We start from the raw sequence: 57,310 nt of genomic DNA, 5'->3' as shown, positions 1-57,310 counted from the left end.
GGCCATCGCGCAACAACTGGGCGACTAGACTCCACAGACCCATTCTCACGTGGAGACCGATCATGACCCACAAAAACACCCTTTGCCTCTGGTACAACGGCACAGCCCTTGAGGCTGCGACCTTCTATGCCCAGACCTTTCCGGACAGCCGGGTGAATGCCGTGCACCTGGCGCCCGGCGATTACCCGTCGGGCAAACAGGGCGACGTATTGACCGTGGACTTTACCGTCTTGGGCATCCCCTGTATCGGCCTCAACGGCGGGCCGATCTTCCCACATACCGAGGCGTTTTCGTTTCAGGTGGCCACTGATGACCAGGCCGAGACGGATCGTTACTGGAACGCCATCGTCGGTAACGGTGGCCAGGAAAGCGACTGCGGCTGGTGCAAGGACAAGTGGGGGGTATCGTGGCAGATCAGCCCACGCGTGCTGACGGACGCGGTGACCCACCCCGACCCTGCGACGGCCAAGCGCGCGTTTGACGCGATGATGACCATGAGAAAGATCGACATCGCCGCGATTGAGGCGGCGATAGCGGCGGACTAAGGCAGAGCATCCAGCATGGCGTTGGCCGCCAGGGCATGGACCTTGCGGGTGGGGTGCCATTCGTCCCAGTAATAATGCGCGTCGGGGTTGGCACACACCGGTTTAGCCTCCGGGTAAGTAGCCTGGCATGGCGTGTCGAGGTCGGTGAAACCATGGGCCGCCGGATTGGCGCGCAATGCGTCGCTGAAAGCCAGGTGGTCGAAGTAGCTGACCTTTGCCGTGCCGATCTGCGCCAGCACGGCCGGGAGTTTCTGCGCGAGCAACTGCTGGTATTTTTTCGCGTTGGCGACTTGGTTGCCCTGGACCACCGCAGGCACATGGCTGAGGTCTGTGGTGCCCACCACCATCACATGCCGGGCACCCGCTGCCACCAGTTGCTCAGTGGCTTTGCGAATATTCGTCAGGCTCGATTCGCTCAGTGCCTCAAGGGTTTCCGTGTGGGAGAAGTCGGCCCACTCGAAAAAGTCATTGGCCGAGATGAAGATGAAGTACAGCGCCTTGGGGTCGGCGTTGTGGGACTTGGCAGCCTGCAAGTGCTCGGCGATCTGCCCTAGGACACCGGTGTCCTGGGAGGGCATCATCCAGGTGTAGTAATTGCCGTGGCCACTTTTGGCGCCCCCCACCGCGTAGTCGGTCAGCGGTGTGCGCAGGGCCTGAGCCAGGCCTTCGACGGCGGTCGAGCCGTTGCTCCAGCGCCCCCTCCAGTACAGCGGCCCAGGCAACACCTGGGCCTCCTTGATCTTCTGTGCAGCGAGCCGTGTGGTAAGCGCTTCGCCCGCGCCGTTGTCGGAGTAGCTGTCACCAAAGGCATACACGTGATCATAGGTCGAGGCGCCGAAGGCGGTTGAAGCGGACAGGGTCAGCAGAGCAGCCAAACACGCACGTCGGATCATCGCGTTTCTCCCGGAATGTCTGCACAGACTACCGGTTGGCGGGAGCCATGCTGGAACCATTGCGACCCGTACATATCCAGCGGCGGCTGTACAGCGGCCATCCTGCTGGTTAGGCTTGGCACCTGCAACATCCAGTTAAAGTTCCAGCGTCACCCGCCGTCACCCTTAAATCCCCGAATGGACTCAACGAGGCTCTCGTGCGTTTTATCACTCCCGTTTTACTGATCGGTGGCATCGCCACCCTGGCCGGTTGCGCCACCCAGAAAACCCAAGTCGAAAACATGCTGGCCGGCGCCCTCGCCCAGCCGCTGGTGGAAAACAGCATCGTGCGCGAAGGCGACGTGCTCAGCTTCGAACTGTTGATGCCTGGCGATCCAGGCGCTCTGCGCCGCACGTTGCAAGTCGAGGCCGCCTGTTCTTCGCCGCAACTGCACTTGCTGTATCTGGACGGTTCGCAACGGGTCTACCCCGCCAGTGCCGGTCGCTACAGTTCGCCCCGCAGCTTGTCGCCACAGCTGCGTGCAACCCTGGCCGCGAACCAGACCTTCGTCCGCGCCTGTGCCGAAACACCCAAGCCGGACTGGCGCCTGGTACAGACCAACGAGCGCGACAACCAGGTGCTGATCGACGCCAACAGTATCAAGACCGTCAACGGCGAAACGCGCTTCTGGGCCGCCTTCGATAACCCGACGGTGCTCAACGACCTGCCCTACAACGCCCCGTATGCGCAAAAACGCGAGCACTTTGCGGTGTCGTGCACAGGCGGCACCTACAAGCAGTTGGCCGGCTACGACATGGACGCCAACAACCGCGTCAGCGATGGCCGGGTCGACAGCTTCCCCACGCCGCAGAACATCGCCGGCAGCAATGCCGACTACGAATTGCTGTTCAACAAAATCTGCGTCAGCCCGGAAAAAATCGCCGCACTGCCCGCGTTCAAACCGCGCATGAAAGCGCCGGCCACCATTGCCTTGACCTCGGTGCAGCCGGCGGTGCTGGCGGCCATCGCCCAGTTGAACCTGGACAAGCCCACCCGCTCGTTCAAGTACGTACAGTTCGTTGGAACCAGCAACTACCGTGGCAAGACCAGCGATAACCAAAGCACGCAGTTCATCAGCCAGGATGCGCCGAGCGGGCAACTGGCCCTGGCCACCCGTGGCGACGGCTATGAGAGCCAGGCCGTGAGCTGGCGCAACCTGTTCCACCTGGTGTCGAAAGCCACCTACGGCGGCTCGGGCATGGCGGAAAGCTCGACCCTGACCCAACTGAGCTTCACCGGTAACTGGAAGGCGCTGCCCGTGGGCGAGACCGTCACCTACACCACCGCACGCTCCAGCCTCAACAGCCTGATCGGCAGCAGTACCAACACGCAGACCAACCGTTGCCAGGTCGAGCGTGAACTGCCGGCCAGCGAACTCAACGCGAAACTGGCGGGCAGCGCCAAGGCGTTGTCCTGCCGCACCGACGACGACAAGTACAAGCGCGTCAGCCACCTGTACTTCCTGACCGACTACGCCTACTTCTTTGAATCGAGCACCGACAAGAACGAGTTTTTCTACTCCGACTCGCGTATCGATAAATTCGAATAAGCCCCGTTGACACACTCTGCAATATTCCATGAAGATGGAGGCCTTGTTCAGGGTGTGTCAGCTTATGTCCGCAATGCCTTCCGCTAACCGTTCCGTCATTGGCTTGATTGCCAAGGCGCAAGGTTGCGTTGCGCACGCCCTCAAATCGAAGAAACAGTCGCTCATGTGACCGGGGCGCGCTGTCCCGTCAGATGAGCTGACAGGACATTGAGCGCGACGGTCTACTCTCCCTTGCACAATTGCCCCTGCCCTTCTGACGGTGACTCAAGCGGTCAATCATCAGGAGAAAGTGCATGTCATCGTTTCAAGGTATCTGGGTTCCCGTGGTCACGCCGTTCCATGACGGCGCCATCGACTTTATCGGCCTGCGCCGGCTGGTCAACCACCTGCTGGAAAAGCATGTGGCCGGGATCATGGTGTGCACCACCACCGGCGAAGCCGCGTCGCTGAGCCGCGCCGAACAACTGGCGGTGCTGGATGCAGTGTTGCAGCTGGTGCCGGCGCACCGCGTGGTGATGGGCCTGGCGGGCAACAACCAGGTCGAACTGCTGAGCTTCCAGCGTGACATCCTGCAACGCCCGATGGCCGGTCTGCTGGTGCCGGCGCCGAGTTACATCCGCCCATCCCAGGCCGGCCTGGAAGCGTTCTTCCGCACCGTGGCGGATGCCTCCAGCGTGCCGATCATTCTGTACGACATTCCCTACCGCACCGGCGCCACATTCGAGCAGGCCACCTTGCTCAACATCGTTGCCCACGAACGCATCGTGGCGATCAAGGACTGTGGCGGCAACCTGGGCAATACCCTCGCGCTGCTGGCCAGCGGTGAAGTGGATGTGCTGTGTGGCGAAGACCTGCAGATCTTCAACGCACTGTGCCTGGGCGCGACCGGCGCGATTGCGGCCTCGGCGCATGTCCATACGGAACAGTTCGTAGCGCTGTGCCAGCAGGTACGCGACAACCAATTGGCCGACGCGCGGGCGACCTTCATGCAGTTGGTGCCGCTGATCAACACACTGTTCATGGAGCCCAACCCGGCACCGGTCAAAGCCGCCCTGGCCCTGCAAGGCCTGATCGGCAGCGAGTTGCGCGCACCCATGCAGGCGGCCAGTGCGGCGGTTGTCGCACGCTTGAAGCAGGTGCAGAACCTGCCCGGCTAATGCGCCAAAAACGGACAGCCAGCGGACCGTCCGGTTGCGACCGGACCGATCCCGGCCTATCGTCGAACCCACGCTTTGCCATTTGCTGTCCAACCCATCCGTATTCAGGTGACGACATGCCCACGCTGCCCCGCCCCGCCGTGCTCGAACTGATCGGCAACACGCCGCTGGTTCGGGTCAGCCGGTTCGATACCGGCCCTTGCACGCTGTTTCTCAAACTCGAATCCCAGAACCCCGGTGGCTCCATCAAGGACCGCATCGGCCTGGCCATGATCGACGCCGCCGAACGCGACGGGCGCCTGCGCCCCGGTGGCACGATCATCGAAGCCACCGCCGGCAACACCGGCCTGGGCCTGGCGCTGGTCGGCCGCGCCAAGGGCTACCGGGTGGTGTTGGTGGTGCCCGACAAGATGTCCACGGAAAAAGTACTGCACCTCAAGGCCATGGGCGCCGAGGTGCATATCACCCGTTCCGATGTGGGCAAAGGCCACCCCGAGTATTACCAGGACGTGGCCGCACGCCTGGCCAAGGACATTCCGGATGCGTTTTTCGCCGACCAGTTCAACAACCCGGCCAACCCCCTGGCCCACGAAACCAGCACCGCGCCGGAGATCTGGGCGCAAACCCAGCACGATGTAGATGCGATCGTGGTGGGCGTCGGCTCGGCCGGTACCCTCACCGGCCTGACGCGCTTCTTCAAGCGCGTGCAACCGGAGCTGCAAATGGTGCTTGCCGATCCGATGGGTTCGGTGATGGCCGAGTACAGCCGCAGCGGCAAGCTGGAAACGCCAGGCTCTTGGGCCGTAGAAGGCATCGGCGAAGATTTCATCCCGTCGATTGCCGACCTGTCCAGCGTGCGCCACGCCTATTCCATCAGCGATGAAGAAAGCTTCGATCACGCCCGTCAGTTGCTCAAGGCCGAGGGCATTCTCGGCGGCTCCTCCACCGGCACCCTGCTCGCCGCTGCCCTGCGTTACTGCCGCGAACAGACCACGCCCAAGCGCGTTGTCACCTTTGTCTGCGACACCGGCACGCGCTACCTGTCGAAGGTCTACAACGACCAATGGATGAACGACGCCGGCCTGTTGCACTACAAACACTACGGTGACCTGCGCGACCTGATTGCGCGACGCTTCGAAGACGGCCGCGTGATCAGCGTGAGCCCCGACGACACCCTGCTCACCGCGTTCCAGCGCATGCGCCTGGCCGACGTCTCACAGTTGCCAGTGCTGGTGGACGGCCAGCAGCTGGTCGGTGTAATCGATGAATCCGACATCCTGCTCGGCCTGCACCAGGACGCCAGCCACTTCACCCTGAACGTCGCCAGCGCCATGACCACCACCCTGCAAACCCTGGCCCCCAGCGCCAGCCTCGCGCAATTGCAAGCGGAGCTGGATCGCGGCCTGGTCGCCATCATTGCCGACGCGTCGGGCTTCCATGGCCTGATCACCCGCGTCGACCTGCTCAACCACCTCCGGAGATCCCTTGCATGAGTCAGTCTGATAAAAGTGCGTTTGCCACCCGCGTGATCCATGCCGGGCAATCTCCCGACCCGACCACCGGCGCGCTGATGCCGCCAATCTACGCCAACTCCACCTACCTGCAAGACAGCCCCGGCGTGCACAAAGGCTTCGACTACGGCCGCTCCCACAACCCCACGCGGTTTGCCCTTGAGCGCTGCGTGGCCGACCTCGAAGGCGGCAGTCAGGCGTTTGCCTTTGCCTCCGGGCTGGCGGCGATTTCGACGGTGTTGGAGTTGCTGGATGCCGGCGCCCATATCGTCTCCGGCAATGACCTGTACGGCGGCACCTTCCGCCTGTTCGACAAGGTGCGCCAACGCAGCGCCGGGCACCGCTTCAGCTTTGTCGACCTGAGCGACCTGTCGGCGTTTGAAGCAAGTTTGCAGGACGACACGCGCATGGTCTGGGTCGAAACCCCGAGCAACCCGCTGCTGAGCCTCACCGACCTCAGCGCCATTGCACGCATCTGCCGCGCTCGCGGGATCATCTGCGTGGCCGACAACACCTTCGCCAGCCCGTGGATCCAGCGCCCGCTGGAGCTGGGCTTTGATGTGGTGGTGCACTCCACCACCAAATACCTCAACGGCCACTCCGACGTGATCGGCGGCATTGCCATCGTCGGCGACAACCCCGAACTGGCTAAACGCCTGGGCTTTTTGCAGAACTCGGTCGGCGCCATCGCCGGGCCTTTCGACGCCTTCCTCACCCTGCGCGGCGTAAAAACCCTGGCCCTGCGCATGGAGCGCCATTGCAGCAACGCCCTCGACCTGGCCACCTGGCTGGAACAACAGCCGCAAGTGGCGCGGGTTTACTACCCAGGTCTCATCTCACACCCGCAGCATGAACTGGCGCGCAAACAGATGCGGGGGTTTGGCGGGATGATCTCGATTGACCTCAACAGCGACCTGGCCGGCGCCAGGCGCTTCCTGGAAAACGTCAAGATCTTCGCCCTGGCCGAAAGCCTCGGCGGCGTGGAAAGCCTGATCGAACACCCGGCGATCATGACCCACGCCAGCATCCCGGCGGCGACGCGGGCGCAGTTGGGGATTGGTGATGGGTTGGTGCGGTTGTCGGTGGGGGTTGAGGATGTGGAGGATCTGCGTGCCGATTTGGCTCAAGCCCTGGCACATATCTGAATAGGTTGGCTCGGTCTATGTGATGGGCGGGCTCGCTGTGGCGAACTGGCTTGTTGTGGCGAGCGGGCTTGCCCCGCGTTGGGTGGCGAAGCCGCCCCAATAAAAACGCAGCATTCTTTCAGGCAGAATGCTGCGCCTGGTTTTAGGGCTGCTTCGCAGCCCAACGCGGGGCAAGCCCGCTCGCCACAACAGGCCCGCTCACCACAGCAAGCCAGATAGGCGTCAAGCCGAGGTGACCTTGGCCCGCGCCGCATGCAGCTTCTTGTAGCTGTCGATCAAGCGCAGATGCCGGTCCAACCCTTCCAGCTTCATGCTGGTCGGCGTCAGGCCATAAAAGCGCACATCGCCCTTCACCGAGCCAATCACCGCATCCATCCGCTCATCGCCAAACATGCGACGGAAGTTGGCTTCGTAGTCGGCCAGTTCCAGGTCATCGTCCAGTTCCATCTCCAGCACCGCATTCATCGCCTGGTAGAACAGGCCGCGCTCGACGGTGTTGTCGTTGTATTGCAGGAACATCTCCACGCACTCCTTGGCCTCTTCATATTGCTGCAAGGCCAGGAAGATCAGCAGTTTCAGTTCCAGGATGGTCAATTGGCCCCAGGCGGTGTTGTCGTCGAACTCGATGCCGATCAGGGTGGTGATATCGGTGTAGTCGTCCAGTTCGCTTTCGATCAGGCGCTCGACCAACGCTTGCAATTCTTCCTCGTTGAGGCGATGCAGGTTGAGGATGTCCTCGCGGAAAAACAGCGCCTTGTTGGTGTTGTCCCAGATCAGGTCATCCACCGGGTAGATTTCCGAGTAGTCCGGCACGAGGATGCGGCAGGCAGTGGCGCCGAGGTGTTCGTACACAGCCATGTACGACTCTTTGCCCATGCCTTCGAGAATGCCGAACAGGGTCGCGGCTTCCTGGGCATTCGAGTCTGCACCTTCGCCGGTGAAGTCCCACTCGACGAATTCGTAATCCGACTGGGCACTGAAGAAGCGCCATGACACCACGCCACTGGAGTCGATGAAGTGCTCCACGAAGTTGTTCGGCTCGGTCACCGCCTGGCCTTCGAAGGTCGGCTGCGGCAGATCGTTCAGGCCTTCAAAGCTGCGGCCTTGCAGCAGTTCGGTGAGGCTGCGCTCCAGTGCCACTTCCAGGCTTGGGTGCGCACCGAAGGAGGCAAACACGCCGCCGGTGCGCGGGTTCATCAGGGTCACGCACATCACCGGGAATTCGCCGCCCAGGGAGGCGTCTTTGACCAACACCGGGAACCCCTGGGCTTCAAGGCCCTGGATGCCGGCGAGGATGCCGGGGTACTTTGCCAGCACCTGCGCCGGTACGTCCGGCAAGGCGAACTCGCCTTCGATGATTTCACGCTTCACGGCACGCTCGAAGATCTCTGACAGGCACTGCACCTGGGCTTCGGCCAGGGTGTTGCCGGCGCTCATGCCGTTGCTGAGGTAGAGGTTTTCGATCAGGTTGGACGGGAAGTACACCACTTCGCCGTCCGACTGGCGTACGAACGGCAGCGAAACGATGCCGCGCGCTTCATTGCCGGAGTTGGTGTCGAACAGGTGCGAACCACGCAGCTCGCCGTCGCGGTTGTAGACCTTGAGGCAGTAGGCATCGAGGATTTCGCTCGGCAGTTCGTCATCAGGGCCTGGCTGGAACCAGCGCTCATCCGGGTAATGCACGAACGGCGCACTGGCCAGTTCCTCGCCCCAGAACTGATCGTTGTAGAAGAAGTTGCAATTGAGGCGCTCAATGAACTCACCGAGTGCCGACGCCAGGGCGCCCTCTTTGGTCGCGCCCTTGCCGTTGGTAAAGCACATCGGCGAATGCGCATCGCGGATATGCAACGACCAGACGTTGGGCACGATATTGCGCCACGACGCGATCTCGATCTTCATGCCCAAGCCGGCGAGGATGCCGGACATGTTGGCGATGGTCTGTTCCAGCGGCAGGTCCTTGCCGGCGATATAGGTGCCGCCCTCGGACGTCGAGTTCGGCATCAGCAAGGCCTGGGCGTCGGCGTCGAGGTTCTCGACTTCTTCGATGACGAATTCAGGCCCGGCCTGCACCACTTTCTTCACGGTGCAACGGTCGATGGAACGCAAAATGCCCTGGCGGTCCTTCTCGGAAATATCCGCGGGTAACTCGACCTGGATCTTGAAGATCTGGTTGTAGCGGTTCTCCGGGTCGACGATGTTGTTCTGCGACAGGCGAATATGGTCGGTGGGGATATTGCGCGTCTGGCAATACAGCTTCACGAAGTACGCCGCGCACAGCGCCGACGACGCCAGGAAGTAATCGAATGGCCCCGGTGCCGAGCCATCGCCTTTGTAGCGAATGGGCTGGTCGGCAATCACCGTGAAGTCATCGAACTTGGCTTCAAGCCGGAGGTTGTCGAGAAAGTTGACCTTGATTTCCATGGGGGCACACCAGAATAACGGCTAAACAAAAATGGCCGCCATTATGAGGGGTTTCACTGGGAAGTTTCAGGCTTTTGACCAGTGGCTGGCGAATTGACCCATATGGATTAACCTTTTCGCAGTTGGCGCCGATGGACTGAGGGCAACCAGGGAGTAGTCGGAATGCGCAATAACCAGCCCGTAACACAGCGTGAGATTTCCCTCGCGCCTTCGCAAAAACTCATTTCTGCCACGGACGTCCACGGTGTCATCACTTACTGCAACGACGCGTTTGTCGACATCAGCGGCTTTGAACGCGCCGACCTGATCGGCGCGCCGCAGAACATCGTGCGCCACCCGGATGTACCGCCCGCCGTGTTTGCGCACATGTGGAGTGCGCTCAAGCAGGGCCTACCGTGGATGGGCATCGTCAAGAACCGCTCGAAAAACGGCGACCACTATTGGGTCAATGCCTACGTCACACCGATCTTCGATGGCAGCCAGGTGGTCGGTTTCGAGTCGGTGCGGGTCAAGCCCACGGCCGATGAAATCCGCCGGGCCCAGGCCCTCTATCAACGTATCAGCCAAGGTAAGCCGGGCGTACCGCGCCAGGACGCCTGGCTACCGGCCGCGATCAATTGCGTGCCCTACGTGGCCACCGCAGTGGCCGGCAGCCTCGCCGGTCTGTTCCTCGACGCGCCGCTGGCAATTGCCGTGGCCGTCGCCGTCGCGGTGCCAGTGGGCGTGCTCTGCTCACGCTGGCGCCAAGGCAGCACCTTGCGCCTGTTGCAGGGCGTTGAGCCCTCGACGTCGGACGCCTTGATCGCGCAGATGTACAGCGACGCCAGCGGCCCGCAGGCACGTTTGGAGACCGCGTTCCAAAGCCAGGCCGCGCGCCTGAAAACCTGCCTCACCCGCCTGCAGGACAGTGCCGAACAACTGAGCGCCCTGGCCGGGCAGTCCGATCAGTTGGCCACCGCCAGCTCCAAGGGCCTGGACCGCCAGCGCGTCGAAACCGAACAGGTCTCGGCCGCCGTCAACCAGATGGCCGCCACCACCCAGGAAGTCGCCAGCCACGTCCAGCGCACGGCGGATGCCACCCAGCAAGCCAATGTGCTGACCGGGCGCGGCCGTGAAGTCGCACGGGACACCCGTGAGGCCATCGAGCGCTTGTCCAGCGTGGTCAGCGAAACCGGCGCGACGGTGGCGCAACTGGCGCGGGACAGCGACGAAATCGGCAGCGTGGTGGACGTGATCAAGGCGATTGCCGACCAGACCAACCTGCTGGCCCTCAACGCCGCCATCGAAGCGGCACGTGCCGGAGAGCAAGGCCGCGGCTTTGCCGTGGTCGCCGATGAAGTGCGCCAACTGGCACAGCGCACGTCGCAGTCCACCACCCAGATCCACGCGCTGATTACCCAGTTGCAGGCGTCGTCCAACAACGCCGTGCAAAGCATGGAAAACGGCCAACGCCAGGCCCAGGAAGGCGTGGCGTGGGTACTCGAAGCCGACCAGGCCCTGGTGGGCATCAGCGAGGCGGTGTCGCATATCACCGACATGACCACCCAGATCGCCGCCGCCACCGAGGAACAGAGCGCGGTGGCCGAAGAGATCAGCCGCAACATCACCACCATCGCCGAACTGGCCGACCAGACGTCGATCCAGGCCCATCAATCCACGGACCTCAGCAAGGAACTGACGAACACTGCGTCCACCCAATATGCGTTGGTTGAGCGGTTCAACCGCTGAGCCGCTGCTGAATGCCTGGCTAGCCGGTTTGTTGTGGCTAGCCGGTGTCCTGTGGCTATCCGGTGACCTGTGGCGAGCGGGCTTGCCCCGCGTTGGGCTGCGTAGCAGCCCCTAAACCAGACACTGAGGAATACCTGACACATCGCAGCTCTCATTGATGGGGCTGCTGCGCAGCCCAACGCGGGGCAAGCCCGCTCGCCACAACAATCTCCTTCACCACAACATAGTATGCTGAGGCTCACCTCCACCCATTCACGAAGCCCACCCATGTCCATCACGGATAACCTCCTCGCCTTCACCTTCGCCGCCACCCTGCTGACCCTCACACCCGGCCTCGACACAGCACTGGTGCTCAGGACCGCCACGGTCGAAGGCAAGCGCCAGGCGCTGCAAGCCACGCTGGGCATCAACGCCGGCTGCCTGCTGTGGGGCGCTGTGGTTGCCTTCGGTCTGGGCGCACTGATCGCGGTGTCGGAAGTCGCCTTCAACCTGCTCAAGTACTGCGGCGCCGCGTACCTGGCCTGGCTGGGTTTGAACATGTTGCTGCGCCCACGCCGCTCATTGGCCAGCGCCGAGGTGCAGGTCAAGCCGGCCGGCAACTGGTTTATCAAAGGCATGCTGGGCAACGTGCTCAACCCCAAGGTGGGGATTTTCTACGTGTCGTTCCTGCCGCAGTTCATCCCCCAGGGCCAGCCGTTGGTGCTCTGGACATTTGGCCTGGTCAGCATCCATGTGCTGCTCGGCCTGGTGTGGGCATTGGTGTTGATCGGTGCCACGCAGCCGCTGTCCGGGTTTCTGCGCCAGGAAAAGGTGATCCAGTGGATGGACCGCACCACTGGAATGATCTTCATAGTGTTTGCAGCGCGGTTGGCATTCAGCAGGCGCTGATCCGTATGGACAGTTCAATGTCATCGGCAAACGGCACCGACACGTAGCCGTTCTCCGGTGCACGTACGTAGGCCAGGTATTCAGGGCAGTAATCGGTGTTGTCCGCCACCACCAGCGCGCCGGGACGCAGGTGCTTTTCTACCAGGCCCAGCACATCGCCATACAGCGTCTTGGCGCCGTCCAGCAGCAACAAATCCACGCTGTCCGGCAAGTCGCTGGCCAGGGTGACCAGTGCATCGCCTTCGCGGATCTGGATCAGGTCACTCACCCCGCCTTCGATGAAGTGCTCACGCGCCAGGGCAATCTTCGAGGCTTCGAATTCGCTGCCGATCAGCACACCGCCGCCGTTGTCACGCAGCGCAGCGGCCAGGTGCAAGGTGGACAGGCCGAACGACGTGCCAAACTCCACAATCGCCCGCGCCTTGCTGCTGCGCGCCAGCATGTAGAGCAGCTTGCCAGTGTCCCGCGAGACCGGCAGCCACAGGTCCTTGAGCAGCGAATACAGCGCCACGTATTCGGTCTTGCTGTGCATCAGCCGATCGCGTTCCTCCTTGGATACCGAGTTCACCAAGGGGCTGGTAGCGGCGCTGGCTTGGGTATACAGACGTTCGATCAGGGACGCCAAAGGCGCAGTGGTCAGGCTCGACATAATTGATTTCCGTAGAGTGGGGACTAAGATGCGACTAATTCGTCGCATTAAAAGTATGCGAGTGATTCCCATCCTTCGCTATTCGCATTCGCCCTGCTTCCGGAGCCCTGTATGACCAGCCGCCAGACCCCACGTATTTCCACGCGCAAACAGCCGCAACAGGCGCGCTCCACCGAGCTGGTGGCGGCGATTCTCGAAGCGGCTGTTCAGGTTTTGGCCAAGGAAGGCGCCACCCGTTTCACCACCGCACGGGTCGCGGAAAAGGCCGGCGTTAGCGTGGGGTCGGTGTACCAGTACTTCCCCAACAAGGCGGCGATTCTGTTCCGTTTGCAGAGTGATGAGTGGCGGCAAACCACCCGAATGCTGCGCAACATCCTGGAAGAACACGACGTCGCACCGCTGGATCGCCTGCGCAAATTGGTGCATGCCTTTATCCAGTCGGAATGCGAAGAAGCGCAGATGCGTGGGGCATTGAACGATGCGGCACCGCTCTATCGCGATGCGCCGGAAGCGCTGGAAGTCCGGGCGGCAAGCCGGGAGACGTTCGACGCATTCATGCTGGAGTTACTGCCGCAGGTCTCTGAGCAGACACGCGCGCTGGCCTGCGACTTGATTCGCACAACGCTCAGTTCGGTGGGCAAGGATTTTTCTTGCAGCCCGCGCACCGCGCAAGAAATCGCTGTGTATGCCGAGGGGATGGCTGATATGTTTCGGGCGTATGTGAATGCGCTTAACCATCCCTGAAGCGTACTGCCCCGGCAACTACCCGCTGCGCAATAGATGTCCAGACCTATAGCAGAACTACCGCACCTTCTGAGGCGTCAGCCAGCCACACAGTCAATAACAAATCATTGACTGAGCAATGACCATATGATATCAAGCCAGCTCATGGATATGACACTTATAACAATAATAGGGATGGAGCCTACATGCAGAAAATCATGAGAAAAACCTTACCTCTTTTATGCATGTTCACCGTTGCAGTTCAACTATCAGGATGTTCACAAAACGTTGTCATTCAAGGAGCGGAGACACTTGGCAATGATGCCAGCGCCTACTTGAAGTCGGATAATGGTTGGTCTTGGGGCGGGTTAGAGACAACCGTAATCGCCGTCTACCCAAAAACGGGAAAACCGCTGTTAGAACAAAACTTTTTCCTGGACTACAGCAAGATAAAAATCGCCCCTGGCCTCTATGCAGTTGCTTTAAGAGTCAATTATGGCAATGCCATAGCATTTCCTGTGGTTAGGGTCGAGGCCAAACCTGGCAAGACCTATCTCTTCACAGCCAAGCGCGTGATGGACGGAGTAGCCATCAAAGCTGAGTATAAAGAAACCAACACCATCGATTAAATCCAAGGACGGAAATATGAGGCAGAGTTTTGCATTTCTTTTTTTAATGCTGCTGGCCGGGATAACCGGGTGTGTGTCTCGGAATATTCCATTAATCGAAGACGACACTGAAACCTCAACTAAGGTTCGTTTCGTTTCACCGCGAGAGATGGGTTGGCTTAATCTATACCCCGAGACAGACTGCAACAACGGCGCCCTCGTGGTGGTCGACAATTCCGTTGATAACTTTATAGAGTCACTGCGCGGGCACTCGCCAAAAAGAATAGGAATGATCGACTCTCCAGACCCCAACTCTCAAGCAGCGGCAGAATACTCGTTCAAAGGCGGTCAGACTCTCAATATCGGCGTTACCCCCTTCCCTGGACGCTGCCTTGGCGGTCTAAGCTTTCCCACTGAACCCGGATCGCAATATGAAGTTGTCCTGGTGAGCAATACATCGAACGGGTGCAAATTCAAGGTCAGTAAACTCACCCTGCTCAATGGCTCTCCCCATCGGGAGCCCATCAACAAAATAGCTCCACTGATTTGCAAGTAACCCGTCAAGTGAACCGGTCCTTCTTCCGTAGACGCTTTCAAAGGACCGCTTCTGGCCGATTTCTGCCTGTTGCAGCGGGCAGCAATCTGGATCTGAATCAACGTACAAGGAGGCGTGAAGTGCGCGACAAGCAGATCTGGGAACTGACAGAAAGCGATCTGCACGCTGTTGGGGTATGGTGCTTTCCGATGGACGATTCCGTTGAAGATGAATGTACAGTCCGACCTTGTGTTGAGGAAGTAGGCTTGGCGATGATCGTGCGAGCTGAGTTTTGCGCTGCCGATGGCACGCTCTATCTTGGATACGTACACTGGAGTCTGGATGAACATATTGGCCACCGACAACCTACGCTGTTGCTCAATGACGGCACAGCGGTCTCGTTTTGGGGGGGCATTGTTAAACCCTCCTGGGATGAAGCCTCGGATGAGGCGAAACGGATTTCTTTCCCTATCACATTCAAGTCTGAACCATTGCTCGGGCTCACGCCGATGGTTGGCTGCCTAGAAGGGATGTATTACCTAGATAGCAATGACCAGATTTCTTGCCTTTCGATAGGTGAAAGGTGAGGACAATAGCTACTCTAATCTGACTTTCACCAGTGCCTGAATGCGGCAAATAAAACGACGCGTGTCGATCGGTTCTGGCCGTTTTCAGCCCATCACTCCAGATTGCGCAGAATCAAGCGACATTGGAAATGCCCCTTTTCTAGTGTGTTCTCAACGCATTCGCCAGCCGCACCATCGCCGTTTCGATCTCATGAGCAGTCAAGGACGCATACCCCAACAGCCAACCCTGTGTCTTCTTATCGCCAGCGTACAACCGGCTCAGCCCAGAAAGCTGCACATTCGCGCTCGCCGCCTGGCGAATGGTTTTTTCTTCCGACCAACCCTCGGCAAGCAGACAAGGGATCTGCAGCCCGCCTTGGGGGCGCAGCGCGGTGACTATCCCGTCCAGGTGCTTGCCAATCGCATCGAGTGTGGCGGTTCGGCGTGCAGCATAGAGTTTGCGCATGGCGCGGACATGGGCGTTGTAATGGCCATCTTCCATAAAGCGCGCCAGTGTCAGTTGCAAGACTTGCGGTGTGTGGCCATCCATGATGCTGCGCGCGTAAGTAAAGGTCTTGACCAACTCATGGGGCAGTATCATGTAGCCCATTCGCAGCCCCGGGTAGAGCGTCTTGCTGAAGGTGCCCAGGTAGATCGTGCGCCGGTGCTTGTCCAGGCCTTGCACGCAGGCGGTCGGATGCCCGTCGTAGTGAAACTCGCTGTCGTAGTCGTCTTCGATGATCCACCTGCCCTGCTCCGCCGCCCAGTTGATCAGCTCTAGTCGGCGCTCCAGCGGCAACGTCGCTCCCGTGGGGTATTGATGAGACGGTGTGACATACACGCAGTTGGCACCGCTACGATCCGCCCGCAGCAATTGCGTGCGGATGCCCAGTTCATCGACGTCAATGCCGACGACCTTGGCTTGCGCCGCTTCAAAGGCTTTCCTGGCACCGAAATAGCCCGGATTTTCCAGCAGGATCGATTGACCGGCGTCCACCAGTAACAACGCACACAGGAACAGCGCCTGGCGCGTACTGCTCAACACCAGGATCTGGTCCGGGGAGCACTGGGCCCCGCGCTCAAGGTTCAAGTAGGTGGCGATGGCCTTGCGCAGCGGCGCGGCGCCCTGGGGGTCGCCATGCAGTAACACGTTGGCGCGATGGTCCTTCATGACCTGGCGTTGCAGGCGCTCCCACACGTCGATGGGGAAGGTGCGGGTTTCCGGCAGGCCGGTGGCAAACGCAGTGACCGCCTGCTGGTCAGTGACGCCACCACTGTTGAAAATCATCCGCCCGCGCAGGCTCAATCCCGCCCTTGGCACCTCCTCCCGGTGGTTCATGTCTTGGGGTTTGCTACGCCTGCGTGCTGCGCCATGCAGTTGGGTGCCAAGCGCGTCGCACACGTAGCTGCCCGCCCCCTCACGCCGCACGATGAAGCCATCGCGATGCAATTGCACATAAGCGTTCTCCACCGTGTCGCGCGCAACGCCGAGTGACTTCGCCAAGGTCCGGGTAGAAGGTAACTTCAGACCGGGATCAAGGGCGCCATCGAGGATCAACGCCCGCAGCGCGCGCTGAATCCGATGGTTCAGATCCAACAGCTTGAGCTCGGCATCGTCGAGTCGCATTTTCAGCGTATCCAACTCGAAGGTTTTTGCCATGTGGTCTGGTTGACTCCGCAAAAGTGTAGGGGCGAAACATACCATTTCAAGCCTATAAATGGCGCCTCCACCAAGCACCTGACTTTGCAAGGAGCAAAGCAACATGGCCTCTTCCAACGCCCACTCGCCCATTCGACTACGCGACCTTTTCCACCCGATTGTCGCAGGGTTGGTTTCGGTCATCGTCAACTATGGCGGCACGTTCATTCTGATTTTCCAGGCCGCCAAGGTCGCCGGGCTGAGCCCTGAGCTGACGGCTTCGTGGGTGTGGTCGGTGTCCATCGGCGTGGGCATTACCGGGCTCACTCTCAGCTGGCTGACCCGTGAGCCGATCATTACCGCCTGGTCGACACCTGCGGCGGCGTTTCTGGTGGTCGCACTCGGGACCACCCCCTATGCCGAAGCGATTGGGGCGTACATCCTTTCCGCGGCCGCCTTCGTGCTGCTGGGTTTGTCAGGGCAGTTCGAAAAAGTCATCCGCCTGATTCCCCCTGGCGTGGCCGCAGGGTTGTTGGCCGGTATCCTGCTGAAATTCGGTATCGGCGCGTTCGGCGGCATGAGCGTCGACCCGGTATTGGTCGGGCTGCTGATTACCGCTTACGTGGTACTCAAGCGCTTTACCGCACGCTACGCGGTGGTGGGCATTCTGGTGCTGGGGATGGGTTTTTTGCTGACCCAGGGGCGCGTGGATTTTTCAGGGCTGGCGTTGCAGTTCGCGGTACCCGTCTTTACCCGGCCAGAGTTCTCGTTGAATGCGCTGCTCAGCGTCGCCTTGCCGTTGTTCCTGATCACCCTGACGGGCCAGTACATGCCAGGCATGCTGGTGCTTCGCAACGATGGCTTCAGCACCAGCGCCAATCCTGTGTTGACCGTGACCGGGCTGGGCTCATTGCTCATGGCGCCCTTCGGTTCCCACGCGTTTAACCTCGCGGCGATTACGGCCGCCATTTGCACCGGCAAGGAAGCTGCGCAAGATCCGTCCAAGCGCTGGATCGCCGGGGTTGCAGCGGGCGTGTGCTACCTCGTGATCGGGATTTTCGGGGTCACCCTTGCAGCGGTGTTCATGGTGCTCCCGGCAACGTTCATCACGACCCTGGCCGGCCTGGCCTTGCTGGGCGCGATCGGCGCCAGCATCGCCAGCGCCATGGCTGACAGTCAATCCCGCGAAGCGTCACTGATCACCTTCCTGGCCTGCGCCGCCAACATCACGGTGTTTGGCATCGGTGGGGCGTTCTGGGGATTGTTGATTGGCCTGGGGGGGTACGCCGTACTCAACGGACGCTGGTCGCTGCGTGAGTCGGTGGTCGGTTCTGCCGTCAAACCTGTTGTAAGGACTGAGGATGCCGCCAACTGATGCAGGTGCCTGGTGCAAAGTGATCGCCAGCTAGGTCGTCGGCTCCTCGGCACCAGACGGCGCCCGATAACAGCCTGGCGCCTGTCTGTGCAACGAAGGCCAGCCTTGCGTGTAGCGAGCCATACACTCACTACACGTCCAGAAGATAGCCCCTTCAGAGCATGGCTTTATTGATAAATAAATTGATACCCAACGATGTAAGAACCGATCTTGTTAGCGTGGGCCGTTACCCGCACCGCCGTCATGCCCCGCTGTATCTGATCATTCAAATCCGCTTTATTCGTGCACAGTTGAATCCAGCGCTCGGTAGTCACATCCTTGATCCACACGCCGGCCTCACAACGGCTCAGCTTTCCCAACACGGGCCCTGGGAAAGAGATTTCATAGGCTGACTCATAGTGAATGGTATCTCCCGGCAATAAATAAGCAGCGACATCATACCCTTGTATGGAGCAAGCAAAACCGACGCAAAACCAGCCGAAAAAAGCGTCCATGGCGCTTTTCAGTGTTCTCCCGCCCCCGCCACGCAAGACGCCCCTGCAAGCGAAAACCAGTCCAACGACACAACCGATAGCGATATAGGTCGTCCACTCAGGGATCGACGGCATCAAAACGGTCCGCAGGCCGATACGCGACGCCCAGAGCATATAAACGATCCACCCCCCAAGCAGCGCAAACGCGACCAACGTGATCGCGATCTTTCTTGATCTGTTTTCGAACGAAGGGTATTTCACTTCTTGACTACTCAATGACTGACCTCAGGGTGTACTCCGTATGATGCAGCAAAAACCAACCGATACCTGACTTCTTCCAGTGTTGCACCGCCCCTCACGAGGTTGCGCTCAGTGCCTGGCTCCGCGACACAGCCCGCCCGGCGATAAAACCGTATAGCTCGTTCATTAAGGCTCAACACCCAAAGCGTCAGACCCTGATAGCCCTGCTCGCTCAGATACTCAACGCCGGCCGTCCACAACGCCAGCCCCACGCCTGTTTGCCAGTACCCGGCCAACACATAGATGGCCATGACCTCACCGGTGTTGGCACCCGCAGCCTCCTCGTCACGGCTGGCACCGACCGATATCCAACCGACCACCTGTCCGTCCACCTCCGCGACCCAAACCTTGGGCTCGTCCGACTCAATCGAGTGCATCCAGAAGGATTCACGCTGCGCCAGGGTCGCTTGCAACCCGCTCAAATACTCGGCAGGCATCAGGTCACGGTAGGCGTCCTGCCAACTGCTGATATGCACTTGGGCAATGGCCCTTGCGTCGTCGGGTAATGCCTTGCGGATCATATCGGTATTCCTTGTTCAGACGATGTTCGTCAAGTAAACCCATGCCTCATGACCGTTTATATTCGCCGGGTGGCGAGGTGGCTATCCGGCTTCGAACAAATCGCTGTCTGGGCGCACACATTGGCTGATATGTTGCGAACCTCACAAGCAAAGGGAAGCGCTATGCCACCGTTAGCCAGCAACGCCGCACTGCTGATCATCGACATGCAGCAAGGCATGAACCAGCCGAAGCTGGGACGCCGCAACAACCCCAGTGCCGAAGCGCAGATACAGCGCCTGCTGCACGCGTGGCGGCAGTCCAACCGCACGGTGGTGCACATCCGCCACATGTCCCGCTCGCCCGACTCGGTGTTCTGGCCCGGCCAACCGGGTTGCGAGTTCCAGCCGGCGCTGCAACCGCTGGCGCATGAACATGTGGTGGAGAAGAACGTCCCGGATGCCTTCACAGCCACGGGTCTGGAGCGCTGGTTGCATGCGCGCGGGATCCACCAACTGGTGATCGTCGGCGTGATCACCAACAACTCGGTCGAGTCCACGGCACGTTCGGGCGGCAACCTGGGGTTTGAGGTGACTGTGGTTGCCGACGCCTGCTACACCTTCGACCAGACCGATTTGTCCGGGCGCCCGTGGCCAGCCGAGGATGTGCATGCGCTGTCGCTGAGCAACCTGGCGATGGATTATGCCAAGGTTTTGGAGACCACTGAAATCCTGGGTGGGTTGTGAGCATCACGCATGAGACCGGCAAGCGAATCGTGGTGATTGGTGCGGGTATCGTCGGCGCATCCTTGGCCTACCATTTGGCCCACTCGGGCCGCCAATCACCCACGTGGAGCTTCGCCCCATTCCCGTGGATGGCCTCCCCATCATCGGCTACCTACCAACTGTCGGTGCTGTCTACGTGTGCGCCATACATCCGGGGGTGGTACTGGCACCCGTGGTGAGCCGGCTGGCCAGTGAAGAGATCATGGACAACACCCTCTTCGATGCGCTTGCCCCCTGCCGTCCCAGTCGATTCGTTCAAGGGCTGACGCCCGCACCCTGAAGCATTTCCAAGAGTCCCTCCGGCCACACCGTTTCTTCTGTTGTTCGAAGTTCAGCGGCGGACCACCAGCGATGGTCGGCCATCACCTGTGTCTCATGCACAGTCCATTCGGCTTTTGACAGCGCCTCATTGGGCGCCTGAACCACAAAATACTGTTCGATGGCCAACACTGTTTCGCCACAGGGCAACATCAACGTCACGCGGCGATCCCCTACAGGCGCTGCAACGGCCTCTACCTCTATGCCGGTTTCTTCGCGCAGCTCACGTATCGCAGCCGCCTCGAAGGTTTCTCCGGCCTCAACACCTCCGCCCGGGGTCGCCCAGTAATTTTGCCCGGCCAGTGCCCCGTCTTTATGTACGAATCTGAACAGCAGCACTGCGTGTGAGGGGCTGATCACCAGTAGCCGTGCGGCCTTTCGCTCGCGCATTATTTTATGCCTTCCTTGAAACGTGGGTTTGATTACGCTATCGCGGGCTGACCGCGTCAGGCGTTCAAGCGTTGTGCGATGGCCTTACGCAGCTCCCCATGCGGGTCTTCTGCGTAAGGCAGCGCATTCTTCCAATCATAAAACCACGCTGGCATCCGGCGTTTATCATCCGGCTCCGAGGCGTAGCGCGGGAACAAATGGCAGTGCAGTTCCGGCTCCGAATTGCCCAGGATCTCGTAGTTCATGCGCAGTGCACCGGTGGCCTGCAACACCGCGTCGCCCAGGCGCGCCATGTCCAGCAGGTAGAGGGTACGCGCCTCGGTATCCAGGTCATTGAGGCTGGCAACCACCGGGTCCGGCAACAACAGGCAATAGCCGGGCAGGAACTGCACATCCCCCATCACCGCCCAGCCCGAGGCCATGCGGCAGATGACCTTGTCGTTGGTGCCGTTGCGGGCCTGCGTCACGCGTTCGGTGATAAGCGCCATGCAAAATCCTTGGTCGAGATGAGGTCCAGGCAGCATCTTAACGCGACCTCAAGCCCTGGAATCAACCCATGCGCATTGCCTGCATACCGCGACCCGCAACATCAACCGTGTGCGCCCTGCAAAACCCGCTGAAGGTAAGCGTCCAGCACATCGATATTCGCTGACGAAACAATCGCGCCGATATACCCATCAGGCCGCACCAGCACCCACTCGCCAATCGCCAGTTGGTAGGCACGTTGAAACTGACCCTGCTCGTCAATCACATCTCCCTCAGGCCCAACGATATGGACCTGCACGCCCGGCCAAGCGGGCACTGAATCACGCGTGACGCTATACCCCAGCAGCGTCCAGTGCGTACCCTGGAACAGATGGAACAGCCGCAACGCCTGCCCGGCGGCACCTCGCAGCAGCGCGTCCGGCGCGCGGTCACCCGCTGCAACGCCGTTACGCTTGGGGTGCTGCAACGCCAATGAGGACTCGGGGTAGCCGATGTCCAGTTGATGCACTTCCCTGCCCCGGCGCAGTTCGCCGTGCTGCATGTCGCCCAGCAGTCTGGTGGACAAACCGAGCACGGAGGCAGCCACCGGCCGGCGCTCTTCTTCATAGGTATCGAGTAGCGCCTCAGGGGCGCCCTGCACCACCGCCGCCAGCTTCCAGCTGAGGTTGTAGGCGTCCTGCACACTGGTATTGAGGCCCTGACCACCGGTGGGCGGGTGGATATGCGCGGCGTCGCCCACCAGCAGCACCCGCCCCCGGCGGTAGTGATCGGCCAGGCGTGCATTCATGGTGTAGGCCGATGACCAGCTCACGCTGTGCACCTGGATATCGGCGCGCCCGGTGCGTTCGGCGATCAGTGCGGTGAGCCCTTCGGCGCTGAAGTCGATGTCGCCATCGGCTGGGATCGGGCCCTGAAGCTGGAACAGATCGGTGCCAGCCAGCGGGCAGATCGCAATCTGGCGTTGCATGTCGCCTTCGCCAAAGCGGTGCCAGGCCTCACGCGTCAGGCCGGTAAGCACCCCATCCGCCACCAGTGCACGCACGCCCAGGGTCTTGCCGGGGAAGCCGATAGCCAGCGCAGGCCGGACGAAGCTGCGACCGCCATCGGCGCCCACCAGCCAGCGCGCACGCAGGCTCGCTTCGCCGCCCTTGCCGGCCAGCCTGGCAGTGACACCGTCGGCGTCCTGTTCGAAGCCGACCAGCTCACAACCGAACTCAGGCCGGTGGCCCAGCTCAAGCAGGCGCTCGCGCATCAGCTGTTCCGTCAGAAACTGCGGGACCATCAAGGGTTGCTGGTAGGGCTCGGCCGGTGTCGGCGCCGTGGATGCGCTGAAATCGGCATCGCTGTAGCTGCCGTCGTCGCGGTAGCGCCGGTCAGTCGGATAGACTCCACCCACCGCCATCAAGCGATCGAGAATCCCCAGGTCTTCGAAGACCTCCTGGGACCTGGGCTGGATGCCCTTGCCACGCGAGCCATGGAAAGGCCGGGGATTTTTTTCGATCAGGCGAAAGGTGATGCCCCTTCTCGCCAGGTCGATCGCCAAGGTCAGGCCGGCGGCACCGGCACCACAAATCAGTACATCGACAGCCGATTGCGCTTTCATACTGGATCACCTATATGTGCAATACGCACATATTAAGAGAGGCGAACACCGTGTCAATTAAAAATGTGCAAAGCGCACATATATCCGCCCAGCTGCGTGACCTGCATGGCTCGCTGGTTGAAATCGTCGGGGTGATGAACCGCCCGCAACGCGACGAGGCAATGGTGCGCGAGGCCGGAATTTCCCTGGACCGCGCCCTGTTTCCGTTGCTGGTGCTGGTGGAGCGCCTGGGCCCGATTGGCGTGGTTGAACTGGCCGACCGCGTGGGCCGCGACTACACCACGGTGAGCCGGCAGGTGGCGAAACTTGAGAACCTGGGCCTGGTTACGCGCCAGGCAAGCGCACTTGACCGCCGCGTGCGCGAGTCAGTGATCACCGATAAAGGCAAGGCCATGACCGACCGCGTCGATGACGCACGCGAGAGGATAGGTGTGTCGATCTTCTCCACCTGGGAGGAAGGCGATTTTGACAATCTGGTGCGGTTGATGCGCAAGTTTGCCGAGGACATCAAGGAGGATTCCGTGCGTGCGACGAAGGGGATTTCCTGAGGCCATCCACTTGCTGGTTTGCTGTGGCAAGCCCGCTCGCCACAACAAGCCCGTTCACCTCAGCAAGCCTGCGCACGGCATTAATCCAATGCCAATTCCACCACCCCGCCGTTCAACCGCACCGGCCATACCCGCAACCGCTGCTCCGGGGTCTCCAGGCACTGCCCGTCTTCCAGCCGGTAATGCTGCTTGTAGATGGGCGCCGCCACCACCAGGTCGCCCTTGATGCTGCCGATCAAACCGCGACCGATCACATTCGCCCCGGACTCCGGGTCGTGATTGTCGATGGCATACAGCGTCTGCGCGTGCGCGCCCGGCAGGTAGAACAACGCGACTTGCGCGCCGTCCAGCCACACCACCACGCCGGAGTCGCGCACCAGGTCTTGCTCGCGGCACACCTGTGTCCAGGTGGCCAGGTGGCGTTGGGTATTGGTTTGGCTCATCAGGCAATCTCCTCGGTGACGGCAATCAGGTTGAGTTCAGCAGCCATGATCGGCCGGCGTTGGCCGCGTTCCTGGACGAAGTGGATGTCCGGGTCGGGGCGTTTGTCGTTGACGAAGGTGCGGAAGCGCTTGAGTTTTTCCGGGTCCTTGAGGGCGTTGGCCCACTCGCATTCGTAGCGGTCGACCACCAGTTGCATCTGCGCTTCGAGTTCGGCGCCCAGGCCCAGGCTGTCGTGCAGGATCACGTCCTTGAGGAAATCCAGGCCGCCTTCCAGGCTCTCGCGCCACACCGAGGTGCGCTGCAACTTGTCGGCGGTGCGGATATAGAACATCAGAAAGCGGTCGATGTAGCGGATCAGCGTGGCGTCATCCAGGTCGGTGGCGAACAGCTCCGCATGGCGCGGACGCATGCCGCCGTTGCCGGCGATGTAGAGGTTCCAGCCCTTCTCGGTGGCGATCACGCCCACGTCCTTGCTCTGGGCTTCGGCGCACTCGCGGGTGCAGCCGGACACCGCGAACTTGAGCTTGTGCGGCGAACGCAGGCCCTTGTAGCGATCCTCGATCAGCAGCGCCATTTTCACGCTGTCTTGCACGCCGTAGCGGCACCAGGTGCTGCCCACGCAAGACTTCACCGTACGCGTGGACTTGCCATACGCATGCCCGGTCTCGAAACCCGCCGCGATCAACTCGCCCCAGATATCCGGCAACTCGTGAAGCTGTGCGCCAAACAGGTCAATGCGCTGGCCGCCGGTGATCTTGGTGTAGAGGTCGTATTTCTTCGCCACCTCGCCGATCACGATGAGTTTTTCCGCGGTGATCTCGCCGCCAGGAATACGCGGCACCACCGAGTAGGTGCCGTTTTTCTGCATGTTGGCCATGAACGTATCGTTGGTGTCCTGCAATGGCACCAGGGAAGCGTCCATGATCGGCTGGTTCCAGCACGACGCCAGGATCGAACCCACCGCCGGCTTGCACACGTCGCAACCGGTATGGCCACGGCCGTGCTTGGCCAGCAGTTCGTCGAAGGTGATGATGCCTTCCACACGCACCAGCGCGTACAGCTCCTGCCGGGTGTAGGCGAAGTGTTCGCACAGGCTCTTGTCGACACTCACGCCACGCGCAATCAGTTCATGTTCGAACACCTGCTTGAGCAACCCGGCGCAGCCACCGCAACCGGTGCAGGCCTTGGTCTGGGACTTGAGCAGGCCGAGGTCGCTGCAACCGCCGTCGATGGCCGAGCAGATCGCACCTTTGGTCACGTTATGGCAAGAGCACACGGTAGCCGATTCCGGCAGCGCACCGGGGCCGAGGGTGGGTGCGCCGCTGGTGGATGGCAGGATCAGGCTGGCCGGTTCGGACGGCAGCGCGATGCCGTTCTGCATGTATTGCAGCAGGGTGTCGTAGTAGCTGTTGTCGCCCACCAGCACCGCACCGATCACCTGCTTACCCGAAGCATCCACCACCAGGCGGCGGTAGCTCGCGCTAGCCTCGTCGATGAATTGATAGCTGCGCGCGCCAGGCGTGTGGGCATGGGCATCGCCGATGGAACCTACGTCAACGCCAAGTAACTTGAGCTTGGTCGACATGTCGGCGCCCACAAACGGCTCGGCGGTTTGCGCGCAGAGCAGCGCGGCGACGCCCCGAGCCATCTGGTAGCCCGGCGCGACCAGGCCAAACAGGCTGCCGTTCCAGGAAGCGCATTCGCCAATCGCGTAGATATTCGGGTCGCAGCTCAGGCATTCGTCGTTGATCACCACGCCGCCACGCGGGCCGATGTCCAGGCCGGCCTGGCGGGCCAGTGCGTCCTGGGCGCGGATGCCGGCGGAGAACACGACCAGGTCGGCTTCGAGGAATTCGTCATTGGCAAAGTTCATGCGGTAGCGGTACTGCTCGCCGGCGCTGATCGACTGGGTCGCCCGTGACAAATGCACGCCCACGCCCAGCCGCTCGATCTGCGCCTTGAGCGCCAGGCCGCCGAAGTCATCCAGTTGCACCGGCATCAGGCGCGGCGCGAATTCCACCACGTGGGCTTCAAGGCCCAGGCTTTTCAGCGCGTTGGCGGCTTCCAGGCCCAGCAGACCACCGCCTACCACCACGCCGCGTCGGGCATTGGCGGCGGCCTTGCGGATCGCATCCAGGTCTTCCAGGGTGCGATACACCAGGCGCGAGTCGCCCTCGGCGCCTTCGATTGGCGGCACGAACGGGTAGGAACCGGTGGCCAGCACCAGCTTGTCATAGGCGACACAGCCATCGGCGGTGATCACCTCACAGCGGGCGCGGTCGATCTCCAGCACCGGCACGCCCAGGTGCAGGGTCACCCCCGGCGTCTGGTACAGCGCAGCGTCGGACAGCGCCAGCGACTCGGCATCGCGCCCGGTGAAATACTCGGACAGATGCACCCGGTCATAGGCGCGCATCGGCTCCTCGCTGAACACATGCAAACGGTAGTGATCCAGCGCGCCGCGTTCGATCAGTTGCGCCACACAGTGGTGGCCGACCATGCCATTGCCGACGACGATCAGGGTTTTGAGACTGTTCATATAAATCACCTGACAAAGCTCATCACAGTTTTAAAAGCAAAAAAAAACGCCTGAAACCTTGCGGTTCCAGGCGTCTTTGCCTGTTCTTGTGCGGGTTTGGATCGGGCGACTGCGCCGGATTCACCGCTATTGCCCTGGTTGTCGATCGTCGTTGACCGAGGTGGGTTGCAGGGGAGCTTGCAGGGTCTGTGCCAAGCGAAGACCCGGCCCGCGCTTACTGCATTACGCGCTCAACAACGGCTATGAACGTGAGCAGAATCGCCTCCAACTGGTGCGCCTCGCGTCATAAAAGTGCACAACCCTTCCTCCTGTGGTGAGGGGCTTGTTGTGGTGAGTGGGGCTGTTGTGGTGAGCGGGCTTGCCCCGCGTTGGGCTGCGTAGCGGCCCTAAAGGTAAACGCCGCGATCTTTCTGGAAGATCGCGGCGTCTGGATCAGGGCTGCTTCGCAGCCCAACGCGGGGCAAGCCCGCTCACCACAACAAGCCCGCTCACCACAACAGCCCCGCTCACCACAACAAGCTCGCTCACCACAAAAAGCCCGGCCACCACAACAACCCCATTCACCCAGCAAATTGCATCAGGAAAAACCTGGCGCGTGACTTGCTAGGAACACTCCAACCGGGCAGTCAACGCAGACTGCCCTCTCACGACAAAGGCGCCGTGTAACCCCCGTTCTGAACGGAGGGTTACAAGGCGCCTTTTTTGTTTATACGGGTTTCAGATGGCCAACCAAAACATACGCAGTGTGTGTCCCTATTGTGGCGTGGGCTGCGGCATCATCCTGCAGGTCGAGCACAATAAAGTGGTCAAGGTGATCGGCGACAAGGCCCATCCCACCAACTTCGGGCGCCTGTGCACCAAGGGCACCACCTGCGGCCAGGCCATCGCCGAGTCGGGCCGTATGGAGAACGCCTATGTGCGCCAGGCCCGCGACCATGACCCGGTGCGCCTCGGTATGGACAAGGCCATCAGCGAAACCGCCCGGCGCCTGCGCCAGACCCTCGACACACACGGCCCGGACGCGCTGGCCTTCTATGTATCAGGGCAGATGTCGCTGGAGTCCCAGTACCTGATCAACAAATTGGCCAAGGGCTTTGTGCGCACCGCCAACATCGAGTCCAATTCGCGCCTGTGCATGGCCAGCGCCGGCAGTGGCTACAAACTGTCCCTCGGTTCCGACGGCCCGCCGGGCTCCTATGAAGACTTCGACCGTGCCGACCTGTTCTTCGTGATCGGCGCGAACATGGCCGACTGTCACCCCATCCTGTTCCTGCGCATGATGGACCGGGTCAAGGCCGGGGCGAAACTGATCGTGGTCGACCCCCGGCGCAGCGCCACGGCGGACAAGGCCGACCTGTTCCTACCCATAAAACCGGGCACCGACCTGGCCCTGCTCAATGGCCTGTTGCACCTGCTGGTGAAAAACGGCCATACCGACCCTGCCTTCATCGCGGACTTCACCGAAGACTGGGAAGCGATGCCGCCATTTCTGGAGGACTATTGCCCCGAGCACGTCGCCGCCATCACCGGCCTCGCCGAAGCCGATATCCGCCAAGCCGCCGACTGGATCGGCCAGGCCGCCGAGTGGATGAGCTGCTGGACCATGGGCCTCAACCAGAGCACCCACGGCACCTGGAACACCAACGCGCTGTGCAACCTGCACCTGGCCACCGGCGCCATCTGCCGCACGGGCAGCGGGCCGTTTTCCCTCACTGGCCAACCCAATGCGATGGGCGGGCGCGACATGGGCTACATGGGCCCGGGCCTGCCGGGACAACGCTCGGTGCTCGTCGAGGCAGACCGCGCCTTTATCGAGGACCTGTGGCAAATCCCCCACGACAGCCTGCCGCGCCAGGCCGGCAGCGGCACGGTGGCGATGTTCGAGCAGATGGCCGCTGGGCAGATTAAGGCTTGCTGGATCATCTGCACCAACCCGGTGGCCAGCGTGCCCAACCGGCAAACCGTGATCAACGGCCTGCAAACCGCCGAACTGGTGATCAGCCAGGACGCCTTCCTCGACACCGAGACCAACCGCTACGCCGACATCCTGTTGCCCGGCGCGCTATGGGCCGAGGCCGAAGGCGTGATGATCAACTCCGAGCGCAACCTGACCCTCATGCAAAAAGCCGTGGACGCCCCCGGCGAGACCCTGCCCGACTGGCAGATCATCGCCCGGGTCGCCTGTGAGATGGGCTTTGCCGAGGCCTTCACCTATGCCTGCGCCGCCGAGGTTTTTGAAGAAATCAAACAGGCCTGGAACCCCAAGACCGGCTACGACATTCGTGGCGCCAGCTACCCGCGCCTGCGTGAAAACCCGGTGCAATGGCCCTGCGCTTCGGTTGACGCAGCGCACCGCAACCCGATCCGCTACCGCCATGGCGGCACCCTCAGCTTCGCCACCGAAAACGCCAAGGCGCGGTTCTTCGCTCGCCCGCATATGCCGCCTGCCGAGATGCCTGACGACGCGTTTCCCTTCGTGCTCAACACCGGCCGCGTGCAGCACCAGTGGCACACCCTGACCAAGACCGGCAAGGTCGCCACCCTGAACAAACTCAACCCCGGCCCCTTCGTCGAACTGCACCCCGAAGATGCTGCCCGCCTGGGCATCAAGGACAAGGACCGGGTCGAAATACGCTCCCGGCGCGGCCACGCCGTGCTGCCTGCCGTGGTCACCGACCGCGTGCAGCCGGGCAACTGTTTTGCGCCGTTCCACTGGAACGACGTGTTCGGCGAACACCTGGCGATCAACGCGGTGACCCATGATGCGGTGGACCCGATTTCCCTGCAGCCGGAGTTCAAGTGCTGCGCCGTCGCCCTCAGCCGCGTGGAGCTGATCGACCACCAGTTCCTCGACCGCCCTTCCCCCGTAGCAGAGGACAGCACCATGTCGCGCCTCGACGCCTTCGCTGACATCAATGGCATCCGTCACCTATCGCCACCGGCCCTGAGCGACGACGAACGCACCTACCTCGCCGGTTTCCTCAGCGGCCTGCACACCAGCGCCGCACGCCAGGGCTTTGGCGTACCGACCCTGCCGGCAACTGCACCGCTGGCGGATGCCGCTCGCCTCTGGCTGAACGGCTTGCTTGCCGGCTTGTTCAGTCCTGCAGAATCCCTCGCGGCGCCCTCCCCGGCGGTCACCCTGCTGTGGGCCTCGCAGACCGGTAATGCCGAAGCCTTGGCCGAGCGCTTTGCCAAGCGCCTGCGCGAAACAGGCATCACCGTGGAACTGAGCGCGATGGCGGACTTCCCCGCGAGCAAGCTGGCAAGCACTCACACCCTGGCGCTGATCAGCAGTACCTTTGGCGACGGCGACCCGCCCGACAACGGCGAAGGTTTCTGGCACAGCCTGCGCACCGCCGAGACCCGCCTGGAGTCGTTGCGTTTTGCGGTATTGGCCTTGGGCGATCCGAACTACGACCAGTTCTGCAACCACGGCAAGCAACTCGACCGGCGCCTGCTGGAACTGGGGGCAACCCGCCTGCTGGAACGGGTGGACTGCGACACTGAATTCGAAGCCGCCGCCGATGCCTGGCTGGCGCGGTTCCAGCAGACCCTCAACCCGGCAAAGCCGATGGCACCGGCCACCCCCGCCGGTAAAACCAAGCTGTACGGCTCACGCCTGTTGCTCAACCGCCACCTCAACCCGCACAGCGCGCACAAGGAAACCCGCCAGTTCGCCCTAGACCTGGCCGACTCCGGCCTGACCTATGAAGCCGGGGATGCCCTGGGCATACGGCCACGCAACTGCCCCGAACTAGTCAGCGAACTGCTCGACCTCACCCGCCTGAGCGCCAACGCCAGCGTGAACATCGACACCTTCGGCGATGTGCCGTTGCAACAGGCTCTCACCCAGCATTTTGAAATCGCCCGGCCCAGCAGCGACACCCTGGCCTTCATCGCCGAGCGCAGCGCCGACCCAGGCCTCAAGCACTTGCTCAAGCCCGAGCACAAGGCCGAACTCAATGACTGGCTGTGGGGCCGGCAACTGGCGGACGTGCTGCAGGAATACCCCATCGAATGCTCGGCGGATGAATTGCTAGGCACCCTCAAGCGCCTGCAACCACGCTTGTACTCCATCGCCTCCAGCGCCAAGGCCTACCCGCAGGAGGTGCACCTCACCGTGGCCGCCGTGCGCTATGGCAAGCGCAAAGGCGTGTCGTCGACCTTCCTCGCCGACCGCGCCGGTGACGGGGAAGTGCCGCTGTTCGTGCAGCCGTCGAAACACTTCCGCACGCCCAGCGACGGCGAGGTGCCGATGATCATGATCGGCCCCGGTACTGGCATCGCGCCGTTCCGTGGGTTCTTGCAGGAGCGCCGGGCGCTGGGTCATCAGGGGCGCAACTGGCTGTTCTTCGGCGAACAGCATGCCGCCAGCGACTTCTATTACCAGGACGAGTTGCAAGGTATGCAGCGCGATGGCCTGCTCACCCACCTGAGCCTGGCGTTCTCCCGCGATCAGACGCAGAAGATCTATGTGCAAGACCGCATCCGCGAACAGGGTGCCGAGCTATGGCGCTGGCTACAGGAGGGCGCCAGGCTGTACATCTGCGGCGATGCCAGCCACATGGCCAAAGACGTCGACCAGGCCTTGCGCCAGATCGCGCAAACCCACGGCGGGCTTGGCGTGGAAGGCGCCGTGGAGTACTGGCGGCAGTTGAGCGAACAGAAGCGTTATCTGCGTGATGTGTACTGATTGGATACAGAACAATATGCACTTTGTATTGTGTACAAAAAACCCTAAAGATTTACCAGTACCGGGCCGAAACAGCAGTGATAGCAAATCGCCTGAATCCTGATCAGGGAACGCAGCGATTTGGCCGCCCTTCACGCTGATGGTCGTCTCGATGAAAATAAAAAATAAGCTGGTCCTCGCATTTGTCTCCGTTGCATTTATTCCGGTAAGCCTGGTGGCCGTGATTTCGGTCATGAACACACGGACCCAGGCGGTGGATCAGTTCATCGATGGCAGTACCCGGGAGATCCGCCAGATCGATGGCAACATTCGCCAGTTCTTCGATGGCACGTTGCAAAACGTCGATCAGATGGCAACGGATCCTGTATACACGTCTGTCAGCACGCTAAAGAACTACCAGGCCGCCGATGCCGCCAGCCAGCCGCTGCCGGCCGAGGCGCAAGCGGTGATCGAGCGCTTCGCGCGCTTCGGCGCCACGCACCCGGCGGCGGCGATCCTGTCCATCGGCCTGGAAGACGGCACCTACGCCAAATGGCCGGATGACCCGCAACTGGCCAAGTACGACCCGCGCACCCGCCCCTGGTACAAGGCGGCCATGGCCAGCCCCGGCAAGACCGTGCGCACCCCGGCTTATTACTATGACAAGGACGATGTAGCACTGGTGGGCACCGCCCGGGCGATGCTGGAGAACGGCAAGGCCAAGGGCGTGTTCGTGGTCAGCGTGTCGCTGAAAAACCTCACCGAACTGGTCAAGAGCATCAAGCTGGGCGAAAGCGGCTACGTAATGCTGATCGAAGACGGCGTGGTGCTGGTGGACCCGCGTGACGCTGCCCACAGCTTCAAGCCGCTCAAGGACCTGGGGGCGCCGTATGCGCAATTGGCCGACACGCCCCAAGGCTCCACCGAGGTGGTGATCGACGGCGTACGCTACATGGCCAACGTGTGGACCTCCCCCGGCCTCGGCTGGCGCTACATCGGCCTGATCGAACACCGCGAAGTCATGGCTGAAGCCACGCGCATGACCTACCTCACCGCGATCATCGTCGGCGTGCTGGTGCTGATCTTCGGGCTGATCGCGGCGGCGTTCTCCAAGGTCATCGTCAAGCCCATCGGCCAGGTCAGCACCGGGTTGCAGTCCATCGCCCAGGGCGAAGGTGACTTGCGCCACGAACTGCACGTACAGGGCAAGGATGAAACCGCCGAACTGGCCGGCTGGTTCAACAAGTTCCTCGCGGCGATCCGCCAACTGATCCAGCACATCGGCGCAGCCTCGGCCAATTTGCACAACGCCTCCAAGGTCAACAGCGAGGTGGCGCACAACATGAACGAGGCGGCCGGGCGCCAGCGTGAAGCGGTTGAATTGGTGTCCACCGCGTTCAATGAAATGGTCGCTACCGCCAACGAAGTCGCGCGTTCCTGCAGCGGCGCCGCGGAGTCCGCCGAGAATGGCCACCGTCGCGTGGCCGAAGGCAAGCAGCAGATCGAAGTCACCACCGACAACGTCAACCGCCTGGGGCGCCGGCTCACTGAGTCGTCCCAGGCCATGGTCGAGCTGGAAGCCGGCAGCCGCAGCATCAACCAGATCCTCGGCACCATCCGTGCGATTGCCGAACAGACCAACCTGCTGGCCCTCAACGCCGCCATCGAGGCCGCCCGTGCCGGCGACCAGGGCCGGGGTTTCGCCGTGGTGGCCGATGAAGTGCGTGCCCTGGCCAAGCGCACGTCCGACTCCACCGGTGAGATCGAGCAACTGCTCGGCACCCTGGAAAACAAGACCCAGGAAGTCACCCAGAAGATGGGCAGTTGCCTGGACTTGTCGCGGGCCAGTGTGTCGTCCATCGAAAGTGCGCGGGACAGCTTTGAAGGTATCCAGACGTCGGTGAACGAGATCCGCGACCAGAACCTGCAGATCTCCGCCGCCGCCGAGGAACAACACAGCGTGGCCGAAGAGATCAACCGGCATATCCAGCAGATCTACGACGAGGCGCGCCTGGTAGAGAGCCTGGCCAACTCGGCGCAGGATGACTCGGGGCGCTTGTCGACGCTGTCGGATGAACTCAATGGCTTGGTGGGGCGCTTCAAGTCCTGATGAAGTCGGCGATCTGGCGCCACATGGCAAACGCTCAGATGCGCGATTGCGCCGGGCTCATGGGTGATGCCTCTCGATCACCAGGCCTTCAGCCTCGCTCGGCACACTGAAATGGCGGGTAATCAGATCAAACTCAGCATCAGTGGCGGCAAAGTCGTGCTCACCCTGGGCGTTGCGCGCATGCAGCCTGGCCCGACAGGTGGCGTCATCCAGCTCCAGGTAGTGCAGGCAGTGCCGGGCCTTGGCGGCGTGTGCCAACCCCAGCAGCCATTCGCGACTGGCCACTGTATTGGCGGGGAAATCCAGCACCACGTTGAGGCCCGACTGCAGCACATTGATCACCAAGGGGCCCAGTACGCCGCGAATGCGCTGGGTGCATTTGATGTAATCCGCAATGGCGTGGATTTCACCGGGGTAAAGCGTGGCGAGCCAGTGGTCTTCGCTGAGCACAATGGCAGCGTGCTCAGTGGCGAGGGTCTTGGCGAGCGTGGACTTGCCGGAGGCGATCTTGCCGCAGAGCAAATGCAGGGTGGGCATGGGGCGGTTCCTTATGTCAGTCCCGCCAGCATGACCGCCATGGATTGATCACACAACGCTCCGTTTCCAATGCTCGTAGAACGCCAGGGCCGCGACGTTCTTGTCCTTGGCTTCGAGCATGATGTCGAAGCGGTCGAGAAACTGCAGCGCATAATCGTTGGTCCAGCGGTTCCACATCTGTGCGCTGTGGGCGTACAGGTCGCGCTTGGACACCACCTGCAACAGCGCGTCCATTTCCAGCTTGTGTTCGGCGTCGAAGCCCAGTTCCTGCAGGCTCTCCTGGGGTTGGGAGTAGTGCATGGTCGGGCGCACGCCACGCCAGCTTTCAATCACCCGGGCGACCCGCTCGGAGTGGGGGTCGATGTAGTCGTTCTCGTTGATCCAGCAGTGGTGGATGTCCAGGACCACCGGTGCCAGGTCGGCGACTTGCAGGCAATGGTCCAGGCCATAGGTCTTTTCGTCGTTCTCGAACGTGATGCAGTTGCGCGCCACCTCCGACAGGCGCGACCACACCACGCGGGTGCCTTCCACACCGAGGCGGCCGGCGATATGCACGTTGCACTTGAGGTCCTGGAAGCGCCGGCCATAGCCCATCATGCGGATCATGTCGGCGTGGTATTCGAATTCGGCGAGGCTGTTTTCCACCACGCCGGGGTTTTCCGAACCGAGTACACAGTATTGGCCAGGGTGGAATGACAGGCGGATATCCGAGGCGCGGGCCAGCTCGCCGATGGCGGCAAACCCCTCTATCAATTGACGCTCGATAGCCGGGTCTTGGTAGACGCTGGCCACTTTGGGGTGGCTGTAGAACGGCAACAGATCGCTGCTCAAGCGCAGCATGCGCAAGGGCGACGGCAGTTCGGCGACATACGCCAACAAGCGTAATTGGGCGGCCAGGTTATGCGTGACCACTTCCACCAGTTTGTCCCGGGCCACCTGCGGTGCGACGCTGTCCATCCACCGTAACGTGGTGGTGCGCGGGTTGAACGGGCCTTCGATCAGCTTCTGGGCGCTGGCCGACAACAGCCGTTCGGGATGTTTGTATTGGCACGCGAAGCCAATGCGAGGGTGAGTCATGGAGGCGCCTGGCGTAGGAAAAAGGAGCGAATGATACGGGGTTAGTCCGGGGTCTACCCAGCGCGGTTCCCACTATTTCGAAACGTTTCACGCTGAACTTTCTCACCGGCGCTGCGTTCACTTCTTATGCGCTGCCCCGTCCAGGGGCGTTGTACAACAAGGAGCCGCCCCCGTATGACTACCCTCCCCGCCTACCGCTACGCCCCCGGGCCGCTGCATGCGACCTTGCTCGCCGGCACCGTGCCGTTGTTTCTCGGAGCCTTGCTCAGCGACATTGCCTACACCCAGACCTACCAGATTCAGTGGGCCAACTTCGCCTCCTGGCTGATCGCCGGTGCGTTGGTGTTCGCCGGTTTCGCGTTTCTGTTCGCGCTGGTCAACCTGCTGCGCGCCGAGCGCAAGGCCGGGCAACCCACGCGTTATGTGCTGTTGCTGTTGGCCACCTGGGTACTCGGCCTGGTCAATGCTTTCCAGCATGCCAAGGACGCCTACGCCTCGATGCCCGGCGGCCTGATCCTGTCGGCTATTGTCTTGCTGTTGACCCTGGCCGCCACCTGGACCGGCCTGCGTGCGGGAGGTGTCAAATGAAAACGTCCAACACATTGACGCTATTGAGCGCCGCCCTGCTGCTGACCGCCTGCGGTGGTGAAGGCGACAAGACCCAGGCCCGTGGCCCCGACCCCAAGTTGCCGGAACAGCAAAGCAGCCTGTTGCCGAGCATGAAGATCGCCGAGCCCGCGCCCTGGGGCGAGCAGAAACCCAAGGTGCCGGACGGCTACAGCATCACCGCGATTGCCACCGACCTGGCCATCCCGCGCCAGACCCTGGTGCTGCCCAACGGCGACATCCTGGTTGCCGAAGGCCGTGGCGGCAGTGCGGCCAAGCTCAAGCCCAAGGATGTGATCGCAAGCCTGATCAAGGCCGAGGGCAACACCAAGGTCAAGAGCGGCAACCGCCTGACCCTGCTGCGCGACGCCGATGGCGACGGCACCTACGAACTCAAGACCGTGTTCGCCGACAACCTCAATGCGCCCTACGGCCTGGCGTTTGCCAACGGCAAACTCTACGTGGCCAACCAAGACGCACTGGTGAGCTTCGACTACGCCGATGGCCAGACCAAAGCCAGCGGGCCGCCGAGCACAGTCACCGCCCTGCCGGCACAGATCAACCATCACTGGACCAAATCCCTGGCCGTGAGCGCCGATGGCAGCCAGCTCTACGTGGGCATCGGCTCCAACAGCAACGTCACCGAACGCGGCATGGAAGTCGAAATCGACCGCGCGATGGTCTGGCAGATCGACGCCGCCACCGGTGCGCACAAGCCCTACGCCACCGGCCTGCGCAACCCGACGGCACTGACCATCCAGCCGGACACCGGGCAACTGTGGACAGTGGTCAACGAGCGCGACGAACTGGGCCCGGACCTGGTACCGGACTACCTGACCTCCGTACGTGAAGGCGCGTTCTACGGCTGGCCCTACAGCTACTGGGGCCAGAACGTCGACCCGCGCGCCCAGCCGCAAAACCCGGCCAAGGTGGCCGCCGCGATCAAGCCGGACTACAGCCTGGGCTCCCACGTGGCCGCCCTCGGCGTGGACTTTTCCATCCCGCAGATGGGCGAGCAGTTTGCCGATGGCGTATTCGTCGGCGAGCACGGCAGCTGGAACCGCGACAACCCGGTGGGCTACAAGGTGATCTTCGTGCCGTTCAGCAATGGCAAGCCGTCCGGTGAGCCCATCGACTTCGCCACCGGCTTTCGCGGCGACGACGGCAAGACCCGTGGGCGCCCGGTGGGTGTGACGGTGGACCCGAAAGGTGCGCTGATCATTGCGGATGACCTGGCCAATACCGTCTGGCGGGTGACGCGCAACCGCTAAGCAAACTGTTTGACATGGTTGCCTTAAGCAACAATATAATTGCTTCAGGCAACCATTCGAGCATTCCAGCATGTCCACCCCTCTGCTTGTCGAGCGCGCCGGCATCGTGCGTGGTTTCAATCGTTTCTACACCCATCAAATCGGCGTACTGCAGGAACACCTGTTGCAAAGCGATTACTCGCTCACCGAAATCCGCGTGATGTACGAGCTGTCTACCCGTGGCGACCTCACCAGCGCTGACCTGTGCCAAATGCTCAGCCTGGACGCCGGTTATCTGAGCCGGCTGGTGGGCGGGCTGGAAAAACGCGGCCTGATCCAGAAAGTCCGCTCCGTGACCGACGCCCGTGCGGTGCAGTTGCACCTCACCGATCACGGCCGCGACGTGCTGGCACCTCTGGAGCAGCAAACCCAGGACGAAGTCATCACCCTGCTCGACAGCCTGCCCGAACCCCAGCAACGCCAGCTCACCGAAGCCATGAAGCGCATCCAGGCCCTGCTGCAAGGCACGGCGCCCAGCTATCTGCTACGCGATCCACAACCCGGCGACATGGGCGTGGTGGTGCAGCAACAGACCGCGTTGTATGCCCGTGAATATGGTTGGAACTGGGAGTTCGAAGCATTAGTAGCGGAGACGGTCGCCAAGTACCTGAGGGCGTTTGATCCAACCTGCGAGCGTTGCTGGATCGCGGAAAAGGACGGCGAAGTGGTGGGCTCGGTGTTCGTTATCCGCCACGGCGAAACCACAGCCCAACTGCGCATGCTCTACGTGGACGCCAGTGCGCGCGGCATGGGCATCGGCCAACGGCTGGTGGATGAGTGTGTGCGCTTTGCCCGGCAGGTCGGCTACCAACGCATGCAACTGTGGACGGTGGACATCCTCGGCGATGCACGCAAGCTGTATCAGAAGGCCGGGTTCGCGTTGGTCGAGGAAGAAACGATAGACAGCTTCGGCAAATCCCTGGTCAGCCAGACCTGGGCGCTCACGCTTTAAAGTGGTCCCGCGCCGTTGCGGCGCGGGACATAAGACCTTACAGGTCGGTGATTTCCTTGTGGCGCGGCACCAACGTCTTCATCACGCTCCAGGCCACCAGGTAGGCCAGCGCACAGATCGCGAACATGATCATGTAGCCGGTATGGATGTCGTTGATGGACTTGTAGTAGTCGAACACCCAGCCGCCGATCTTGGTCATCACCACGCCACCCAGGCCGCCGGCCATGCCGCCGATGCCGACCACCGAGGCCACGGTCTTCTGCGGGAACATGTCGGACACCGTGGTGAAGATGTTGCACGACCAGGCCTGGTGTGCCGAGGCGCCCACGCCGATCAACAGCACCGGCACCCAGAAGCTGATATAGCCCAACGGTTGCGCCAGCAAGACCACCAGCGGGAACAACGCGATCACCAGCATGGCTTTCATGCGCCCGTCATAGGGTGCATCGCCGCGCGCCATGAAGTAGCTGGGGAACCAGCCGCCACCGATGCTGCCGACCATGGTCATGCTGTACAGCACCGCCAGCGGCATGACGATATCCGCGCCTTTCATGCCGTACTGCGCTGACAGGTAGGTGGGCAGCCAGAACAGGAAGAACCACCACACGCCATCGGTCATGAACTTGCCGAAGGCAAAGGCCCAGGTCTGGCGATAGGTGAGCAACTTGAACCATGAGACCTTTTTCTCCACGGCGCTGGCCGCTACCGGGGTGAAGGGCTGCACGGTCTGGTCGCTGCGGATATAGGCCAGTTCTGCGGCCGACAGGCGTTTTTGCTCCTCCGGCTTGCGGTAGAGCGCGATCCACACCGCGACCCACACGAACCCGAGCCCGCCGATTACGATAAACGCCGCTTCCCAGCCCCACAGACCGGCAATCAACGGCACGCAGATCGGCGCCAGGATCGCGCCCACGTTGGCGCCGGAGTTGAAGATACCGGTGGCCAGCGAGCGTTCTTTCTTGGGGAAATACTCGGCGGTGGCCTTGATCGCAATCGGGAAGTTGCCCGCCTCGCCAATCGCCAGCACCGCACGGGACAGCATGAAGCCAGCAATCGACACCGGGATCACCGCCAGGCCAATCGCACCGCTGATGGCGGCGATGCCCTCGCCCATCGGCACCGAGAACGCATGCATGATGGCGCCCGTGGACCAGATACCAATCGCCACCACATAGGCCGCCTTGGTGCCGATCTTGTCGACAAAGCGCCCGGCGAACAGCATCGAGATCGCATAGACAAACTGGAACACCGCCGCAATGTTCGCGTAGTCGGTGTTGCTCCAGCCAAATTGCGTGGACAGCTGCGGCGCGAGCAGGCTGAGCACCTGGCGGTCGAGGTAGTTGACGGTCGTTGCGAAGAACAGCATCGCGCAGATGGTCCAGCGATAGTTGCCTACCGCTTGGCCAACGCGGTGCGCGTGGATGGGCTCGTTCAAGTTCATGGCATCACTTTTTATTTTTGTTAGGTAGGACATATGTAACGTCATATGTCGTCGTACAACTGCGACTTTTATATCGGGCCGCCTACCGGCTGTCAATCTGAAAGATTGCCGTTTATCGAGGTATTGCGAGGGTCATTGAAAGGTCAGGTCTATGCAGTTGTAGGATGACAAATGCGCATGACCAGGCTGGGCGCCTTGCCCCGTACATCGTCGAGCACGCCAAACGGCTGCATGCCGATCTTTTCCAGCACCCGGATCGAGGCCCCGTGATCCGGTCGCACCAGCCCGAACACCTCGGGCAACCCCAGGCTGTCGAATGCCAGCGCCAACGCGTCATGCCCCAACTCGGTGGCATAGCCCTGCCCCCAGGCTTCCACCGCAAAGCGGTAACCCAGGTTGATGCGCCGCTCGGTCAGGTAGTCGAGGGGCGCGATACCGCCGAAGCCGATGATGTGGTCCGGCGCCTCGCGCCGTGCAATCGCCCACCAGCCGTACCCTTGGGTCGCCCACTGTGCGAGCCAGTGATCCAACTGGCGTTGCGCCATCTCCAGGCTGGCCATGGGGCCTGATGGATTGAACAGGTTGGTCTGCGGGTCGCCGAAGATCGCGAACAATCGCTGCAGGTCGTTCGCTTGTGGTTGGCGATAGGTCAGGCGTGAGCCGGCGGACATGCGGATTACTCCTCTGTGGCTGTAGTGAGCGGGCTTGCCCCGCGCTGGGGCGCGAAGCGGCCCTAACACCAAGCACCGCATTTTGTCTGAAGAAATGCGGTGATTACATTGGGGTGGCTGCGCCACCCAGCGCGGGGCAAGCCCGCTCACCACAACAGGTCCGCTCACCACTAAGCCCGCTCACCGCAAAGAATGCAAAAAAAGCAAAATACGGGTGAATTATTTCATGTCCACTTGTATCTGAAGTGACAGAGCGGTGCCATCGCAGTGATGGCGCCTCCCCTGTTCTGCTTTAGAGTGCCCCGCATGAAATTACGTAAGAAAAGCGTCAAGCCCATCGGATTGAAAGACATCACCATCGTCGACGACACCAAGGTGCGCAAGGCGATTACCGCCGCCGCCCTGGGTAACGCCATGGAATGGTTCGACTTTGGCGTCTACGGTTTTGTCGCCTATGTGCTGGGCAAAGTATTCTTCCCTGACGCCTCACCCAGCGTACAAATGATCGCTGCACTCGGCACCTTCTCGGTGCCGTTCCTGATCCGCCCCCTGGGTGGCCTGTTCTTTGGTGCACTGGGCGATAAATACGGGCGGCAAAAGGTCCTGGCCGCGACCATCGTGATCATGTCCCTGAGCACCTTCGCCATCGGCCTGATCCCCTCCTACGCCTCGATTGGCATCTGGGCGCCGATCCTGCTGCTGCTGTGCAAAATGGCCCAGGGCTTCTCGGTGGGTGGCGAATACACCGGTGCGTCGATCTTCGTCGCAGAATATGCGCCGGACCGCAAGCGCGGCTTCCTCGGCAGCTGGCTGGACTTCGGCTCCATCGCCGGCTTCGTGCTGGGCGCCGGCGTGGTGGTGCTGATTTCCAGCATCCTGGGCGAAGCCGACTTCGAGTCGTGGGGCTGGCGCCTGCCGTTCTTCCTTGCCCTGCCCCTGGGTATCATCGGCCTGTACCTGCGTCACGCCCTGGAGGAAACCCCGGCGTTCCAGCAGCACATGGACAAAATGGAACAAGGCGACCGCGAAGGCCTCACCCACGGCCCCAAAGTCTCGTTCAAGGAGGTCGCGACCAAGCACTGGCGCAGCCTGCTGACCTGCATCGGTATCGTCGCGGCCACCAACGTGACCTATTACATGCTGCTCACCTACATGCCGAGCTACCTGTCCCATAACCTGCACTACAAAGAAAACAGCGGCGTGCTGATCATCATCGCGATCATGGTCGGCATGCTGTTCGTGCAGCCGTTCATCGGTTTTGTCAGCGACAAGATCGGCCGCAAGCCGTTCATCATCGCCGGCAGTATCGGCCTGCTGTTCCTGTCCATTCCCGCCTTTATGCTGATCACCAGTGGCAAAATCGGGCTGATCTTCGCCGGGCTGCTGATCCTCGCGGTGATCCTCAACTTCTTTATCGGCGTTATGGCCTCGACCCTCCCGGCGATGTTCCCGACCCACTTGCGCTACAGTGCATTAGCCAGCGCGTTCAATGTCTCGGTATTGATCGCCGGCGTTACGCCGACCGCCGTGGCCTGGCTGGTGGAAAGCACCAACGACCTGTACATGCCGGCCTACTACCTGATGGTGTTTGCCGTGGTCGGCCTGGTCACCGGCCTGACCATGAAGGAAACCGCCAACAAGCCATTGCGTGGCGCCGCACCGGCGGCGTCGGACATGGAAGAGGCCAAGGAGTTGTTGCAGGAACATCACGACAATATCGAGCAGAAGATCGAAGACATCGACGCCGAGATTGCCGAACTGGAAGCCAAGCGTCAGAACCTGGTGCAGCAGCATCCGCGTATCAACTAAGGCCTGACCCTGCATGGCGGCCCCAGCCGCCGCCATGCTTTTGGAGAGTTCAACCATGGTTCCAAGCGTCACCGCACCACAGTCGTTGCTCAGCGCAGATGAACGCGCCGCCATCGCCGAAATAGAAGCCACCACCAGCATCCTGCAACTGGTCACCCGCCTGACCGGCATGCGCTTCGCCGGCATCGCCAAATTCACCGACCTGGAATGGGTGGTCTGCTCTGTGCACGACACCGTCGACATGGGCATTCACGTCGACGACGTACTCGACCTGGAAACCACGCTGTGCAGCGAGTTCTGCATCAACCCACAGACCCTGTTCATCCCGCAGATCAGCCAGAGCGGCCGCTTCGCCGCGCGCCCGGTGGTCAAGCAATTCGCCATCGAAAGCTACGCTGGTGCACCGATCTTCCTGCCCGACGGCCGTCTGTTCGGCGCACTGTGCGCGCTGGATTCACGGGCGATGCTGTTCGAAGACCCCAACCTGCCGGAAACCCTGAGCCTGTTTGCGCGGCTGATCGGGTGCATTTTCTTTGCCAACCTGACGCCCCGTGACACCTGATCGTTCAGCTTTTCAAGCGCGCTGCCGATAGCCTGGGATACCCCTGACTTGCAGCGCTGCCCTGCGGGAAACAATGCCGAACACTCTCGCCCCGATCGTCCGTACGCTCTCCAACCGCACCAGTCTGTCGCTGACACGTACCTCCCTGTTCAATTTCACGGCCCTGTTGGTCCTGGTCTTTGCAGCGGCAGCTTATTCGCTGATCTACCTGGCCCATGAACTGGACCACGCCGAGCAAGAGGAAAGCGCGTTTTACACGCGTAAAGCCGTGCAGTCCCTGGAAAAATCCTTGCGGGTCACCGTCAAGGACTACGCCTTCTGGAGCGACGCGTACAAGCACTTGCACCTCAAGGTGGACACCGATTGGGCCTACGGTCGCGGCAACGTCGGCGCCACACTGTTCCAGGATTTCGGCTTCCAGGGCCTGTTCGTGGTCAACGATGCCAACCGCACGGTGTACGCCGTCGTCGAAGGCCAACTACAACCCATTGACCTAAGCGACTGGCTTGCCCAGCCCATCACGCAGGTGCTGGAACAGGCACGTGCCGGGGCTGAGCAGGAGCTGCCGGTCACCGCCTTCATCAACGTGCATGGCAGCCCGGCACTCGTGGCTGCAGCCGCCATCACGCCAGGCACCGACCCCACGGTGAAGATGGATGGGCGCCCCGCATCGGTACTGGTGTTTGTCGACATCCTCGACAGCGCCCAACTGGCCCTGATCGGCAATGATTTCGGCGTCAATCAACTGCATATCGCCAGCGCCGATGAGATCGGCAAGACCTTGCTGGTTCCTCTGGGCGACAACGGTGCTGCCGGCAGCCTGCATTGGCAGCCAGCGCGCCCGGGTGTGCGGTTGATGGGCGTGGGCTTGCCGCTGCTGGGCCTGGCCGCGTTGCTGGTATGCCTGATGACCTGGGTGATCCTGCGCCGCGCCAGCGCCGCCGCCCTCGCCCTGGATGCCAGCCATGCCTCGCTGCAAGACAGCCAGGACGCGCTGACCACCAGTGAAGCGCGCTTTCGCGATGTGGTGGAAGCCAGCTCCGACTGGGTCTGGGAAATCGATGCAGCCTGGCGCTTCACCTACTTGTCGGAACGCTTCGAGAACGTGACCGGCCTGGCCCGCCGTGCATGGATCGGCGCCGCCATCAACGACCTCCTGGACACGGAAGCCGGCGCGCTTTCGCAATGGCTGAACACCCCCAGCCGCACTGCGGACATCAGCGTGCAGTGCCGCTATGTCGACGCCCAGGGCCAGGAACGCACCACCCGGCTTGCCGCGAGGCAAATGCCCTGTGGCGGCTTTCGTGGAACCGCCACCGACGTGACCGAGGAAGTCGAAGCCCGGCGCCGCATCGAATTCCTGTCCGAACACGATGCCCTCACCGGGTTGGCCAACCGTACGCGCCTGCAAGCGTTCCTCGACGACAAGCTCAAGGCGCTGCCGGCTTCGGGCCAATCGTTGGTCATGCTCAGCCTGGACCTGGACAGATTCAAACCGGTCAACGATCTGCTCGGCCACGCCGCCGGCGACCACGTGCTCAACGAAGTGTCGACCCGCCTGGCCGATTGCGTGCGCCACGGTGACCTGGTGGCCCGGGTGGGCGGCGATGAGTTTGTGTTGATTCTCACGAATGCGGGTACCCAGGACGATGTCGAGTCCTTGTGCCTGCGCTTGATCGAGTCCGTCGAACAGGCGGTCAGGATCGGCGAGCAGGAAGTATTTGTCAGCGCGAGCATCGGCATCGTGCTGGCCCCTGACGATGCCAGCGAAGTCGCCGAACTGCTGCGTTATGCCGATATCGCGCTGTACGAAGCCAAGGCGGCCGGCCGCAATACCTGGCGGTTTTACTCGGGGGAGATGAATGCACGGATCATCGAGCGTCGCCGCCTGGAAAGCGACCTGCGTTTTGCGATCAAGCACAATGAACTGCGCCTGCACTTCCAGCCGCGCTATCGCATTGCCGATGGACAGATGGTCGGTGCCGAAGCCCTGGTGCGCTGGCAACACCCACAGCGCGGGCTGATTTCACCCGAGACCTTCATCCCGATTGCCGAAGAGTCCGGGCTGATCCTGGCGCTGAGTGACTGGGTGCTGCAAACCGCCTGCACCAGCGCCGCCCAGTGGCCCGAGGCATTGTTTGTGTCGGTGAACCTGTCGTCCACGGAGTTCAAGCGTGGCGACCTGGTGGAGCGCATTCGCAATGCCCTCACGGCGTCGGGGATCGAACCGGCGCGGGTCGAACTGGAAATCACCGAAAGCGTGATGCTCGAAGACGCAGCGGGCGCACTGGCGGTGATGCACACGCTCAAACGCCTGGGCATACGCATTGCCATGGATGACTTCGGCACCGGCTATTCCTCGTTGAGCTACCTGCGGGCCTTCCCCTTCGACGGGTTGAAGATCGACCGCAGCTTTCTCAGCCGCCTCGAAGACAGTGAGGATGACAAGGCGATCATCCAGGCCATCGTCGGCCTGGGGCGTGCCCTGGCATTGACGGTGACCGCCGAGGGCATCGAGACCGCCGGGCACCTGGCAATGCTCCGGGCCGTGTCCTGCGACGAAGGCCAGGGCTACTACCTCAGCCGGCCGTTGGATATCGACACGTTCAATGGGTTGCTCGGCACTAGCGGAAAAACTGACTCGGCGTCTTGCCAAACTGTTTCCTGAACATGCTGGTAAACGCACTCGGGCTGTCGTAACCCAGCTCCAGGGCGATATCGATCACCTTTTCGCCCACCGCGATGCGTTCCAGCGCCAGCAGCAAGCGCGCCTGCTGGCGCCATTGGCCGAAGGTCATGCCGGTTTCCTTGCGGAACAGGCGCTGGATGGTTTTCTGGTCCAGGTGCAGGCGTTCGCTCCAGTGCGCCACGGTGGAGGCGTCGCCCGGCTCTTCCTGCAACGCCAGGCAGATGCGCTGCAGGCGCGGGTCGGCGGGCTGCGGCAAGGACAGCGGCAACGCCGGCAGGATCGCCAGTTCGTCGAGGATCAGGTGCATGATCCGCGCATCCCGTGAGTCTTCGGCGTACGGCGGCTTCAGGCTCACGGACGCCTTGATCAGCTCGCTCAGCAACGGCGAGATACTCACGGTTTTCGGCTCGCCGGGCATATTCGGGAAGCGATCCGGGCGCACAAACACGCTGCGCATTTTCAGGGTGCCTACGCAACGCAGGGAATGCACTTGCCCGGCGGGCATCCAGATGCCACGGTTGGGCGGCACGGTCCACTGGTTCAGCGCCGAGTACACCACCATCACGCCTTCGATGGCGTAGAGCAGTTGATGCTTCTCGTGGCTGTGGTCGGGGATCACCCAGTTTTCCGGGTAATCGGTGGCGGAACTGATGACAGCCCAGGCGCCTTCGTTGATTTCCTGAAGAAATTCATCCAGTGGTTTGATCATTTCGCCCTTTTCGCGATAGTTGCCGCCCCAATTGCGTGAGACAGGCATTCCTGACAAATCTAGCATGAACGCCGAATCATTTTGTAATGGATGGCGACCTTAAGAAGTTGCCGCCTCTGATTAGCTGCCTTGTATGGAATGCCTGCATGTCGACCCTTACCGCGTCACCCGCCGCTGCAACCACTACGCCCCAGGCCAGCCCCTTGGTCATGCGCATCCTCGGCGCCTGCGCCCTGGCCCACTTGATCAATGACCTGATCCAGGCCGTGCTGCCGTCGATCTACCCGATGCTCAAGGCCAACTATGGCCTGACATTCACCCAGGTCGGCCTGATTACCCTGACCTTCCAGTTGACCGCCTCCCTGCTGCAGCCGTGGATCGGCTATCACACCGACCGCCACCCCAAACCCTGGCTGCTGCCGGCGGGCATGGTGTGCACCCTGATCGGCATCCTGATGCTGGCGTTTGTCGGCAGCTTCCCGGCGATCCTGCTGGCGGCGGGCTTGGTGGGCGTGGGTTCGTCGACCTTCCACCCGGAAACCTCCCGCGTTGCGCGCCTGGCCTCCGGCGGTCGCTACGGCCTGGCGCAGTCGACCTTCCAGGTCGGCGGCAACACCGGCAGCGCCTTGGGCCCGTTGCTCGCCGCGGCGATCATCATCCCCTACGGCCAGGGCCATATCGCCTGGTTCGGGCTGTTTGCCGTGTTCGCCATCCTGGTGCTGTACGGCTTGAGCCGCTGGTACCGCCACCACCTCAACCTGTTCAAGCTCAAGCAAGGCGGCAAAGCCACCCACGGTTTGTCCAAGGGCCGCGTGACCTTTGCCCTGGTGGTGCTGGCCGTACTGGTGTTCTCCAAATACTGGTACATGACCAGCCTGACCAGCTACTTCACCTTTTACCTGATCGAGAAGTTCCAGCTGTCAGTCGCAAGCTCGCAGATGTACTTGTTCCTGTTCCTCGGCGCAGTGGCCGTCGGCACCTTTGCCGGTGGCCCGATCGGCGACAAGATCGGCCGCAAGAAAGTCATCTGGTTCTCGATCCTCGGCGCGGCGCCGTTCACCCTGGCCCTGCCCTACGTCGACCTGTTCTGGACGGCGGTACTCAGCGTGGTGATCGGGTTCATCATCGCGTCGGCCTTCTCGGCCATCGTGGTGTATGCCCAGGAACTGGTGCCCGGCAACGTGGGCATGATCGCCGGGATCTTCTTCGGCCTGATGTTCGGCTTCAGCGGGATTGGCGCGGCGCTGCTCGGCCTGCTGGCGGACACCCACGGCATCGAGTACGTCTACACACTGTGTTCGTTCCTGCCGCTGGTGGGCATCCTGACGATCCTGCTGCCCTCGACCAAGGGCGCCTGACCTGCCGATCATCGCCTGGCCGTGTGCTATCACCCGGAATGCTCTGAAAAACCTGCGTGTGCGCTTACAATCCCGGTTCTAAACGCACACCAGGCAGACCCGGCAAGACATGACGCTCGACCCTCCCACGATTTTGGCACTCACCGTTGCCCTGGCAGCCGCTGCCGCCCTGTACCTGGCCGTTGAATGGCGCAGCGTGCGCGAACCTTCGCTGCTGTGCTGGAGCGCCGGTTTCGCCACCATTACCGTCGGTTCCACCCTCGCCCTGCTGCGCCTCAATGGCTACCTGATGATCGGCATCTGGTTCGCCAACGGCTTGCTGGTGACCGCGCACTTCCTGTTTTTGCTCGGCGTGGCGCGGTTCACCCAAACGCGGCTGTCGCCCATGTGGTTGCTGATGCTGCTGGTCTGGCTGGGCATGCTGATGTTGCCGGCCGATCCGTCATGGTCCAAAGCCATGCTGGCGGTGCAGTCCCTGTTAGTAGCGCTACCGACCCTGCGCGCCAGCTTTTTGCTGCGGCCCCATGGCAAGTCGCTGAGCATCGGCGCGGTGCAGTTGCGCTACGTGCTGCTGATCCATGGCGCGTTCTATGTGGCCAAGGCGCTGTCGGTATTGATCCCCGGCACCTTGATCGACCTCGCCGCCTTCAAGGGCGAGATCATCCAGATTTCCCTGGTGGAAGGCGCCATGGCGATCATGCTCATCGCACTGTCGATGACCGGCTCCGAGCGCTATCGTCGCGAACAACAGATCGCCCGCCTCGCCGCCCGCGACCCGCTCACCGCCCTCTATAACCGCCGCGCCCTCGACCTGCGCGCACCACGCTTGCTCGCCCAGGTTTCACCCGCCCAACCGGGTGCCCTGTTGCTGATCGACATCGACAACTTCAAATCGGTCAACGACCTCCACGGCCACACTGCCGGCGACCGCCTGCTGATCGCCCTCAGCGAAATGATCCGCAGCGTAGTGCCCCAGGGCGCGCTGGCCGCACGCCTGGGCGGGGATGAATTCGTGATCCTGCTCAACCCGGCGTCCACCGAACAGATCGTCGAACTGGGCAGCAGCCTGCGCGACCAGTTCCAGCAACTGGCCTCGCAGACCTTCACCACGCCTGCGCCGGTGACCCTGAGCATTGGCGCGAACCTGTTCGACCAACCGCCACCGAGTTTGACGGTGTTGATCGAGCAAGGGGATACCACGCTGTATGAATCCAAGCGCGGTGGGCGGGACAGTATTCGTTTGGTGGATCGGACGGGGTCGAGTTCGTACGGCTAAAGGTCGTAACTCACCGCCACACTGCGCCCTGTCCTCACCGACTCCAACGCACAATCCGCCAAATGCAACGCATACAACCCATCCCGCACGCTGGTGGGCAGCGCCGTACCGTTGTTCAGCGCATCGATGAACTGCGTCAGCTCATTGCGATACGCATCGGCATAGCGCTCCAGGAAAAAGTGCTGCAATGGTTCCAGCGCCTCGGTGTGCTCGGCACTCCAGTGGCGCAGGGTGCTGGGGCGGTGGTTGTCGGTGAGCAGCACGCCGGTGGCGCCGGAGACTTCGACGCGCTGGTCGTAGCCGTACACCGCCTGGCGGCAGCAGTTGATATGGCATTGCTTGCCGGAGGCGGTGCGCAGCAGCACCATCACGCTGTCGTAGTCGTCGATCTCGGCCAGGCTGGGGTCGACCAGGCGACTGGCGATGGCGCTGACTTCTACCGGTTCTTCGCCGAGCAGGTGGCGGGCGGTGTCGAAGTCGTGGATGGTCATGTCGCGCAGGATGCCACCGGAGTGAGCCAGGTAGTCACGCGGCGCCAGGCCGGGGTCGCGGCTGGTGATAATGACTTGGCGCACCGTGCCGATCTGCCCGGCATCGAGGACCGCGCGCAGGCGCAGCATGTCGGGGTCGAAGCGCCGGTTGAAGCCGAGCATCACCCGGCCACCCTGGCGCTCCACTGCCTGGGCAGCGCTGCGGGCCTTGGCGATGTCGAGGTCGATGGGTTTTTCGCAGAGCACCGCCTTGCCTGCGGCGACCGCCGCCAGCAGCAGGTCGATATGGGTGTCGGTGGGCGTGCCGATCACCACGGCGTCGATGTCTTTGCGGCTGAGCACGGCGGCGCAATCGTAGGCCGCCTCGCACCCCAGTTGGGCACTCAATGCATCGACGCCTTCGCGCCAGGGGTCGGCTACCAGCACCAGTGTGGCGTTGGGATGGGCGGCGATGTTGGCGGCGTGGATCCTGGCGATGCGCCCGGCACCCAGAACGGCGATTCTCAGCATGGTCGAACTCCTGATGTTGTTATTGAGGGAGTAGTCAGTCCGGCAAGTTGAACGGCGTGACGATCTGCACCTGGGACGGCGCAATCGGCCCGGCCCTCCAGAGCCGGTGGTAGTGCAGGATGTGCAGGAACACGTGGCGGGCATCGATCTGCAGGTTGTGGTCGATGATCGCGGCGACCTTTTCTTCGCGCAGCAATTGGCGGTTTTCTTCGTCGAGGTCGTGGCCGATGAACACCTCCAGCGGCCGATTCAGGGCGGCGAACGCGTCGACAATCGCGCGGTTGCCGCCGCCGACGCTGTACACCGCCTTGAGCTCGGGATGCTGTTGCAGCGCCTGGGTCACCCGCTCGAAGGTGCGGTCGTACACGCCGTAGCCGCCACTGACGTCGAGCACCCGCAAGTGCGCCGCACGCCCACGCAGCCAGGCCCGAAAGCCCATCTCACGCTCTTCTTCACCACGGAACAGTTCGCTGCCGATCACCACGGCTACGTCCTGGGGCTGTGCCGGCAGCCAGCACGACATCAGGTAGGCGGCCGTCTGGCCGGCGGTGCGGTTGTCCATGCCGACGTAGCCGATGCGCTCGCTTTGCGGCAGGTCCGTGACCAGCGTCACCACCGGAATCCCCGCCGCGATCAGGTGCTTGACCGCCAGGTTCACCGCCGGCTCATCGGCGGCCTTGAGCACCACACCCTGGCTGCCGGTGTCCAGGCAGCGCAGCAGTTGGTCGTGCATGGCCTGGGGTTCGATCTCTTCAAACAGGTGGAAGCGCGGGGCAATGCGGAACGGCGCCAGGCTGCCCAGTTGCGCGGTGATCGCCGTCTGTACCGCGGTGCTGAAGCGCTTGGGCGTGTGCATGATCACATCGACGTGGAACGTGCGCCCCACCGCCAGGCCGTTTTTCTCCTGGGACTCCAACTCCTCCAGCGCCTGCTCGATACGCCGCCGGGTCTGCGCATGCACGCTGCCACGCTGATGCAGCACGCGGTCGACCGTAGCTTTGCTCACACCGGCCTGGGTCGCCAGCTGCTTGATGGAGAAGTGTTTGGCGCGTTCGAGCATGGAGCCTCGCTTGAGGTGTTTTTGAGGTGTTTTTGAGGTGTTTTTTGGGCATTACTGAGGTTTTGCAATGCTAGTCTCAGTTTTGTCCGGCGTCGAGCCGGGCGATGAACAACAACAAAAATTCCGGGAGAACTGCATGCCTAACACCGATCTCGCCACGTCGTTCAGCGGCCAATATTTTGTCGTCACCGGCAGCACCCAGGGCCTGGGCGCGGCGGTGGCCCGTACCCTGGCACAGCGTGGCGCCGCCGGGCTGATCATCTGCGGGCGACGTCGCGCCCAGGGCGAAGAGCAGGTGCGGCAGTTGGCCCAGCTGGATTGCCAGACGTTTTTTGTCGAGGCGGACCTGGAGAAGGTCGAGGATTGCCGCGCGATCATCGATGCGGCGCGTACCCACTTCGGCACCCTGCATGGGCTGGTGAACTGCGCGGGGATGTCGGATCGCGGCACCATCCTGGACACCTCGCCCGAGCTGTTTGATCGGCTGATGGCGGTCAATGTGCGGGCGCCGTTTTTCCTGATGCAGGAAGCGCTGAAGCTGATGATCAGTAAAGGCGTGGAAGGCGCGGTGGTGAACATCCAGAGCGTCACCGGGCATGGCGGGCAATCGTTCCTGAGTGCCTATGCCGCGTCCAAGGGCGCGCTGGCGATCCTCACCAAGAACGTGGCATTCAGCGCCCTGCGCAATCGCATCCGGGTCAATGGCCTGAACATCGGCTGGATGGACACACCCCACGAAGATGACATCCAGCGCCAGTACCACGGTGCCCAGGATGGCTGGCTGGAAAAGGCCGAAAGCGCGCAGCCGTTCGGGCGTCTGCTCAAGCCCGAAGAAGTGGCGCGCAGCGTGGCTTTCCTGCTGTCCAGCGAGTCGGGAATGATGACCGGCTCGGTGATCGACCTGGAACAAGGCGTGGTCGGCTGTACCGACGGCGGCAGCCCGCAACCGAATCAGGCGCTGGGAGGTGTGTGATGTCGGCGTTCGTGACGGAACAGGCCGTGCGCCTGGCGGACTTCAGCGAGATCTGTGCGCAACGCGTGAGCCGAGAGGATTACCCTCTGTGCGCTGAAGTTCAGAGCAATGTGCCGATCTATCAGGCCCACACCCTGCGCAATAGCGACCGCCTGGCGGTGATGAATGAACTGCACCGCCTGTTCCGCGAGGGGCCTGGGGTGATGGTGGTGCGCCGGGCCTACGAAGATCTGGAAGTGGTCGACCGCCACAGCCAGGTGTTCGAGGCGATCTTCGCCCAAGAGGCGGCGCAGGGCGTGGCAGCCGACCACTTTGCCAAGGCCGGCAGCAACGGGCGCATCTGGAATTCATTGCAGAAAGCCGCGTTGCACTCGCCGGCGTCGTTTGTGGAGTACTACGCCAACCCGCTGCTGGGGTTGATCGCCGAAGCGTGGCTGGGGCCGAGCTACCAGGTCACGGCGCAGGTCAACGTGGTGCATCCCGCTGGCCAGGCCCAGCAACCGCACCGTGATTACCACCTGGGCTTTCAGACCAATGATGTAGTGGAGCGCTTTCCCCTGCCCCTGCACCTGCTGTCCCAGTACCTGACGTTGCAAGGCGCGGTGGCGCACTCGGACATGCCGCTGGAAACCGGCCCGACCCAGTTGCTGCCGTTTTCCCAGCAATACGCCCTGGGTTACCTGGCGTGGCGGCGCCCGGAGTTTATCGACTACTTCCAGCAGCACGCCGTGCAACTGCCGCTGCACAAGGGCGACCTGTTGTTCTTCAACCCGGCGCTGTTCCATGCCGCCGGCACCAACCGCACAACCGACCGCCAACGCATGGCTAACCTGTTGCAGGTTTCCTCGGCGTTCGGCAAACCCATGGAAGCCCTCGACCGCGACCGCATGATGCTGGCGGTGTACCCGGCGTTGCTCGAGAACACCGCACTGGATGCCCAGGCCGTGGCATCGGTGATTGCCTGCACTGCCGACGGTTATGCCTTCCCCACCAACCTCGACACCGACCCGCCCTTGAAGGGCCTGGCCCCGCAAACCGCGCAACAACTGATGCAGCAAGCCCTCGACGAACGCTGGCCACTCCCGGACTTTGCCGCCGCCGTGGAGCAGCTGCGAACCAAGCGTCAAGCGTGAACCCTCTGTTTCAACAACAACAAAAACAACGGAGCACCCTCATGAAGAAGCAACTCCTTGCGACACTCCTGACCCTGGCGATAAGCCCCTGGGCGCTGGCCGATATCCGCATCGGCGTGAGCATCGCCCAGGTCGACGACGTCTTCCTCGCGCAGATGCGTGACTACATGGCCGCCCACGCCAGGCAACTGCCCGACGTGACCCTGCAATTCGAAGACGCCCAGGGCGACGTGGTGCGCCAGCTCAACCAGGTGCAGAACTTCACCGCCCAGGGCATGGACGCGATTATCGTCAACCCGGTGGACACGGCCGCCACGCAAAAGATGACCGCCAATGCCCAGCAAGCCAAGACGCCGCTGGTGTACGTCAACCGCCGCCCGGATGCCCAGCAGTTGCCACCGGGCGTGGGGTATGTGGGCTCGGACGAGGTCAAGGCCGGTGAAATCCAGATGCGCTACCTGGCGCAAAAGATGGGCGGCAAGGGCAACCTGGCGATCATGCTCGGGTTGCTCTCCAACAACGCCACGCACAATCGGACGCTGGGGGTGAAGACCGTGCTCAAGGAGTACCCCGACATCAAGATCGTCGAGGAACAGAGCGCGGAATGGCAGCGCAGCAAAGCGATTGACCTGATGAACAACTGGATCGTATCCGGGCGCAAAATCGACGCGGTGGCGGCGAACGCGGATGAGATGGCGATCGGCGCGGCCATGGCGATCAGCCAGGCGGGCATGCAGCCGGGCAAGGATATCCTGGTAGCCGGCAGCGACGGTGGGGCTGCCGGGCTGGATGCGGTGAAGAAAGGCCAGTTGCTGGTGACGGTGTATCAGGACAACAAGGGCCAGGCCGTGGGCTCGATTGACCTGGCAGTGAAGATGGTGAAGAAGGAGCCGTACACGGCTGAACTGACCATTCCCTATCAACAGATCACCCAGGACAACTACCAGGCCTTCCTCAACCCTTGAGCCGAACGAACCTGTTGTGGCGAGCGGGCTTGCCCCGCGTTGGGCTGCGAAGCGGCCCCTTTCAAAACCGCTGCGGTGTTTCAGTTGAACCGCGACATCAGTTATTGGGGCTGCTGCGCAGCCCAACGCGGGGCAAGCCCGCTCGCCACAACAAGCCCTCTCACCAGAGGGCGTTTGCGTCAACCGGTCTTCTCGCTGAACGTCTCAAGCCCATTCACCACCAGATAAAGCAAAGGTCCCACCGACACAAACACCGCCGTCAGCACAAAGTACGGCACCACCGAAAGTACCGAACGCCCCCGCCGCCGCGCATCCCGGTACATCCACACGCACGCCAGCAGCGCCATCAAATACAGGTCGATCACCACTTGCGCGGTGTCCGGTCGCGACATCAATTCGCGCCCGAACGCCAGCAGCGACTGCTCGGCCGTCAGCAGCGTGAACAGGGTGTATGACGAAAACAGCAGCAAACCGACCAGCGCAACACGGGATCTTTTCATGGGTTGTTCCTTGGGGTGATCAAGGCCCACGTTAGTGATAAGGTTCGGCCCCTCGCAATGACCTCGGAGGTCATGATTCCGCCATGGACACCCCTGCCACCGCCGGCGAACAGCTGCGCCACTTGCGCCGGCAAGCCCGGCTCAGCCAGCTCGACCTGGCCCTGATCACCGGGGTGTCCCAGCGCCACCTCAGTTGCCTGGAAACCGGCCGCGCCAAGCCAAGCCCGGGCACCTTGCACAACCTGCTGACGGCACTGGAGGCACCGCTGGACCAGCGCAACCGGGTGTTCCTCGCCGCCGGCTACGCCCCGCGCTATAGCGCCACGCCACTGGCCTCACCGGCGATGGCCGCGATTCGCGAAGCGGTCAGCCATGTGCTGCACGCCAACAACCCCGCGCCGGCCATCCTGCTGGACAGCCAGTGGCAGGTGTTGGCGGCGAATGCCAGCACCGCCGTGCTGCTTGAACTGGTGGGCATCCCGCCCGATTCAGCCGAGGGCTTAAACCTGCTCACCACGCTGTTGCAGTCGGGCGGCCTCGGCGATCACCTGACCAATGCCGACGAGATCCGCACCCTGGCCTGGCAGCGCGCCACCCGTGAGGCGCTGGGCAATCCTGAACTGGCCGCCCTGCTGGCGCGTTTGCCGACGCCGGCCAGCACCGAGTTGCCCGCCGACATGCCGCCGCTGGTACTGACGCGCATCCGTTCAAGCCGGGGCGAATTGAGTTTTCTGTCCACCTTCACCACCTTCGGCATGCCTCAGGACATTACCCTCTCCTCCCTGCGCATCGAACATCTGATTCCCGCCGACGACGCCACCTGGCAGGTGATGCGCGCGGCCTATGCGAGTTATGCCGCGCTGGTTTTGTGAAATATCTGTACGTAGACTGCCGCCATACCCCCACCTGAAGGCGGCGAAAAAAACGTGATGCAAGTTACCGAAGTCTCCATTGCCCAATTGCGCGCGGCGCTTGAATCCGGCCAGACCACGGCCGTTGAACTGGTAAAAGCCTACCTGGCGCGGATCGAGGCCTATGACGGTCCGCACACCGCCACCGCCTTGAACGCCGTGGTGGTGCGCAACCCCGCAGCGCTCGAAGAAGCCGAGGCGTCCGATGCACGCCGGGACAACGGCGAAACCCTGGGGCCTTTGGATGGCATTCCCTACACCGCCAAGGACAGCTACCTGGTCAAGGGCCTGACCGCAGCGTCCGGCAGCCCGGCGTTTGCCGACCTGGTCGCCCAGCGCGATGCGTTCACCATCGAGCGCCTGCGCGCCGGCGGCGCCATCTGCCTGGGCAAGACCAATATGCCGCCGATGGCCAATGGCGGCATGCAGCGTGGCGTGTATGGCCGGGCGGAAAGCCCGTATAACGCCGACTACCTGACGGCGCCGTTTGCTTCCGGCTCATCCAACGGAGCCGGCACTGCGACGGCGGCGAGCTTTGCGGCGTTTGGCGTGGCCGAAGAAACCTGGTCCAGCGGACGCGGCCCGGCGTCCAACAATGGCCTGTGTGCCTACACCCCGTCCCGTGGGGTGATTTCGGTGCGCGGCAACTGGCCGCTCACGCCGACCATGGACGTGGTGGTGCCGTACGCGCGCACCATGGCCGACCTGCTGGAAGTGCTCGACGTGGTGGTGGCCGAAGACCCGGACACCCGTGGCGACCTGTGGCGCCTGCAACCCTGGGTGCCGATCCCGAGCGTCACCTCGGTGCGCCCGGCGTCTTATGCTGACCTGGCCGTGACTGCCGAATCCCTCGCCGGTAAACGCTTTGGCGTACCACGCATGTACATCAACGCCGACCCCGACGCCGGCACCAGCGAAAAACCCGGGATCGGCGGCCCCACCGGGCAGAAGATCAACACCCGCGCCAGCGTGATAGACCTGTGGAACGATGCCCGCCAAGCCTTGGTGGCGGCCGGCGCCGAAGTGATCGACGTGGATTTCCCGCTGGTGTCCAACTGCGAAGGCGATCGCCCCGGCGCGCCCACTGTGTTTACCCGTGGGCTGGTGTCCAAGGAGTTCCTGCACGATGAACTGTGGGAACTCTCGGCCTGGGCCTTTGATGATTTCCTGCGCGCCAACAACGACCCGGCGCTCAACCGCCTGGCGGATGTGGACGGGCCGAAGATCTTCCCCCACGACCCGGGCACCCTGCCCAATCGCGAAGACGACCTGGCCGCCGGCATGGACGAATACGTGCGCATGGCCGAGCGCGGCATCACCCCGTGGGACCAGATCAGCACCCTCCCCGACGGCCTGCGCGGCCTGGAACAAACGCGCCGGGTCGACCTGGAAGACTGGATGGACAAGCTTGGCCTCGACGCCGTGCTGTTCCCCACCGTGGCCGACGTAGGCCCGGCGGATGCCGATGTGAACGAAGCCTCCGCCGACATCGCCTGGAGCAACGGCGTGTGGGTGGCCAACGGCAACCTCGCCATCCGCCACCTGGGCGTGCCGACCGTCACCGTGCCCATGGGCGTGATGGCCGATATCGGCATGCCGGTGGGGCTCACCTTTGCCGGGCGCGCCTATGATGACTCTGCGTTGCTGCGGTTTGCGTCGGCGTATGAGTCGACCGGCAGCAAGCGCCTGGTGCCCCCGCGTACGCCGGCGCTTTAACTCAAGGCATGGGCACGGCAATCAACAGGATTGCCGTGCCATGGGCCAGCGTCGCCGCCAGCACGCCATAACGCATACGCACCAGCGCGCAAGCCAGCCCTTCCAGCAGGGTAAACAGCAACACCGGCCACCCCAGTTCAGTCACGCTCAAGGCCAGGAAAGCATGGCAGGCCGCAAAAGCTACGCCGCTGATCAGGGCCGCACGCAACGGCGCTACCTGCTGCTCCAGATAGCCCTGCAAAAACCCACGAAACAGCACCTCCTCCAACGCATTGGCGCCATAGGCCAACACGACCATGCCCGGCAGCCATACCCAATAACCCACAAGCGCTGACGCTTCGATGCCCTGGTACAACCGCAGCGGCACACCGATCAAGCCACCAACCGCGAGCCCGATCATCAGTCCCGCGACACGCGGCCCCCTGGACCAGACGATCAGCGCCGCCAAGTCAGGTGCCACCCGCACAAGCGCCGTAATCAATAACACCGATAAACCACCCAATGCTGCCAGCACCAAGGTGTTGGCCGTGAAGGCAAGCTGCACCTCGCTGCCCAGCGACCACAAGCCCAACGGCGTCATCACATCGCGCATCAGCACGAACGCCATCAACAGAATCAGGATGCGCAACGCCGTCAGCGACTTGGGCGTGAGCGCGAACCACAGGCCGAACAACAGCAGCCCCGGTGCCAGGTACGTGCTGTAGTGGATCAATACCACCATGCCTTGGGTAATCATCGATCGCTCAGCCGTGCGCCAGCGCAATCATGTCAATCTCCACCGCCGCCGACTTCGGCAGCTGCATCACGCCGATCGACGTCCGCGTATGCACCCCGGCGCTGCCGAGAATCTCGTGCAACAGGTCCGACGCGCCGTTGGCCACTTCACTCTGCTGATCAAAATCCTCGGCACTGC

General features: G+C 62.2%; 51 protein-coding genes and 1 pseudogene (2 of these 52 only partly in view). 31 read left to right on the top strand and 21 right to left on the bottom strand.

The window, feature by feature from the left end; all coding sequences use genetic code 11:
• On the top strand, positions 1-28 hold the end of the coding sequence (locus M2497_RS15080; RefSeq protein ID WP_248481309.1) for an ester cyclase. The gene continues 365 nt to the left of window position 1, outside the view; 28 of the gene's 393 nt are visible here — the last part of the coding sequence; its start codon lies off the left edge, out of view; the stop codon is at positions 26-28.
• 34 nt (positions 29-62) lie between these two features.
• Complete coding sequence (locus tag M2497_RS15075) at positions 63-545, top strand: VOC family protein (protein ID WP_248481307.1); 483 nt, start codon at positions 63-65, stop codon at positions 543-545.
• Here the strand turns inward: M2497_RS15075 and M2497_RS15070 are convergent.
• On the bottom strand, positions 542-1,438 hold the full coding sequence (locus M2497_RS15070; protein ID WP_248481305.1) for an SGNH/GDSL hydrolase family protein: 897 nt from the start codon (positions 1,436-1,438) through the stop codon (positions 542-544). The two genes, M2497_RS15075 and M2497_RS15070, sit on opposite strands and share 4 nt — an antisense overlap.
• A gap of 197 nt (positions 1,439-1,635) precedes the next feature.
• Here M2497_RS15070 and M2497_RS15065 point away from each other — a divergent pair, with 197 nt between their 5' ends.
• The 4 genes from M2497_RS15065 (at position 1,636) to M2497_RS15050 (ending at position 6,840) form a co-directional block, all read left to right on the top strand.
• Positions 1,636-3,027, top strand: coding sequence for a hypothetical protein (locus M2497_RS15065; protein ID WP_248481303.1), 1,392 nt, complete (start codon positions 1,636-1,638; stop codon positions 3,025-3,027).
• Between the two features lie 293 nt (positions 3,028-3,320).
• Entirely contained in the window at positions 3,321-4,184 is an 864-nt protein-coding gene (gene dapA, locus M2497_RS15060; protein ID WP_248481300.1) for a 4-hydroxy-tetrahydrodipicolinate synthase, read from the top strand.
• Positions 4,185-4,300: 116 nt separating this feature from the next.
• Positions 4,301-5,677: a cystathionine beta-synthase gene (locus M2497_RS15055; protein WP_248481298.1), complete on the top strand. Its 1,377-nt coding sequence runs from the start codon at positions 4,301-4,303 to the stop codon at positions 5,675-5,677.
• Positions 5,674-6,840 (top strand): cystathionine gamma-synthase, encoded by a 1,167-nt coding sequence (locus tag M2497_RS15050; protein ID WP_248481296.1) that lies wholly within the window; start codon positions 5,674-5,676, stop codon positions 6,838-6,840. Before M2497_RS15055 ends, M2497_RS15050 begins: the two co-directional genes overlap by 4 nt.
• Positions 6,841-7,062: 222 nt before the next feature.
• Here M2497_RS15050 and M2497_RS15045 read toward each other — a convergent pair whose 3' ends face one another.
• Positions 7,063-9,261 (bottom strand): OsmC domain/YcaO domain-containing protein, encoded by a 2,199-nt coding sequence (locus M2497_RS15045; protein WP_248481294.1) that lies wholly within the window; start codon positions 9,259-9,261, stop codon positions 7,063-7,065.
• A 162-nt stretch (positions 9,262-9,423) separates the two neighbouring features.
• On the opposite strand from M2497_RS15045, the gene M2497_RS15040 reads away from it, so the two are divergent.
• Together M2497_RS15040 and M2497_RS15035 are read left to right on the top strand one after the other, a co-directional pair.
• The gene (locus tag M2497_RS15040; RefSeq protein WP_248481293.1) at positions 9,424-10,989 is read left to right on the top strand and encodes a PAS domain-containing methyl-accepting chemotaxis protein; all 1,566 of its coding nucleotides are present in this window, start codon (positions 9,424-9,426) and stop codon (positions 10,987-10,989) included.
• A gap of 267 nt (positions 10,990-11,256) precedes the next feature.
• Positions 11,257-11,877 (top strand): LysE family translocator, encoded by a 621-nt coding sequence (locus tag M2497_RS15035; protein WP_248481292.1) that lies wholly within the window; start codon positions 11,257-11,259, stop codon positions 11,875-11,877.
• Here the strand turns inward: M2497_RS15035 and M2497_RS15030 are convergent.
• Positions 11,864-12,526 carry a class I SAM-dependent methyltransferase gene (locus M2497_RS15030; RefSeq protein ID WP_248481291.1) on the bottom strand — a complete coding sequence of 221 codons (663 nt, stop codon included), beginning with the start codon at positions 12,524-12,526 and terminating at the stop codon, positions 11,864-11,866. The two genes, M2497_RS15035 and M2497_RS15030, sit on opposite strands and share 14 nt — an antisense overlap.
• Before the next feature lie 111 nt (positions 12,527-12,637).
• On the opposite strand from M2497_RS15030, the gene M2497_RS15025 reads away from it, so the two are divergent.
• The 4 genes from M2497_RS15025 (at position 12,638) to M2497_RS15010 (ending at position 14,979) form a co-directional block, all read left to right on the top strand.
• Entirely contained in the window at positions 12,638-13,270 is a 633-nt protein-coding gene (locus M2497_RS15025; protein WP_248481290.1) for a TetR family transcriptional regulator, read from the top strand.
• Positions 13,271-13,455: 185 nt separating this feature from the next.
• On the top strand, positions 13,456-13,878 hold the full coding sequence (locus M2497_RS15020; RefSeq protein ID WP_248481289.1) for a hypothetical protein: 423 nt from the start codon (positions 13,456-13,458) through the stop codon (positions 13,876-13,878).
• 16 nt (positions 13,879-13,894) lie between these two features.
• Positions 13,895-14,413: a hypothetical protein gene (locus tag M2497_RS15015; protein WP_248481288.1), complete on the top strand. Its 519-nt coding sequence runs from the start codon at positions 13,895-13,897 to the stop codon at positions 14,411-14,413.
• Between the two features lie 119 nt (positions 14,414-14,532).
• The gene (locus M2497_RS15010; RefSeq protein ID WP_248481286.1) at positions 14,533-14,979 is read left to right on the top strand and encodes a hypothetical protein; all 447 of its coding nucleotides are present in this window, start codon (positions 14,533-14,535) and stop codon (positions 14,977-14,979) included.
• A 139-nt stretch (positions 14,980-15,118) separates the two neighbouring features.
• Here M2497_RS15010 and M2497_RS15005 read toward each other — a convergent pair whose 3' ends face one another.
• Positions 15,119-16,618, bottom strand: a complete 1,500-nt coding sequence (locus tag M2497_RS15005) for a PLP-dependent aminotransferase family protein (protein ID WP_248481284.1) — start codon at positions 16,616-16,618, stop codon at positions 15,119-15,121.
• A 103-nt stretch (positions 16,619-16,721) separates the two neighbouring features.
• On the opposite strand from M2497_RS15005, the gene M2497_RS15000 reads away from it, so the two are divergent.
• Entirely contained in the window at positions 16,722-17,972 is a 1,251-nt protein-coding gene (locus M2497_RS15000; RefSeq protein WP_248481282.1) for a benzoate/H(+) symporter BenE family transporter, read from the top strand.
• 167 nt (positions 17,973-18,139) lie between these two features.
• Here the strand turns inward: M2497_RS15000 and M2497_RS14995 are convergent, their stop codons facing one another.
• On the bottom strand, positions 18,140-18,721 hold the full coding sequence (locus M2497_RS14995; RefSeq protein WP_248481281.1) for a hypothetical protein: 582 nt from the start codon (positions 18,719-18,721) through the stop codon (positions 18,140-18,142).
• On the bottom strand, positions 18,718-19,266 hold the full coding sequence (locus tag M2497_RS14990) for a GNAT family N-acetyltransferase (protein WP_248481280.1): 549 nt from the start codon (positions 19,264-19,266) through the stop codon (positions 18,718-18,720). The genes M2497_RS14995 and M2497_RS14990 overlap by 4 nt, the downstream gene beginning before the upstream one ends.
• Before the next feature lie 162 nt (positions 19,267-19,428).
• Between M2497_RS14990 and M2497_RS14985 the strand changes: the two genes are divergently transcribed.
• Positions 19,429-19,989, top strand: coding sequence for a cysteine hydrolase family protein (locus tag M2497_RS14985; RefSeq protein ID WP_248481279.1), 561 nt, complete (start codon positions 19,429-19,431; stop codon positions 19,987-19,989).
• 103 nt (positions 19,990-20,092) lie between these two features.
• Positions 20,093-20,308 (top strand): annotated as a pseudogene (locus M2497_RS14980) (FAD-binding oxidoreductase); the annotation flags it as partial.
• On the opposite strand, the gene M2497_RS14975 reads toward M2497_RS14980, so the two are convergent.
• The 3 genes from M2497_RS14975 to M2497_RS14965 form a co-directional block, all read right to left on the bottom strand.
• A complete protein-coding gene (locus tag M2497_RS14975) occupies positions 20,284-20,736 on the bottom strand; it encodes an NUDIX domain-containing protein (RefSeq protein WP_248481278.1) in 453 nt (150 codons plus the stop codon). The pseudogene M2497_RS14980 and the gene M2497_RS14975 sit on opposite strands and share 25 nt — an antisense overlap.
• 56 nt (positions 20,737-20,792) lie before the next feature.
• Positions 20,793-21,224: an HIT domain-containing protein gene (locus M2497_RS14970; RefSeq protein ID WP_248481277.1), complete on the bottom strand. Its 432-nt coding sequence runs from the start codon at positions 21,222-21,224 to the stop codon at positions 20,793-20,795.
• A gap of 101 nt (positions 21,225-21,325) precedes the next feature.
• Complete coding sequence (locus tag M2497_RS14965) at positions 21,326-22,825, bottom strand: FAD-dependent oxidoreductase (RefSeq protein ID WP_248481275.1); 1,500 nt, start codon at positions 22,823-22,825, stop codon at positions 21,326-21,328.
• 50 nt (positions 22,826-22,875) lie between these two features.
• Here M2497_RS14965 and M2497_RS14960 point away from each other — a divergent pair, with 50 nt between their 5' ends.
• Complete coding sequence (locus M2497_RS14960) at positions 22,876-23,373, top strand: MarR family winged helix-turn-helix transcriptional regulator (RefSeq protein ID WP_248481273.1); 498 nt, start codon at positions 22,876-22,878, stop codon at positions 23,371-23,373.
• Between the two features lie 80 nt (positions 23,374-23,453).
• On the opposite strand, the gene nirD is transcribed toward M2497_RS14960, so the two are convergent.
• Both nirD and nirB read right to left on the bottom strand, forming a co-directional pair.
• Complete coding sequence (gene nirD / locus M2497_RS14955; protein WP_248481270.1) at positions 23,454-23,816, bottom strand: nitrite reductase small subunit NirD; 363 nt, start codon at positions 23,814-23,816, stop codon at positions 23,454-23,456.
• Positions 23,816-26,356 (bottom strand): nitrite reductase large subunit NirB, encoded by a 2,541-nt coding sequence (gene nirB / locus M2497_RS14950; RefSeq protein ID WP_248481268.1) that lies wholly within the window; start codon positions 26,354-26,356, stop codon positions 23,816-23,818. The genes nirD and nirB overlap by 1 nt, the downstream gene beginning before the upstream one ends.
• Positions 26,357-27,077: 721 nt before the next feature.
• Here nirB and M2497_RS14945 point away from each other — a divergent pair.
• Together M2497_RS14945 and M2497_RS14940 are read left to right on the top strand one after the other, a co-directional pair.
• Positions 27,078-31,052 carry a bifunctional nitrate reductase/sulfite reductase flavoprotein subunit alpha gene (locus tag M2497_RS14945; RefSeq protein ID WP_248481265.1) on the top strand — a complete coding sequence of 1,325 codons (3,975 nt, stop codon included), beginning with the start codon at positions 27,078-27,080 and terminating at the stop codon, positions 31,050-31,052.
• Between the two features lie 151 nt (positions 31,053-31,203).
• Positions 31,204-33,141, top strand: coding sequence for a methyl-accepting chemotaxis protein (locus tag M2497_RS14940; protein ID WP_248481262.1), 1,938 nt, complete (start codon positions 31,204-31,206; stop codon positions 33,139-33,141).
• A gap of 57 nt (positions 33,142-33,198) precedes the next feature.
• Here the strand turns inward: M2497_RS14940 and M2497_RS14935 are convergent, their stop codons facing one another.
• Entirely contained in the window at positions 33,199-33,678 is a 480-nt protein-coding gene (locus M2497_RS14935; protein WP_248481261.1) for an ATP-binding protein, read from the bottom strand.
• A 48-nt stretch (positions 33,679-33,726) separates the two neighbouring features.
• Positions 33,727-34,755 (bottom strand): UV damage endonuclease UvsE, encoded by a 1,029-nt coding sequence (locus tag M2497_RS14930; RefSeq protein WP_248481260.1) that lies wholly within the window; start codon positions 34,753-34,755, stop codon positions 33,727-33,729.
• A gap of 174 nt (positions 34,756-34,929) precedes the next feature.
• Between M2497_RS14930 and M2497_RS14925 the strand changes: the two genes are divergently transcribed.
• The 3 genes from M2497_RS14925 (at position 34,930) to M2497_RS14915 (ending at position 37,623) form a co-directional block, all read left to right on the top strand.
• Positions 34,930-35,343, top strand: a complete 414-nt coding sequence (locus M2497_RS14925; protein WP_248481259.1) for a DUF2231 domain-containing protein — start codon at positions 34,930-34,932, stop codon at positions 35,341-35,343.
• A complete protein-coding gene (locus tag M2497_RS14920) occupies positions 35,340-36,632 on the top strand; it encodes a sorbosone dehydrogenase family protein (protein WP_248481258.1) in 1,293 nt (430 codons plus the stop codon). The genes M2497_RS14925 and M2497_RS14920 overlap by 4 nt, the downstream gene beginning before the upstream one ends.
• 70 nt (positions 36,633-36,702) lie before the next feature.
• Entirely contained in the window at positions 36,703-37,623 is a 921-nt protein-coding gene (locus M2497_RS14915; protein WP_248481257.1) for a helix-turn-helix domain-containing GNAT family N-acetyltransferase, read from the top strand.
• 37 nt (positions 37,624-37,660) lie between these two features.
• On the opposite strand, the gene M2497_RS14910 is transcribed toward M2497_RS14915, so the two are convergent.
• Both M2497_RS14910 and M2497_RS14905 read right to left on the bottom strand, forming a co-directional pair.
• Positions 37,661-39,064: an MFS transporter gene (locus tag M2497_RS14910; protein ID WP_248481256.1), complete on the bottom strand. Its 1,404-nt coding sequence runs from the start codon at positions 39,062-39,064 to the stop codon at positions 37,661-37,663.
• Positions 39,065-39,213: 149 nt separating this feature from the next.
• Positions 39,214-39,735, bottom strand: coding sequence for a GNAT family N-acetyltransferase (locus M2497_RS14905; RefSeq protein WP_248481254.1), 522 nt, complete (start codon positions 39,733-39,735; stop codon positions 39,214-39,216).
• 306 nt (positions 39,736-40,041) lie between these two features.
• Between M2497_RS14905 and proP the strand changes: the two genes are divergently transcribed.
• The 3 genes from proP (at position 40,042) to M2497_RS14890 (ending at position 44,774) form a co-directional block, all read left to right on the top strand.
• The gene (gene proP / locus M2497_RS14900; protein ID WP_071495406.1) at positions 40,042-41,544 is read left to right on the top strand and encodes a glycine betaine/L-proline transporter ProP; all 1,503 of its coding nucleotides are present in this window, start codon (positions 40,042-40,044) and stop codon (positions 41,542-41,544) included.
• A gap of 55 nt (positions 41,545-41,599) precedes the next feature.
• The gene (locus M2497_RS14895; protein ID WP_071495405.1) at positions 41,600-42,106 is read left to right on the top strand and encodes a GAF domain-containing protein; all 507 of its coding nucleotides are present in this window, start codon (positions 41,600-41,602) and stop codon (positions 42,104-42,106) included.
• 73 nt (positions 42,107-42,179) lie between these two features.
• Complete coding sequence (locus tag M2497_RS14890; RefSeq protein ID WP_248488159.1) at positions 42,180-44,774, top strand: EAL domain-containing protein; 2,595 nt, start codon at positions 42,180-42,182, stop codon at positions 44,772-44,774.
• Here M2497_RS14890 and M2497_RS14885 read toward each other — a convergent pair.
• On the bottom strand, positions 44,731-45,552 hold the full coding sequence (locus M2497_RS14885) for a helix-turn-helix transcriptional regulator (protein WP_248488158.1): 822 nt from the start codon (positions 45,550-45,552) through the stop codon (positions 44,731-44,733). The genes M2497_RS14890 and M2497_RS14885 overlap by 44 nt on opposite strands.
• 98 nt (positions 45,553-45,650) lie before the next feature.
• Between M2497_RS14885 and M2497_RS14880 the strand changes: the two genes are divergently transcribed.
• Both M2497_RS14880 and M2497_RS14875 read left to right on the top strand, forming a co-directional pair.
• Positions 45,651-46,862, top strand: a complete 1,212-nt coding sequence (locus M2497_RS14880) for an MFS transporter (RefSeq protein ID WP_248488157.1) — start codon at positions 45,651-45,653, stop codon at positions 46,860-46,862.
• 109 nt (positions 46,863-46,971) lie between these two features.
• Positions 46,972-48,138 carry a GGDEF domain-containing protein gene (locus M2497_RS14875; RefSeq protein WP_248488156.1) on the top strand — a complete coding sequence of 389 codons (1,167 nt, stop codon included), beginning with the start codon at positions 46,972-46,974 and terminating at the stop codon, positions 48,136-48,138.
• Here the strand turns inward: M2497_RS14875 and iolG are convergent.
• Both iolG and M2497_RS14865 read right to left on the bottom strand, forming a co-directional pair.
• Positions 48,135-49,139, bottom strand: a complete 1,005-nt coding sequence (gene iolG / locus M2497_RS14870; RefSeq protein WP_248488155.1) for an inositol 2-dehydrogenase — start codon at positions 49,137-49,139, stop codon at positions 48,135-48,137. The genes M2497_RS14875 and iolG overlap by 4 nt on opposite strands.
• A 34-nt stretch (positions 49,140-49,173) precedes the next feature.
• Positions 49,174-50,199, bottom strand: coding sequence for a LacI family DNA-binding transcriptional regulator (locus tag M2497_RS14865; RefSeq protein WP_248488154.1), 1,026 nt, complete (start codon positions 50,197-50,199; stop codon positions 49,174-49,176).
• 136 nt (positions 50,200-50,335) lie between these two features.
• Between M2497_RS14865 and M2497_RS14860 the strand changes: the two genes are divergently transcribed.
• From M2497_RS14860 to M2497_RS14850, 3 genes are read left to right on the top strand one after another with little or no spacing between them, the layout of a single operon-like run.
• Positions 50,336-51,172: an SDR family oxidoreductase gene (locus M2497_RS14860; protein WP_248488153.1), complete on the top strand. Its 837-nt coding sequence runs from the start codon at positions 50,336-50,338 to the stop codon at positions 51,170-51,172.
• The gene (locus M2497_RS14855) at positions 51,172-52,305 is read left to right on the top strand and encodes a phytanoyl-CoA dioxygenase family protein (protein ID WP_248488152.1); all 1,134 of its coding nucleotides are present in this window, start codon (positions 51,172-51,174) and stop codon (positions 52,303-52,305) included. The genes M2497_RS14860 and M2497_RS14855 overlap by 1 nt, the downstream gene beginning before the upstream one ends.
• A gap of 41 nt (positions 52,306-52,346) precedes the next feature.
• Positions 52,347-53,270 carry a sugar ABC transporter substrate-binding protein gene (locus tag M2497_RS14850; protein ID WP_248488151.1) on the top strand — a complete coding sequence of 308 codons (924 nt, stop codon included), beginning with the start codon at positions 52,347-52,349 and terminating at the stop codon, positions 53,268-53,270.
• Between the two features lie 179 nt (positions 53,271-53,449).
• Here the strand turns inward: M2497_RS14850 and M2497_RS14845 are convergent, their stop codons facing one another.
• Complete coding sequence (locus M2497_RS14845; protein ID WP_248488150.1) at positions 53,450-53,770, bottom strand: DUF2834 domain-containing protein; 321 nt, start codon at positions 53,768-53,770, stop codon at positions 53,450-53,452.
• Between the two features lie 83 nt (positions 53,771-53,853).
• On the opposite strand from M2497_RS14845, the gene M2497_RS14840 reads away from it, so the two are divergent.
• The gene (locus M2497_RS14840) at positions 53,854-54,642 is read left to right on the top strand and encodes a helix-turn-helix domain-containing protein (protein WP_248488149.1); all 789 of its coding nucleotides are present in this window, start codon (positions 53,854-53,856) and stop codon (positions 54,640-54,642) included.
• Between the two features lie 54 nt (positions 54,643-54,696).
• On the top strand, positions 54,697-56,397 hold the full coding sequence (locus tag M2497_RS14835) for an amidase (RefSeq protein ID WP_248488148.1): 1,701 nt from the start codon (positions 54,697-54,699) through the stop codon (positions 56,395-56,397).
• 1 nt (position 56,398) lies between these two features.
• Here the strand turns inward: M2497_RS14835 and M2497_RS14830 are convergent, their stop codons facing one another.
• The gene (locus M2497_RS14830) at positions 56,399-57,133 is read right to left on the bottom strand and encodes a CPBP family intramembrane glutamic endopeptidase (RefSeq protein ID WP_248488147.1); all 735 of its coding nucleotides are present in this window, start codon (positions 57,131-57,133) and stop codon (positions 56,399-56,401) included.
• 7 nt (positions 57,134-57,140) lie between these two features.
• Positions 57,141-57,310, bottom strand: the end of a protein-coding gene (locus M2497_RS14825; RefSeq protein ID WP_071495390.1) for a RidA family protein. 301 nt of this gene lie beyond the right edge of the window; only the last 170 of its 471 coding nucleotides appear in the window; its start codon lies beyond the right edge, outside the window; the stop codon is at positions 57,141-57,143.

It is taken from the genome of Pseudomonas sp. CYM-20-01, assembly GCF_023169845.1.
In the GTDB taxonomy this organism is placed as follows: Bacteria; Pseudomonadota; Gammaproteobacteria; order Pseudomonadales; family Pseudomonadaceae; genus Aquipseudomonas; species Aquipseudomonas azotoformans.
Note: the sequence above shows the minus strand (reverse complement) of the source record. Positions and strands in the feature narration are given on the sequence as shown.

Bases quoted from the DNA above. Each gene is read 5' to 3' on its own strand.
- M2497_RS14875 (WP_248488156.1), top strand. From the start codon at position 46,972: ATGACGCTCGACCCTCCCACGATTTTGGCACTCACCGTTGCCCTGGCA.
- M2497_RS15000 (WP_248481282.1), top strand. From the start codon at position 16,722: ATGGCCTCTTCCAACGCCCACTCGCCCATTCGACTACGCGACCTTTTC.
- proP (WP_071495406.1), top strand. From the start codon at position 40,042: ATGAAATTACGTAAGAAAAGCGTCAAGCCCATCGGATTGAAAGACATC.
- M2497_RS15015 (WP_248481288.1), top strand. From the start codon at position 13,895: ATGAGGCAGAGTTTTGCATTTCTTTTTTTAATGCTGCTGGCCGGGATA.
- M2497_RS14890 (WP_248488159.1), top strand. From the start codon at position 42,180: ATGCCGAACACTCTCGCCCCGATCGTCCGTACGCTCTCCAACCGCACC.
- M2497_RS14925 (WP_248481259.1), top strand. From the start codon at position 34,930: ATGACTACCCTCCCCGCCTACCGCTACGCCCCCGGGCCGCTGCATGCG.
- M2497_RS14910 (WP_248481256.1), bottom strand. From the start codon at position 39,064: ATGAACTTGAACGAGCCCATCCACGCGCACCGCGTTGGCCAAGCGGTA.
- M2497_RS14860 (WP_248488153.1), top strand. From the start codon at position 50,336: ATGCCTAACACCGATCTCGCCACGTCGTTCAGCGGCCAATATTTTGTC.
- M2497_RS14895 (WP_071495405.1), top strand. From the start codon at position 41,600: ATGGTTCCAAGCGTCACCGCACCACAGTCGTTGCTCAGCGCAGATGAA.
- M2497_RS14920 (WP_248481258.1), top strand. From the start codon at position 35,340: ATGAAAACGTCCAACACATTGACGCTATTGAGCGCCGCCCTGCTGCTG.
- M2497_RS14850 (WP_248488151.1), top strand. From the start codon at position 52,347: ATGAAGAAGCAACTCCTTGCGACACTCCTGACCCTGGCGATAAGCCCC.
- M2497_RS14915 (WP_248481257.1), top strand. From the start codon at position 36,703: ATGTCCACCCCTCTGCTTGTCGAGCGCGCCGGCATCGTGCGTGGTTTC.
- M2497_RS15035 (WP_248481292.1), top strand. From the start codon at position 11,257: ATGTCCATCACGGATAACCTCCTCGCCTTCACCTTCGCCGCCACCCTG.
- M2497_RS14905 (WP_248481254.1), bottom strand. From the start codon at position 39,735: ATGTCCGCCGGCTCACGCCTGACCTATCGCCAACCACAAGCGAACGAC.
- M2497_RS15045 (WP_248481294.1), bottom strand. From the start codon at position 9,261: ATGGAAATCAAGGTCAACTTTCTCGACAACCTCCGGCTTGAAGCCAAG.
- M2497_RS14880 (WP_248488157.1), top strand. From the start codon at position 45,651: ATGTCGACCCTTACCGCGTCACCCGCCGCTGCAACCACTACGCCCCAG.
- M2497_RS14885 (WP_248488158.1), bottom strand. From the start codon at position 45,552: ATGCCTGTCTCACGCAATTGGGGCGGCAACTATCGCGAAAAGGGCGAA.
- M2497_RS14975 (WP_248481278.1), bottom strand. From the start codon at position 20,736: ATGCGCGAGCGAAAGGCCGCACGGCTACTGGTGATCAGCCCCTCACAC.
- M2497_RS15050 (WP_248481296.1), top strand. From the start codon at position 5,674: ATGAGTCAGTCTGATAAAAGTGCGTTTGCCACCCGCGTGATCCATGCC.
- M2497_RS14985 (WP_248481279.1), top strand. From the start codon at position 19,429: ATGCCACCGTTAGCCAGCAACGCCGCACTGCTGATCATCGACATGCAG.
- M2497_RS14855 (WP_248488152.1), top strand. From the start codon at position 51,172: ATGTCGGCGTTCGTGACGGAACAGGCCGTGCGCCTGGCGGACTTCAGC.
- M2497_RS15025 (WP_248481290.1), top strand. From the start codon at position 12,638: ATGACCAGCCGCCAGACCCCACGTATTTCCACGCGCAAACAGCCGCAA.
- M2497_RS14845 (WP_248488150.1), bottom strand. From the start codon at position 53,770: ATGAAAAGATCCCGTGTTGCGCTGGTCGGTTTGCTGCTGTTTTCGTCA.
- M2497_RS14990 (WP_248481280.1), bottom strand. From the start codon at position 19,266: ATGATCCGCAAGGCATTACCCGACGACGCAAGGGCCATTGCCCAAGTG.
- M2497_RS15055 (WP_248481298.1), top strand. From the start codon at position 4,301: ATGCCCACGCTGCCCCGCCCCGCCGTGCTCGAACTGATCGGCAACACG.
- M2497_RS14930 (WP_248481260.1), bottom strand. From the start codon at position 34,755: ATGACTCACCCTCGCATTGGCTTCGCGTGCCAATACAAACATCCCGAA.
- M2497_RS14830 (WP_248488147.1), bottom strand. From the start codon at position 57,133: ATGATTACCCAAGGCATGGTGGTATTGATCCACTACAGCACGTACCTG.
- M2497_RS14945 (WP_248481265.1), top strand. From the start codon at position 27,078: ATGGCCAACCAAAACATACGCAGTGTGTGTCCCTATTGTGGCGTGGGC.
- M2497_RS14935 (WP_248481261.1), bottom strand. From the start codon at position 33,678: ATGCCCACCCTGCATTTGCTCTGCGGCAAGATCGCCTCCGGCAAGTCC.
- nirD (WP_248481270.1), bottom strand. From the start codon at position 23,816: ATGAGCCAAACCAATACCCAACGCCACCTGGCCACCTGGACACAGGTG.
- M2497_RS15070 (WP_248481305.1), bottom strand. From the start codon at position 1,438: ATGATCCGACGTGCGTGTTTGGCTGCTCTGCTGACCCTGTCCGCTTCA.
- M2497_RS14970 (WP_248481277.1), bottom strand. From the start codon at position 21,224: ATGGCGCTTATCACCGAACGCGTGACGCAGGCCCGCAACGGCACCAAC.
- M2497_RS15005 (WP_248481284.1), bottom strand. From the start codon at position 16,618: ATGGCAAAAACCTTCGAGTTGGATACGCTGAAAATGCGACTCGACGAT.
- M2497_RS15030 (WP_248481291.1), bottom strand. From the start codon at position 12,526: ATGTCGAGCCTGACCACTGCGCCTTTGGCGTCCCTGATCGAACGTCTG.
- M2497_RS14965 (WP_248481275.1), bottom strand. From the start codon at position 22,825: ATGAAAGCGCAATCGGCTGTCGATGTACTGATTTGTGGTGCCGGTGCC.
- iolG (WP_248488155.1), bottom strand. From the start codon at position 49,139: ATGCTGAGAATCGCCGTTCTGGGTGCCGGGCGCATCGCCAGGATCCAC.
- M2497_RS15040 (WP_248481293.1), top strand. From the start codon at position 9,424: ATGCGCAATAACCAGCCCGTAACACAGCGTGAGATTTCCCTCGCGCCT.
- dapA (WP_248481300.1), top strand. From the start codon at position 3,321: ATGTCATCGTTTCAAGGTATCTGGGTTCCCGTGGTCACGCCGTTCCAT.
- nirB (WP_248481268.1), bottom strand. From the start codon at position 26,356: ATGAACAGTCTCAAAACCCTGATCGTCGTCGGCAATGGCATGGTCGGC.
- M2497_RS15075 (WP_248481307.1), top strand. From the start codon at position 63: ATGACCCACAAAAACACCCTTTGCCTCTGGTACAACGGCACAGCCCTT.
- M2497_RS14940 (WP_248481262.1), top strand. From the start codon at position 31,204: ATGAAAATAAAAAATAAGCTGGTCCTCGCATTTGTCTCCGTTGCATTT.
- M2497_RS14840 (WP_248488149.1), top strand. From the start codon at position 53,854: ATGGACACCCCTGCCACCGCCGGCGAACAGCTGCGCCACTTGCGCCGG.
- M2497_RS14865 (WP_248488154.1), bottom strand. From the start codon at position 50,199: ATGCTCGAACGCGCCAAACACTTCTCCATCAAGCAGCTGGCGACCCAG.
- M2497_RS15020 (WP_248481289.1), top strand. From the start codon at position 13,456: ATGCAGAAAATCATGAGAAAAACCTTACCTCTTTTATGCATGTTCACC.